A 54,936-nucleotide genomic window follows, 5' to 3' on the forward strand; every position below is an offset into this window, starting at 1 on the left:
AGGCGTTCGGGTTCCGGCACTCCCTGATCTGCGACGCGGTCTACTCGGCGATCGAACCCCGGGAGCGACTCCGCCTGCACGCGGCGGTGGCCCGCGCGGCGGATGTCGGCGACGCGTTCGCCTCGGAGCACTTCGAGCGGGCCGGCGCGGCCGAGGAGGCCCACCGCCACGCCGTCGCCGCGGCGGCCGATGCCGTGCGCGTCTCCTCGCACCGGGCGGCCGCCGGACTCTACGAGCGGGCGCTGCGCACCGCCCCGCCCGACCTTCCCGCCGCGTCGAGGGCGCGGCTGCACGGGCTGCTCGGCGTGCAGCTCGGCGCCATCGACGAGGTGGAGCGCGCCGCCGCACAGCTGTCGATCGCGATCCGTCTGCATCGCGACCTCGGCGACGAGATCGCCGCCGCGGCGCTCGTGCCGAAGCTCATGACCATGCGGCACCTGCTCGGCGACGATCTGGACACGCGGTGCTCGCTCGCCTTCGAGGCGCTCACCCGCCTCGGCGACGACGCCCCCGACGGGGTGCGCGCGGAGGTCGTCGCCGCCCTCTCGGCCGCGACGATGCTCGCGCGGAGGCTGGGCGAATCCGAGGCCTACGGCCGCGAGGCGCAACGCCTCGCCGCATCCGCCGGCGCGACCGATCTGGCGATCGACCTCGATCTCACGCTGGGTGCCGTGCTCGTCTTCGCCGGAGGCGACGACGAGGGTTGGGCGCTGCTCGAACGCGGCATCACGGCGGCCGAGGCGACGGGGCTCGACGCGGTCGCCGCCCGCGGATACCGCATGCTGGCCACCTCCGCTTCGGTGCTCGTCGAGTACGACCGCGCCGAACTGTGGCTCGAGCGCGGGGCGCGGCAGACCGCGGCGACCGAAAACTGGAACGACCACCACTACCTCGTCGCGCACCAGGCGCACGTCGCCTGGGCGGTGGGAGAACCGGCGCGCGCGGAGGCCCTCGCGCGGCACGCGCTCGCCGACGGGCACGGCATCACGACGCGGATCACGGCGCTCACCGCCCTCGGCTACGCCTTCCTGTCGCAGGGCGACACGGCGACCGCCGCGGCGCACCTCGGCCAGGCGCTCGCCGCGGCCGAGCCGATGGACGAGCTCCAGCGCATCTCCCCGGCCGTGTGGGGACTCGCCGAAGCGGCGCTCGCCGACGGCGACCCGGCGTCGGCGACGCAGCTCTCCGAGCGCGGCTTCGACCTGTCGGCGGCGGTGCAAGATGCGGCCTACCTCTTTCCCTTCGTCGTGACCGGCATGCGGGCGCGGCTCGCGCTCGGCGACCGCGGCGCGGCCCGCGGCTGGCTCGCCCGCTGCACGTCCGCACTGCGATCGCGCGGCATCCCGGGCACCCTCCCGGCGATCGACCACGCCGCGGGGCTGCTCGAGTCGGCGGAAGGGCGACGCGTGCGGGCCGCGGAACTGCTCACCGCGGCGCACGCCGCGTGGACCGCTCGTCGACGCACGTGGGAGGCACGACTGGCCGAGAGCGCGCTCGCGTCGCTCGACCCTGCGCCCACGGGGCCACTGACGGCCCGTGAGGCCGAGGTCGCCCGGCTGATGGCGTCCGGGGCGACGAACCGCGAGATCGCGCAGACCCTGGTGATCGCGCCGAAGACGGTGTCCACCCACGTCGAGCACATCCTGGCGAAGCTCGGGATGAGCCGGCGGTCCGAGGTCGCCGCCTGGGTCGCCACGACGCTCCGCTGAGTTCCCGCTCGCCGTCGTCAGACGGCGACGGCCTCCCGCACGGCCGAGTCCGCCGCATCCGTCGCCGCGACGTCCGCGTCGTACGGAGCCCAGCCGGGCTCGCGCAGCGCGGGGCAGTGCTCGGCGGTGGGATGGTGCGCGATGTCGATGATGCGATCGAGCGCGTCGCGGGCGGCGGCGAGGTCGGCCATGGCCGTGGTGATGCGGTTCCGCTCGGACTCGAGCAGTTCGAACGCCTCGGGGGAGCCGTGTCCGGCGTCGACGCAGGGCAGGATCCGCAGGATGGTGCGGCTGGGGAGGCCCGCGGTGAAGAACTGCTGGATGAGCCGCACGCGTTCGACGGCCGAATCCGGGTAGAAGCGCTGTCCGCTCGGCGCGCGCTCCGAGGTCAGCAGACCCTGCTCCTCGTAGTACCGGAGGGCCCTCGCGCTCACTCCGGCCCGACGTGCGAGCTCACCGATGCGCATCCGTTGCCCCTCTCATTCCCACCCGACTTGACCTTGACGTCGACGTGAGGTTTTAGCGTAGCGGAGGCGCGTCGGATTCGGCTCGCCGACCGAGACGAAAGAAGCAGCAACCTATGAACGTCACCGGACAGATCGCCCTCGTCACCGGAGCCAACCGCGGCATCGGCCGCCAGTTCGTGCTCGAACTGCTCGAGCGCGGCGCGGCCAAGGTGTACGCGGCCGCGCGCCGCCCCGAGGTCGTCGACATCGACGACGCGCGAGTGGTGCCGCTGCGACTCGACCTGTTCGACCGCGAGTCGATCGCCGCGGCTGCCGAGGCGGCATCCGACGTGACCCTGCTCATCAACAACGCCGGCACCTCGGCGTACGGGTCGCTCGTCACCGGCGACCTCGACGACGCGCGCCGCCAGATGGACACGCACCTGTGGGGTCCGCTCGACGTCATCCGCGCGGTCAACCCCGCCCTCGGGCGGAACGGCGGCGGCGCGATCGTCAACGTGCTGTCGGCGCTGTCGTGGTTCGCCTCGCCGGGCGCCGGTGCCTACGCCGCCGCGAAAGCGGCCGAGTGGAACATGACCAACGCCGTGCGACTCGAGCTCGCGGGGCAGGGCACGCTCGTGCAGGGCGTGCTGCTCGGCGCGGCCGACACCGACATGATGGCCGGCTACGACGGCCCCAAGGTCGACCCGCGAGAGGTGGCCCGCCGTTCGCTCGACGGTGTGGAGGCCGGCTCGACCGAGGTGATCGTCGACGAGTGGACGGCGATGGTGAAGGCCTCGCTCGCCGGTGACCCCGCGCCGTTCTACGAGCGGATCACCGCGCTGCTCGGCTGAGGGCACCACGTGCCAAGGTGGACGGCGTGACCTCCGCGCCCCCGATCCACATCCGTCCCCGTCGAGATGGCGACGCTCAGGCACTCCTGCAAGCCCTCGCCGACTCGCACGCCCGGGACCGCTACCCGTTGCGTCCGGGCAGCGTGCGCTGGTCGTGGATCACGGAACCTGCCGGCGGCCCGAACTGGGTCGCGGAGGCGCACGGTCGGGCCGTCGGCCACCTCGCCCTGACCGCCGATGGCCCCGCCGTGTCGGGAGACGCGCTCTCGGTCACGCGGTTCTTCGTCGCGTCGTCCGCGCGCGGCACCGGGTCCGGGAGTGCGCTGCTCGCGACGGCCGAGACCTACGCCCGCGAGACGGGCGTGCCGCTCGTGCTCGACGTGCTCGACGGCAGCGACGCCGCGATCCGCCTCTACGAGAAGCGTGGCTGGACCCGTGTCGACACGATCCGCGCCGACTGGACCGGGCCGGACGGCACCCATCCGCTCCTGCACTTGTACCGCGCGCCCTGATCCGGCTGCCGCGGCCGGCCGGCCGGCCGGCGCCCCGCGCCCCGGTTGTGGAGAACGCGCGCCGCGGCGCGGGCGCGGTGCGCATCATGGCGGGGTGAACCCGGCGATCGCGACCATCACCGATCGGGTGCGGCAGCGCGTGCAGCGGGAGGGCGTCGACCTCGCGCGTGACGGGTCGATCGCCGAGCGGTACGTGCGCGACGAGGTGCAGCGCTACAGCGAGCGCGCGCTCGGCGGGTCGGCGCCGCTGCTGGCGGATGAGGGCGCGGCGACCCGGCAGGTCGTCGCGGCGCTCACCGGGTACGGGCCGTTGCAGCCGTTCTTCGACGACGACTCCGTCGAGGAGATCTGGATCAACAGCCCGCGCGACGTGTACATCGCCCGCGCCGGCGTCTCCGAGCGCGCGGGGCTCGAGCTCACCGACGGCCAGGTGCGCGACCTGGTCGAGCGGATGCTGCAGTCCACCGGACGCCGCGTCGATCTGTCGTCACCGTTCGTCGACGCGTCGCTCCCGGACGGGTCGCGGCTGCACGTCGTCATCCCCGACATCACCCAGCGGCACTGGGCGGTCAACGTCCGCAAGTTCACCCAGCGCATCCGGGACCTGCAGGGCCTCGTCGCTCTCGGGTCGCTCACGAACCAGGCGGCGGAGTTCCTGCGGATGAGCGTGCTCGCCGGGCTCAACATCCTCGTTTCCGGAGCCACCCAGAGCGGCAAGACGACGCTGCTCGGGGCGATGCTCTCGGCGTCGCGTCCCTCGGAACGCATCGTCACGGTCGAGGAGACGTTCGAACTCGACGTCTCCGCCCCTGACACGGTCGCGATGCAGTGCCGGCAGTCGAGCCTCGAGGGCACCGGCGAGGTGACGTTGCGCCGCCTCATCAAGGAGGCGCTCCGGATGCGTCCGGACCGCTTGGTCGTGGGGGAGGTGCGCGAGGCGGAGGCGCTCGATCTGCTCATCGCGCTCAACAGCGGCCTGCCCGGCATGTGCAGCATCCACGCGAACAGCGCGGGCGACGCCCTCGCGAAGCTCACGACGCTGCCGCTGCTCGCCGGACGCAACATCGACTCCGGGTTCGTGCTGCCGACGGTCGCCGGATGCATCGACCTCGTCGTGCACTGCGAACTCGAGCGGCGCGGACACCGGCGCATCCGCGAGATCATCGCGCCGACCGGGTCGGTGGACGAGGGCTCGCTCGCCGCCGACACGATCTTCACAATGCGCGATGGAGTGCTCGCCGCCACCGGCACTCATCCGGCCCGCGCCGGCAAGTTCGCGGCCGCGGGACTCGACCCCGCCGTCGTTCTCGGAGCGCCCGCGTGACCTTCGTGCTCGCCGGGCTCACCGGACTCGGCGTGCTGCTCACCGCGTCGCCGTGGTTGTGGCCGCGGCGGGAGCGTCGCGAACCGAGCCGGTTGCTGCGACCGGTGCGCGACCGGCTCGTGCAGGCGGGACTCGAGCGCGTGGGCGTCGGCATGTTCGTCGCCGTGAGTGGGCTGCTCGGACTCGTCGGGGGAGTGACCGCATGGGCGACGCTCCCGGTGCTCGCGCTCGCCGTGGCGATCGGGGCGGCGTGTGCCGCGCTGCCCGCCGTCGTCGTCGCGGTGCGGGCGCGGGCCCGCCGCCGCGCGCACCGGGTGGTCTGGCCGGATGTGGTGGACCATCTCGTGTCGGCGGTGCGCTCGGGCCTCTCGCTGCCCGACAGTGTCATCGCGCTCGCGCACACCGGTCCCGAGGAGACGCGGGCGGCGTTCCGTTCCTTCGCCGACGACTACGCCGCATCCTCGAACTTCTCGCTCGCCCTCGACGACCTCAAGAGCCGGCTCGCGGATCCGGTCGCCGATCGCATCGTCGAGACCCTGCGGATGGCCCGCGACGTAGGCGGAAGCGAACTGCCGACGGTGCTGCGCAGCCTCTCCGGGTACCTGCGCCAGCAGGAGGCGCTGCGCAGCGAGGTCGAGGCGCGGCAGTCGTGGGTGGTCAACGCCGCGCGGCTCGGCGTCGCGGCACCGTGGATCGTGCTCGTGCTCCTGTCCACGCGCCCGGAGGCGGCGATGGCGTACAACGCCCCCGCCGGCGTCGCGCTGATCGTCGTGGGGGTGGGCGTCACCGTCGTGGCGTACCGGATCATGATCGGCATCGGACGGCTGCCCGAGGAGCGGCGGTGGTTCGGATGACCGCGACGATGTCGTGGGGCCTCGTCTGCGGCGTCGTACTCGGCTTCGGGCTGTGGTCGCTGCTCTCGCTCGTCCCGCGCCTCAGCCGCCCGCGACTCGTCGACCGCGTCGCGCCGTACGTCGTCGACATCTCGGTCGACGCCCGGGAACTCGTGCGACGCCGCCCGACCGACCCGCTCCCCGTGGTCGGCGTCGTGCTCGTCCCGGCGGTCGACGCGATGCGGCGGCTGCTCGCTCCAGTGCTCGGCGGGTCCGCCGTCGTGCAGAGCCGCCTGCGTCAGGCCGGTTCCACCCTCTCCGTCGACGGCTACCGCTCCCGGCAACTCGGCTGGGGCGCTGCCGGAGCGGTCGTCGGGGTCGCCGCCTCCGTCGTCATCGCCCGAGCGCAGGGCCTCGCGCTGCCGGCGGCGGTCGCGATCGTCGCCGTGTTCGCGGCGTGCGGGGTGCTGCTGCGCGATCGGATGCTCGTGGCGCGGGCCCGTCGCAGGCGCGAGCGGATGGCGGAGGAGCTGCCCACCATCCTCGAGTTCCTCACCCTGAGCCTGTCGGCGGGGGAGGGCATCCACGACGCGTTGGCTCGCGTCGCGACAGTGGGCCGCGGGGAGCTCGCGGTCGAATTGCGCCGCACGATGGCGCGCGTGCACTCCGGGGTGCCGCTCGTGGAGGCGCTGCAGGCGCTCGCGGCGGACCTCGGGCTGGCCGGCTTCAGCCGCTTCGTCGACCACCTCGTCGGCGCACTCGAACGCGGCACGCCGCTCGCGGAAGTGCTGCGGGCACAGGCGCAGGATGCCCGGGATGAGGGCAAGCGCGAACTGCTGGAGCTCGCCGGCCGTAAGGAGGTCGCGATGCTCGTGCCGCTCGTGTTCCTCATCCTGCCGGTGACGGTGCTCTTCGCGATCTACCCCGGCCTCGTGGTCGTGCAGCTCGGATTCTGAGCGGGCGGCGCGCAGAGAACGGGCAGGATGCGGCGTCATGCTGGGCCGCATGTCTGACGAGCGGTACGAGCAACGCATCCTCGAGCTGCTGGGCCAGCGCAGCGCCGACGCCAGCATCTGCCCGTCGGAGGTCGCCCGCGCCGAATCTGCGGAGGAGTGGCGCGAGCTCATGGAGCCGGTGCGGCAGGCGGCCCGGCGCCTCGTCGCGCAAGGCGAGCTCGAAGTCACCCAGCGCGGTGCCGTCGTCGACCCCTCGACGGCGAAGGGGCCCATCCGCATCCGCCGCCCACGTGGCTGAGCGTCGCGCCGCTACAGTCGACCGCATGAGCGAACAGTCCGCGCCGGCCGCCTACCCGGCGCCCGCGCCGCACGTTCCCGGCGCCCGGCGGAATCCCGTCGATGTGACGGTCGCGGTCATCCTCATGGTGCTCGGCGTGATCGGGTTCGGGATGCTCGCGATCCTCTCGACGCTGCTGATCATGATGTCCGACGGCTGCGGCTCGGGCACGTGCGACTACACCCTCATGACGATCGCCTGGTTCGTCGCGCTGCTCGCGCCGCCGATCGTCTTCCTCGCGTCTGTGGTCGTCACGATCGTGCGCATCGCGCGGAGGCGGCTCGCGTGGTGGGTTCCGCTGGCCGGCGCCGGCGTGGCCGCCGTGGTGTGGTTCATCGCCGTGGGACTCATGTCGCTCAGCACCGGCCGGTAGGGGCCGCCCGGGTCACTCCGTGCGCGCCGGCGGCGTGGTGCGTTCGATGAACTGCTGGATGAGCGCGGCAGCCTCGGCAGCGTGGGTCTCCAGCAGAAAGTGCCCGCCGTCGAAGACGTGCGCCTCCATCCGCGGCAACGACCGCATCCACGAGAGCGTCTCGTCGAGGTCGAAGAAGGCGTCGTGTCGGCCCCAGAGCATCAACGCGTGCGGTGCTCGAGCCGCCAGGTAGTCGGCGATCTCGCCGAACCGGGCGACGTACCGGCCGTAGTCCGCGATGAGGGCGCGCTGCGTGTCCATGCGCCCGGGGAGGTTCATCACGCGCCAGTCCTCGGTCCAGGTCGACGAGGGGATGCGCGCCGCGACCTCGGGCGGGAGCCCGGCGACATACTGGGCTCGCGTCCCGTCGAGCGTCAGGTGCGCCGTCGCGGCCGCCTCGTGCTCGGCATCCGGATGCTCCCAGTACGCCCGGGTGTCGGCCCACTGCGGTCCCAACCCGGACGGATGCGCGTTGGCGTTCTGCACGACGAGGCCGAGCACCTGCTCCGGGGCCTCCATGGCGACGTGCAATCCCACCGGAGCTCCGAAGTCGTGCAGGTACACATAGCGCGGTCCGACCTCGAGCCGGTCGAGGAGTTCGGCGATCGCGCGCCCGAAGGCGGGGAACGACGGCGACGGCAGGGGCTCCGACCGCCCGAACCCGGGCAGGTCGGGGGCGATGACGTGCGCGACCCGAGCGAGCCGCGGGATGACGGCGTCGAAGGTGCGTGCCGAGCTGGGGAACCCGTGCAGCAGGAGCAGGGCGGGGCTGCGCTTCTCCCCGGCGACCAGGTAGGACAGCTCCGTGCCGCGCTCGAGGCGTAGGGTCCGTCGCTCGGGCGCCACGGTGCCCGGATCGCCCGCCGTCCGTGTCGAGTCGGAGTCCGCCCGGTGCATGCATTCCTCCCTCGGTTGACTCCCCACCACGCTAATTCGGTGACGACGGCGACGGAACACGTCGCGCTCCTCGCACCGCCGGCGATCTTCCTCACCTCGATCGTCATCGCGATCGTGCGGCTCACGCGCCGGCGACTCGCCTGGTGGATTCCGCTCGTCGGGGCGGTGGCGGGCCTCGGTGTGTGGTTCGCCGCGGCCGCCCTCATGTCGCTCAGCGCCGGGCAGTAGTCCGACACGCCGCGAGCCCTTGTGCCCGCCAGCGGGCGGGAACACACTAGGCGGCAGCGCGCGGACGTGCGTCCGCGGCGGATGGGCCCCCATGTCGCACCGCACCCGAATCGACCTCCGTCCCGGCCGGATGCTCGCCGCACTCGTCGCCGGCGCGGCGCTTGTTCTCGGCGCCGGAATTGCACCCGCCGCCGCAGTGCCGACCACCGTCCCGTCCCTCGACATCCAAGTCGCGAGCGTAGACAAGGCCGAGTTGCGCGAATACGGGTCATGGACTCAGGCGGCGCGCAAGATCGCCATCGGGCCGAGCACCGGCTCCGTGCGGGTGGACGCCACGGTGTTCGGCGACCTCGCCGTCACCACAGGCGAGGTCTGGTGTCAGCTCAAACTGCAGCAGGAGCCGTGGCCCGTCGTCGCCTCACGCCGGTGGTCCGCCGCGGAGTGGGCCGTCGTCGCCGACCGCACGCTTCCCCTACCGCCCGGTGTCGTGAATGCCGGCACGGGTGCCCGATGGGTGGGGTCGTGCGGCGCGTTCGAGGGCACCGCCACCTCCAATATCCGGTGGCTGTTGATCGAGGATGCGGCCGCGCCGGCGAACGTCGAGTTCGGCGCAGACCCGCGGCTGCTCGTCTCCCAGAACACGCTCACCGCGCCTCAGGCTGAGGAGACCGTGATCGTCGCCGTCCCGGGGGACCGGATCCGTCTCTACGCCGAGCCCGGCACCTGGGATCTCGACGGAGTCACGCCGCTCGCCGTCTCACTGACCGAGGGCTCGACGGGCATTCGGGTGCCCGCGGTCGAGGTCGGCGTCACGGCCGACCGCTCAGTGCTCGGGTTCACTGTGCCGGAGGTGTCGACGCCGGAGTTCGGTCGTGCGGCATACCGCATGGAAGTCACGGCCTACACCGTCACGCCCGGAACCAGCACGACGCCGGCGAGGGAGGCGCAGTTCCAGTTCGTTCACGACTTCTCCGTCACCCGCACGAAGCCGCCGACGGTCACGACGCTCACGCTCAGCAGGCACGTCACAGCGTCCCTGGGAACCGTGACGGCCACCGCGAAGGTCACCACACCCGGCAACCCCTATCCGGTCGGCACCGTCGCCTTCCACGTCGACGGCAAGCGGGTCGCCTCGGTGTCGTTGGTGCACACCGACAAAGGCGTCGCCGCCATCCCAATGCCGCGGCTGTCACGCGGCGTCCACGACGTGCTCGTGACCTTCTCGGGCACGGCCGACTCGGGTGAATTCCTCGCGAATTCGGTGAGCTCGACGCAACGACTGCTCGTCGTCCGCTGACCGGAAGCAGGCGGCTCGGGCCTCAGTTGCCGGTCACCCCGTTGATGATCTCGCCCCAGAACGGCGCCGTGCAGATGACGAGCACTCCGACGACGGCGGCAATCGAGACGCCCGCGCGCAGGCGACGACCGGGCAGGGCGACGGCGGGAGCATCCCCACCCGCGCGCTCGTCGCGGTAACGGTCCGTGCGGCTGAGCGCCTTCGCGCCCACGATGTCGATGATGCGGAAGATGCGGCGCTGCACGGCCGGGTCGACGAGGTTCGGAGGCAGGAGCGAGTAGACGAACATCCACTGATCGAGGATCTCGACGTCGAACGCGTTCGCCTCGTCGATGCACGCGGCCATGAGGTCGGGCGTGAAGATGTACAGCGCGTCGCGCTCGTAGCCCTTCGGGCAGTAGAGGGTGAAGTGCTTGTCGAAGTCGCCCTCCAGACTCAGCACCTGATCGCGCTGCAGGGTCGGCATGTTGCTGCCGAACACGCGCGAGTTGTTCGCCTTCGCGTCGAGCACGATGTGCGGCAGCGGGCGGTCGAGCTTGATCGCGATGAACCACCGCGAATACGACGCGTCGCTGCGACCCTGCGACGGTCTGAACGCGAGCCCGTAGTCGAAGGCGTCGCCCTCGAGCGGCCGGAACCGGTCGCGCACGACGGCCTTCGGATGCGCGAACGGCTCGATGGGGTAGGCGGGCGCCGGATCCTGTGGGGAGAACCGCAGCCCGTTGCGCTCCGCGAACCGGTGGAGCCGGTAGAGCTCCTCGCTCTGCACCGGGTTCGCGACGAGGCTGACGAAGCCGATGGCGCATCCGACGTAGATGGCGGCCATCACGAGCATGGCGACGGCGAACGTCACCCAGTCGCCGGGGCTGTCGATCTGCGACTCGCCCTCGATGAATACCGCGGCCATCAGGGCGAAGAACCCCGACAGCACGAGGAGTGCTCCGCCGAGCAGCACGAGCGAGCAGCCCGGGTAGCTCAGTCGCCAGTACACGTACCGCGGATCGCGCCGCACGCTCGCGACGAACTCCGCCAGCCGCCGTCGGTCGATCGGCTCCGTCAGCGGGGTCGTGTCGAGAACGCGGGCCACCCTTCCACGTTAGGGCGTCGCGGAGTCATCCGCCGGGAGTCATCCCCCGGGCCGACGCGCACCGACATGCGCCTGCTTTAGCGTGTCGACGGTCCGCCCGATCGATACACCGGAGCATCCGCATGCCGTCCCGCCTCACTGCCGCCGCCCTTCTCGCCCTCCTCCTGGCGACGACCGGGTGCGCGACCGCCGCCGACCCGGAGCCGGAACCCTCCGCCTCCACCGAGGCGCCGACACCCGTCGCCGCACCCCCGGTCGACATCGCGTCCGCGATGGCGGCCCTCGAGCAGCAGTACGGCGCGCGGCTCGGCGTGTACGCGATCGACACCGGCAGCGGCGCCGAGGCCGCCCACCGCGCGGACGAACGCTTCGCGTTCGCCTCCACCATCAAGGTGCTCGCCGCCGGGGCTCTGCTCGCCACGCGATCGGACGAGGAACTCGACCAGCCCGTGCCGGTGCCGAGCCGGCTCGAGTACTGGTCGCCGATCACCGAGCAGCACGCCGGCGGCACCATGACGGCGCGCGAGGTCGCGGCAGCGGCGGCGAGCTACAGCGACAACACCGCGGCGAACCTCCTGTTCGACCTGCTCGGCGGGCCCGCCGGATTGGAGGCCGAACTACGCGAGGTCGGCGACACCACCATCGAGGTCGAGCGCACCGAGCCGGGTCTCAACGAGGCGACCCCCGGCGACCCGCGCGACACGACCACTCCGCGCGCCTTCGCCGCCACGCTGCGCGCCTACGTGCTCGGCGACGCGCTCGACGACACCGACCGCGCCCAGCTGGTCGAGTGGATGCGCGGCAACACCACCGGAGACGCGCTCATCCGGGCCGGCGTGCCGGCCGGCTGGACGGTCGGCGACCGCACCGGCAACGCCGCCTACGGCACCCGCAACGACGTGGCCGTGCTCTGGCCGGACGACGGGTCGGAGCCGATCGTGCTCGTCATCATGTCGTCGAAGAACGCGCAGGATGCCGAACACGACGACGCACTCATCGCGGACGCGACCCGGGCGGTCGTCGACGCGCTGCGCTGACGCGGCTGCGCATCGATCGCGTCAGTCGTCGTGCCCGAGCACGGGCCGGGCGATGTCGCGTAGCGCCTCGAGGTGCCGCAGGTACACGGCGCGCCCGTCCGGGCTGAGCCGCAGCCAGGTGCGCGGGCGTTTGCCCACGTAGCCCTTCTTCACCTGCACGTACCCGGCGCCCTCGAGCAGGGCGACCTGCTTGCTCAACAGCGAGTCGCTCACCTGCACCGTGTCGCGCACGAACCCGAACTCGGCCTCCTCGGCGGCCGCGAGGGTGGCGACGACCGAGAGGCGCACCGGATGCGTGAGCAGGTCGTCGAGGCGGTGCCGCGGATGCGCGTGCTCGGCGTCGGACGTCACGCGCGCGCCTCGGCGGCGGCGCCGACGACGAGCGGCACGGCGGTGACCAGGCCCGCGAGCATCCACAGCCACACCGATGCGCCGGGCACGAAGGTGAGACCGAGGCCGAGAGCAAGCCCGAAGAGCGCACCCCAGACGCCGACGGCGAGACCGAACCGGGTGGAGAACCCGCGAGTGGCGACCGTCCGACCCGGGAGGAGTGCGAAGGTCAGGCCGAGCACGACGATCACGAAGGCGATCGCCGAGGCGACGATCCCCTCGTCGTCGGAGGCGGCGCCGACCGCGGTGAAGAACACGGGAGTCGACGCGGCGAGGCCGACGAGCCACACCAGGTAACGCACGGAGCCGAGACGCACGCGCGCGGCGGCGAACTCGGCGTCGGCGAGCGAACGGGCGGCGCTGGCGGCGGTGGGCTCGGACATCGGATTCCCTTTCCTCGGATGGTGATGCCAGTGTCACTTCTAGTTTCCATTCCGTCAAGTACTTTCCGCTGATGGAGGACGGCCATTCCTCGACGGGCGGGTCTAGGGTGCGCTCGTGGAACGAGACGAGGCGGCGCGCCTGCTCGGGGTGCGCCCGGACGCGAGCCGACCGGAGGTCGAGAAGGCGTTCCAGCACATGGCCCGACTCACCCATCCGGATCTCGTGCCGGCGGAGCGCGCCGAGGCGGCGCGGGTGCAGTTCCAGCGCATCGAAGCGGCGCGCCGCACGCTGCTCGCCACCGTGCCGGGGCCGGCTCCCTCCGGTCGCGCCGCCCCCGACGATGTCGACCCCTACGGCCGTCGCCGGTTCGACGTTCCTCCGGCCGTGCTTCCGCCCATGAGTACCCGGCTCGTGGCGCTGTGGTCGGTGCTGCTGCTCGCGGCGTTCGTGCTCGCGCACCTGCGCTCGGACGCGCCCCTCACGCTGCTCGATCCGGTGCTCCGCGGACTCGCGCTCGAGGCGGGGCTCACCGGATGGGCGCTCACCGGCAACCGTCGGCTGCTCGTGCTGGGCATCGTCGCGCTCATCGCGACGGTGATCACGGTGACGCTCTTCGCCACGATCGTCGGCCTCATGGGCACCCTGCTGATGGCGCCCTCGGTGATCGGGCTGCTCGGCGCCGGGCAGCGCCGGTACGTGCTCGTCCGCATGTCCCGGTGACGAGGCTCGGCTCTGCAACGAGGCTCAGTCCTGCAGTGCTTCCAGGAACGCCCCTTCGGCGCGCACGGCGACGCCGCCGTCGACGGTGCCCTCGGTGATCCGCTGCACCTCGCCGGCGCGGGCGAAGTAGACCTCGCGGGAGAGCAGGCCGCCGGGCCGTTCCTCAGCGGGCAGCTGCCGCATGAGCTCGACGAGCGAGTTGACCGCCGTCACCGACTCGGGCCCGGTGACGACGTGCCAGAACACGAGATGCCGGTCGGGCACGCCGAAGACGTAGCCGCGCTCGGCGGGTCGGATGTGTCGTGCGACGAACGCGTGGTCGAGCACCCGGCTCGCGATGAACAGCGACGATCCGCCGGCGAATCGCAGGTCGGTGCCGGCCATCCCGACGTCTTCCGGTTCCTCCTGCGCGAGGTTCCGGCGTCCGAGGTCGAACGCCGCGTCAAGGTCGACTCCGGCGAGCTGCTCCCGCTTCAACGTCTGCACGGTGCTCGGAAGGTCGAGGCACAGCGCTTCGACGAGTCCCGGCGCGAAGGGGCGCACGTACTCCATCCCGTCCACCTCGACGAGCTGCTCCGGGAACAGCCGGGCGCGCAACGCGGCTCGCGCGTGCTCATCGTCGAGGTCGACGGTGGGTGCGTCGTCGGCGGAGGTGAGCGCGGTGATGTGCTCCCGGATCATGCGCCGCCACTGCTTCTCGGGCGCCTTGAGGCACCACAGCACGATGTTCCGCAGTCCGAACCAGCCCTGCGATCCGGTGACGTAGTGGCTGTTGGTGGGATCGTCCGGGTCGCGCACGATCTCGCCCGGGATCCCTTGCGCCTCGAACTCCCGTGCGACGAGTCTCTCGAGCTCGTCGAGCTGTTGCCGGTGGTCGCGGGTCCGGCGGAAGAGGGCCATGCGCCGAGTCTCGCGGGTCGGCGAGGCCCGCGCCACCGCGGGACCGGTCAGTCCTCGGAGGAGTGCAGCCCCCGTCGGGTGGAGAGCAGCTCGAACTCGGGTCGCGCCGCCACGAACCGCTCGACCTCGTCGAGTACCTCTCGAACCCGGCCGGGCTCCGACGCGACCGTCGTCACCCCGACGCCGGTGCGGCGGTGCAGGTCGTGATGGTCCACCTCGGCGGCGGTCGCCGGAAAGCGCCGGTCGAGCTCGGCGAGCAGCGGTCGCACGAGCGAGCGTTTGCCCTTGAGCGAATGAACGTCGCCGAGCAGGAGGTCGAACTCGATCCAGCCGATCCACATGGGTCCAGCATCCGCCACGAACCGACCGGTCGTGCGACGAGTTGACTTGCCGTGACGGAAAGAGTTACGTAGGCTTTCCATCATGGAAAGTCACTTCCCGAGCCCGTCACCCGACGAAGCGTCGGACGCGTTGCGCACACTCCAAGACGATCGACGACGGCTCGCGGAGAGCGTACGCGTGCCTTGGGCGTTGTTGTCCGCGTTCGGAGGGGTGGCTGCGTGGTGGGTGTCCGCCGCGGCCACCGCCGATCCGGGAGAGGACTATCAGCCGCCGACGAGCGGGTGGCTGGCGCTCGTGGCCCTGCTCGTGGTCGCGTACCTCGTCCGGCGCGAGTCGGGCGTGCGATTCCGCAGGATGGGTGCGCGGGCGGCATGGGCGACGGCTGCCATCCTCGTGACCTGCCTGGCTTTGTTCAGCGTCTCGCTCGGCTTCGTGTCGTTCGGCCTGCGCTGGCCGGTCGTGCTGACGAGCGTCGCGGCCTTCGGGGTGACGACCTGGCTCGCCGGCGTGGCGTATCGGTCGGCGCTCGAACAGTTGCGTCGTGCGTGAGTCGCGATTCGACGAGCTCATCCACGCTCCCGTGCGGCTGCGGATCTGCGGACTCCTGCGCCCGGTCGACCGCCTCGATTTCGCGGTGCTGCGGGACACCCTCGGTGTCTCGGATGCGACGCTCTCCAAGCACGTGAAGACGCTGAATTCGGTGGGATACGTGGCCTCGAGCAAGGCGGCATCCCTCGAGCGTCTCGACGCGCGACGGGTGACCTGGCTCTCGCTGACTCCCGAGGGACGGTCCGCGTTCGACGCGCACGTGCGCGCGCTGCAGGAGATCGCCGGGCCGACCGAGTGACGCGGTCGCGGTGGATGCGCAGCGCGCTGGGGCGGCGCGGGTGCCTCGCGAGTAACGTTGAGTCGTGAACGACAGCGCGCAGACCGAGACCGAGCAGTCCGGTCCTTCCTCCTCCTTCTCGGATCTCGGCCTTGCCGAGCCGGTGCTCAAAGCGCTGAAGGACGTCGGGTACGAGACGCCCTCCGCCATTCAGGCCGCCACCATCCCCGCCTTGCTCGAGGGCCGCGACGTCGTCGGGCTCGCGCAGACCGGCACCGGCAAGACGGCCGCGTTCGCGCTGCCGATCCTCTCCCGACTCGACCGCGCCCAGACGACGCCCCAGGCGCTCGTGCTCGCCCCCACCCGCGAACTCGCCCTCCAGGTGTGCGAGGCGTTCGAGAGCTACGCCGCGCACCTGCGCGGTGTGCACGTGCTGCCCATCTACGGCGGCCAGGCCTACGGCGTGCAGCTCTCGGCCCTCCGCCGAGGAGTGCACATCGTCGTCGGCACGCCCGGCCGCATCATGGACCACCTCGAGAAGGGCACCCTCGACCTCACCGAGCTCAAGTACCTCGTGCTCGACGAGGCCGACGAGATGCTCAAGATGGGTTTCGCCGAAGACGTCGAGACGATCCTCGCCGACACCCCCGACAGCAAGCAGGTCGCCCTGTTCTCGGCGACCATGCCCGCGCAGATCCGACGGATCTCGCAGAAGTACCTGCACGATCCGCAGGAGATCACGGTCAAGACGACGACCACCACGTCGGCGAACACCACACAGCGCTACCTGATGGTGTCGTACCCGCAGAAGGTCGATGCGCTCACCCGCATCCTCGAGGTCGAGAACTTCGAGGCGATGATCGTGTTCGTGCGCACCAAGAACGAGACGGAGACGCTCGCCGAGAAGCTCCGCGCCCGCGGCTACTCCGCCGCGGCGATCAGCGGCGACGTCGCCCAGGCGCAGCGCGAACGCACCGTCGGCCAGCTCAAGTCGGGCAAGCTCGACATCCTCGTCGCGACGGATGTGGCCGCCCGCGGTCTCGACGTCGACCGCATCACGCACGTGGTCAACTACGACCTGCCCATCGACACCGAGTCGTACGTGCACCGCATCGGGCGTACGGGTCGCGCGGGCCGCTCCGGCGACGCGATCAGCTTCGTCACGCCGCGAGAGCGTCGCATGCTGACCTCGATCGAGAAGGCGACGCGGCAGCCGCTGACGCAGATGCAGCTGCCGACCGCGGAGGACGTCAACGCCACTCGGTTGACGCGCTTCGACGACCAGATCACCGCCGCGCTCGAGCAGAGCGACCGGATCGCGCGCTTCCGCGACATCATCGGCCATTACGTCTCGCACCACGACGTGCCCGAGGCCGATGTCGCGGCCGCTCTCGCCGTGGTCGCCCAGGGGGAGACCCCGCTGCTGCTCGACCCGAACGACGAGCGTCCCGTGCGCCTCGAGCGCGACCGGCCCGCGCGGGACCGTGACGACAGCGGGCGTCCCGAGCGTCGCCCACGTCCCGGCGGATCCCGGGCCACCTACCGCATCGAGGTCGGCCGGCGACAGAAGGTCGAGCCGCGGCAGATCGTCGGCGCCCTCGCCAACGAGGGCGGACTGAGCCGTGAGGATTTCGGTGCGATCGACATCCGCCCGGACTTCTCGCTCGTCGAGCTGCCCGCGGACATGCCGGGTGACGTGCTCGACCGGCTCAAGGGCACCCGCATCGGCGGCAAGCTCATCGAGATCGCCCCGGATCGCGGTCCGCGACGCCGGACCGAGGGCGCCCGCAAGCCGCGCCACTGACCCGCGGGCGGCCGGCTCACCGGTCGAACCCGCGTGCCGCGGCTCCTGCGGTCGGCTGCGCCCGCGCGCACTTGTGGATAGTTCCCCGCATCCGCCCAGGGGCTCTGCGAGCATGCGCGAATGGCGTGGCAGACGGGCAGACGGATGGCGACGAGGCTTGCGGATGAGCGGGGTGACGTTCCGGGCTGGGTGCTCATCACCCTGATGACCGCGGGCCTCGTGATCGTGATCTGGGCGATCGCCGGTCCCGCCCTCACCTCCGTGTTCGAGCAGGCGATCGACCGCGTCACCGGATTCTGATGCACCGGATGCTCGCGGACGACCGCGGGTCGGCGCCGGCCGAGTTCGTGCTCGTCGGCGCGCTGCTGACGGTGCTCACGCTGTCGGTCATCCAGCTCGCGCTCGCGCTGCACGTGCGCAACACCGTGATCGACGCGGCGGCCGAGGGGGCACGGTTCGCGGCGCTCGCCGACAACCGGCTCGACGACGGGGTGGAGCGCACGCGTGAGCTCATCACGACCGCGCTCGGCGAGTCGTACGCCCGCGACATCCGGGCCGCCGAGGGGGAGGCGCTCGGCGCGCCCGCGACCGTCGTGACGGTGCGCACGCCGCTGCCGCTGCTCGGACTGCTCGGTCCCGACCGGGCGCTGGAGGTGAGCGGCCATGCCGCTCGCGAGGCTCTGGACTGACGAACGCGGCTCCGCGTCGCTCGAGTTCGTCTCGGCGGCGATGATCCTGCTCGTGCCGCTCGTCTACCTCGTGCTCACCATGTCCGCACTGCAGGGCGGCTCGCTCGCGGTGGAAGGAGCGGCCCGGCACGCGGCACGGGTGTTCGTCGAGGCGGACACCCCCGGCGAGGCGGAGGACGCCGCGACCGCGGCGGTCGCCGTCGCCCTCGCCGATCACGGCATCGACGCGGATCGCGCCGAGGTGAGCATCCGCTGTTCGCCCGACCCGGCGCGCTGCCTCGACCGGCGCGCGACCGTGACCGTCGAGGTCGTCGTGCACGTGCCGCTGCCACTCGTGCCGCCGGCGCTCGGGGTGGAGGCTCCGTTCGATGTGCCCGTCGCGTCGAGCGCGACGCAGCGCGTCTCCCGTTTCCAGGACGTGCCGTGATCGCGTCCGTGCGCCGCCTGCGCGACGACGAGTCGGGCAGCATCCTGCCGCTCACGATCTTCTTCGGGGCGCTGTCGCTCGCGCTCATCGTCGTCGTCGTCGCCGCCACCTCGCTCTACCTCGAGCGCAAACGGCTGTACACCGTCGCCGATGGCGCCGCCCTCGCCGGGGCGGAGGCGTTCGACCTCGACGCCGTGACCGTCACGCCGGAGGGTCCGCGAGCCGAACTGCGGCCGCGGGACGTCGCGGCGGCCGTCGACGACTACCTCGCGGACGCGGGCACGGGGCGTCTCGACGAGGTCGTCGTCGAGCGTGCCACGACGACCGACGGACGCAGCGCGACGGTCGAGCTCTCCGCCTCGTGGCGCCCGCCCGTGCTCACCCTCGTGCTGCCGGAGGGTATCCGCCTCGAGGTGACCGCCGTCGCCCGCTCGGTGCTGCGCTGACGCTCCCCGGTCGGATTCCTGAGGAACTGTTGTGGGCGCACAGCGCGGGCGCGAGGTCGGCGCGGCAGGATGGGCACATGGACGACATCAAGAAGGGGCTCGCGGGTGTCGTGGTCGACACGACCGCGGTCTCGAAGGTCAACCCCGAGACGAACTCGTTGCTCTACCGCGGCTACCCCGTGCAGCAGCTCGCCGAGCGGGCCTCGTTCGAGGAGGTCGCCTACCTGCTCTGGCACGGCGAGCTTCCGGATGCGGGTCAGCTGGCGGAGTTCGAGCAGTACGAGCGGGCGCACCGCCACCTCGACCCCGTCGTCAAGGACGTCGTCGACCTGCTGCCGCTCACCGCGCATCCGATGGACGTCGTGCGCACCGCCGTGAGCGTCATCGGCGCCCGCGACGCGAACCTCGCCCCGCTGGAAGGGCACGCGGGGAGCGTCGACCGCGACGTGAACCTCGGCAAGTCAATCCGGCTCTGGGCGCAGCTGCCCGCCGTGATCGCGTACGACCAGCGCCGCCGCCGCGGCGAGGAGCTCGTCGAACCGCGCGACGACCTCGGCTTCTCGGCGAACCTGCTGCACATGACCTTCGGCGAGGTGCCCGAACTCGTCGTCGTCGACGCGTTCGACGTGTCGATGGTGCTGTACGCCGAGCACTCCTTCAACGCCTCCACCTTCACCGCCCGCGTCGTCACGAGCACCCTGAGCGACCTGTACTCCGCCGTCACCGCCGCGATCGGCGCGCTCAAGGGTCCGCTGCACGGCGGGGCGAACGAGGCCGTCATGAACGTCTTCGACGAGGTCGGGTCGGCGGATGCGGCGGTGCAGTGGCTCGAGGACGCCCTCGCCGCCAAGCGCAAGATCATGGGCTTCGGACACCGCGTGTACAAGAACGGCGACTCGCGGGTGCCGACGATGAAGGCGGCGCTCGACCGGCTCGTCGAGCACTACGACCGTCCCGACCTGCTCGCTCTCTACGACGCGCTCGAGACCGCGATGGTCGAGCGCAAGAACATCCGCCCGAACCTCGACTATCCGAGCGGCCCCGCCTACCACCTGATGGGATTCGACACGGCGACCTTCACTCCGCTGTTCGTGGCGAGCCGGGTCACCGGGTGGACGGCGCACGTAATGGAGCAGCTCGAGGCCAACGCGCTCATCCGCCCACTGAGCCTCTACGTCGGTCCCGACGAGCGCGAGGTGCCGCGCAGCGCCGAATGACCTGAACGCGGAGTGAGAGCCACCTCGATCCGCGCTGGCGACGCGCTGCACGGTGACAGCATGGAAGCATGACTGTTCCCACGATCACCCTGAACTCCGGTCACGACATCCCTCAGCTCGGATTCGGCGTCTTCCTCGTCGACCCGGACGAGACCGAACGCATCGTCAGCGACGCGCTCGAGGTCGGGTACCGGCACATCGACACCGCCGCGATCTACAAGAACGAGGAGGGCGTCGGACGCGCGATCGCCAAGTCGGGCATCCCGCGCGAGGAGCTCTTCATCACGACGAAGCTCTGGAACGCCGACCAGGGCACCGAGTCGGCGCACGCCGCGATCGACCGCAGCCTCGAGAAGCTCGGCCTCGACTACGTCGACCTGTACCTCATCCACTGGCCCGTGCCGAGCAAGGACCGCTACGTGGAGAGCTGGCAGGCCCTGCAGCAGATCCAGGCCGACGGCAAGACCCGCTCGACCGGCGTCTCGAACTTCACGGTCGCGCACCTGCAGCGCCTGCTCGCCGAGACGGACGCGGTGCCCGCGGTCAACCAGATCGAGCTGCACCCGGCGTTCCAGCAGCGCGAGCTCGTGCAGTTCGGCCGCGATCACGGCATCCACCCCGAGGCGTGGGGCCCGCTCGGTCAGGGCAAGTACCCGCTCTTCGAGGCGCAGGCCGTCGCGAACGCGGCGTCCGCCCACGGTGTCTCGCCTGCGCAGGTCGTCATCCGCTGGCACCTCGACCGCGGGCACATCGTGTTCCCGAAGTCGAACAGCCGCGAGCGCATGCAGCAGAACTTCGAGGTGTTCGACATCGAGCTCACGCAGGACGAGCTCGAGGCGCTCGACGCCCTCGAGGCGGACAAGCGCGTCGGCGGTCACCCCGACGAGGTCGAGTGACCCCGTGACCCCGCCGAGTTGCGGACATCTGCGGGAACGCGACGCGCGATTCCCGCAGTTGTCCGCAACTCACGGGGGGTCACCAACCAGGAACGAGCGGATGCGCAACGCACGGAGGTCGTCATGAACCGGCTCGCGGATGCGGTCAGCCCCTATCTGCGGGCCCACGCCGGCAACCCCGTGGACTGGTGGCCGTGGGGCGAAGAGGCGTTCGCGGAGGCGCGGCGCCGCGACGTGCCCGTACTCATCTCCATCGGGTACGCCACCTGCCACTGGTGCCACGTCATGGCCCGGGAGAGCTTCAGCGATCCGCAGGTCGCCGCGCAGCTCAACGAGCGCTTCGTCAGCATCAAGGTCGACCGCGAGGAGCATCCCGAGGTCGACGCGAGCTACATCACCGCGGCGGGCGCGTTCACGCGTGAGCTCGGCTGGCCGCTCACCGTCTTCGCGACCCCGGAGGGTCGCACCTTCTACGCCGGCACCTACTTCCCGCCGCAGCCGATGGTCGGGCGCCCGTCGTTCCCGCAACTGCTCGACGCGGTCACCGAGGCGTGGACCCAGCGCCGCGAGCAGGCCGAGGGCACCGCCGCCGCGATCGCCGAGGCGCTCGCGGCGCGACCCGCTGCCGCGGGCACGAACCTGCCCGACGAGGCGGCGCTCGCCGCCGCCGTCGCCGGGCTCGCGAGCCACGAAGACCCGCAGTTCGGCGGATTCGGCGGCGCCCCGAAATTCCCCGTCGCGACGGTGCTCGGCTTCCTCGCCGCGCGCGGCGCCCACGGCGACGCGAACGCTGACGGCCTCGTGCGCCGCACGCTCGACGCCATGGCGGCGTCGCCGCTGCGCGACCCCGTCGAGGGCGGCTTCTTCCGCTACGCCACCCAGCGGGACTGGTCCGACCCGCACTACGAGCGGATGCTCTACGACAACGCGCTGCTGCTGCGCGTCGCCGCGCGGCTCGGCTCGCGCGAGGTCGCCGAGGGCGTGGCGCGCTTCCTGCTCGAGGTGCTGCGCGTGCCGGGCGGCTTCGCGTCGGCGCAAGACAGCGAGAGCGAGATCGACGGCCGCCGCGTCGAGGGCGGGTACTACAAGCTCGACGCCGACGAGCGGACGCGGCAGAAGCCGCCCGCGCTCGACGAGAAGGTGCTCACCGGCTGGAACGGACTCGCCATCGAGGCGCTCGTCGAGGCGGGGGAGCGGCTCGACCGACCCGACCTCATCGACGCGGCGCGTGGGGCGCTCGACGAACTGCTCGAACGACACCTGCGCGACGGTCGGCTCGCCCGCGCCTCATCCGCGGGCCGGCTCTCGGATGCGGTCCCCACCCTCGAGGACTTCGGGATGCTCGCCGGGGCGCTGCTGCGCGTCGCCACCGCGACGGGCGAGGTGCGCTACGCCGAACTCGCCCGACAGTTCGCGGATGCGGCGATCGCGGCCGGGGCCGAGTCGGGGCTGCCGTTCGCGGCGGCCGGCGGCGCCGATCCGGTGCTCGCAGCCCGCGGGCTCGCCCTGCCGCTCGACCCGAGCGAAGGGGCCTACCCGAGCGGCGTCAGTGCCATGGGGGCGGCGTGCGCGACCCTATTCGCGCTCACCGCCGATCCCCGGTACTCCGACGCCGCTCGGGCGGCCGTGGGCGCCGTCGCGACGCAGGCCCTGCAGAGCCCGATCGCGTTCGGCGCGACGCTCGAGCTCGCGACGCGTCTGGCGGCGCCGCTCGAGCAGCTGGTGGTCGTGGCGCCCGAGGGGCGCGCCGACGATCCGGTCGTGACGACCGCGCGGCGCATGGCACGCGGGGTCGTCGCCGTGGTCACCCCCCAGCAGGCCGCCGCCTGGAGCAGTGCGGGATTCGAACTGCTCGAGGGGCGCACCGCCCGCGACGGGCGGGCGACGGCATACCTGTGCCGGGACTTCGTCTGCCGGCTGCCGGAGGTGGAAGCCGAGCGGCTCGCGAGTCAGGTCAGCGAACCGCTCGGCGGCTGAGCGAAGTCAGGGGGTCGGAGCCCCCGCCTCGGCGATCTCCGCGATCTCGTCCGCCGTGAGCGGCACCCACGGGGAGCTGTCCGGATCCGACGAGTACGCCTCGGGGCTCTCGCCGGTGTTCCACCACTTGGCCTCGTACGGGATGCCCTCGAAGAGCACGCGGGTGCCCTTCTCGTAGGCGGACATGCCCTCCCACTCGGGGTAGGTGCCGAGCGCCAGGGTCGGCATCTCGATCGGCTTCTCGCCGGCGAGCACCGGCCCGATGAGGGTCCACGGCGTCTCCCACTCGTTGAGCACCGGGTCGTCGGGCAGCTCGCCCTTCGTCCACCACTTCGCCTCGTAGACGTTGCGGTGCCAGACCACCTTGGTGCCCTTGAGGTAGGAGCTCTCCTCGTCCCAGATCGTGTAGGGGCTCGTCGCGGGGTCGTCGACGTAGTCCGAGGGGTCGGTCGGCTCGGAGGTCGTGACACGGCCGGCGGAGAGCATCGCGCGGCCGTCGAAGCCGTCGCCGAGCAGCTTCGCGAAGCGCTCCTCACCCTGCTCGATGCCGCTGCACGCATCCGAGACCCGGGTGAGGTCGACGTAGTTCGGGCCGCAGCTCACGTCGCGGTTGAGCGACCAGACCGACATGCGGCCGAGTCCCTTCTTCACCGCCCAGGTGTTGAGCTCCCGCGCGTCGTCGAGGCCGAAGACCTCGGTCTTCACGTCGTTCTGCCCGAGCATCGGGGTCGCGCCGATCTTGCGCCACAGCGTCGCGTCGCTGAGCTCGGTGCCGCTGAGTTCGTAGAGCACGCCGAGCTGGCGGTGCGTCTGCGTCAGGGAGCGGATCGAGGCCTCCGCCATCGTCTCGCCCTTCTCGCGGCTCTCGCCGAAGTTCATCGTCATGGCGTTGACGCCCGCGATATCGACCCCCGCATCCAGCATCTGTTGCACGGCGGTGGTGCCCTCCTCGGTGAGTCCGAAGGTCGCGGCGGGGAGCGTCAGCCACACCGCGAGGTGCTCGTCGGCGTCGCGGCGCTCCTTCTGCAGCGCGGCGATCGCCTCGGCGCGGCGCTCGCCGCCCCGCTCGTCGGCGAGGTCGTCGCCCTCGATGTCGAGGTCGATCGTCGTGACGTCGTACCGCTCGATCACCGAGCGGTACGCCTTCAGCAGCGCGTCGTCGTCGGTGCAGACCGTCGACAGCTCGTCGTTCGTGAGTCCGCCGAACGACACGGCGATCCCGCCGCCACGCTGCTCGAGGCGAGCGATGCGCCGGTCGAGGTCGAGGGACTCCGCCGCCTCGTCGAGCCCGTAGGCGTTGCCCCAGGTCGGCTCGCATCCGTCGTCGCTCGAGGCGACGATGAACGACAGCACGACATCCTGCGACTCCTCGGTCGCGGGGTTCTCGAACGCGAACGCGGGGGTCGCGGTGGCGTCGACGTAGCCCGCGAACCAGGGGTCCTCCGACGTGGTCACCTGGGCGCTCGCCCAGGCCTGCACGCTCACCACGCCGGCGGCGACGAGACCGCCGAGCAGGAGGGTCGCGAGGGTGACGCGCAGCGGCGACAGGCGCCGCCCTTCGTGGGCCGTGGTCATCGGGAAGCCTCCGCGGGGATGGCGGCCGCGGGAACGGCCGACTCGAGATCGAACTGCACGGGTCCGTCGGCCGTGCCGTGGTACAGCACCGCGCGCCAGTCGAGCGCGGCGGGAGCGGCCGGCGCCGCCTCCTTCGGGGCGCGGCTCTGCCGCGGCTTCGGCTCGACGTACAGCCACTTGGTGAGGCCGAGCCAGATGTCGACGAGCGAGGCGCCGATGCCGATGTAGGCGAGGATGGCGCCGAGCGCGAGCAGGGCGTTGAACGCGGCGAACGCCGCGTTGCCCCAGTTCTGCGCCTGGACGTCGCGCCAGAAGGTGAACGCCGAGAAGGCGACGATCGCGTAGGGCGCCACGACGTAGAGCAGCGGGGCGGCCGTGCGGTTGCGCACCTTCGGGGTGCGGGCGAACGGGATCTTCTTGCCCGTGATCGCCTGCTGCACCGACTTGATCACGCCGGCCAGGTTCACCGGCAGCAGGATGAGGTTGAAGCCGTAGATGCGGAACACATCCGTCGCCTTGTACCCGGCGTACCTGAGGTCGCTCGCCATCGCGAGGAAGTACGGCAGTGCGGCCAGCAGCACCATCGGGCTCAGCAGGCGGCTGTCGTATGGGTAGGCGAGGAGGAACACGAGGCCGAAGCTCGCCCACGCGATCGAGGACATGTAGTTCACGCGCAGGAAGAGCTCGGTCCAGCCCACCCGCTCACCGCGCGCCTTACGCTCGCGGATCTGGCGCCACAGCTTCGGCATGATGAGCAGACCGCCGTTCGCCCAGCGGCGACGCTGCACGACGAGCGAGCCGAAGTCCGGCGGAGTCGCGCTGTAGCTGAGGCGCTCCGGGTAGTTCACGAGCGACCAGCCGTGGGTGCCGAGGTCGACGCTCGACTCGGTGTCTTCGATGACCGTGCGGTCCTGCACGTACCGGTGCACGGGGAACCCGCCGACCGTCTCGGTCTCGACGATGTCGTCGAGCGCGCGCTTGCGGATGACCGCGTTGGCGCCCACCCAGAAGGTCGCGTTGAAGTACGACTTGCCCTGGTGGAGGATGTGCTGCAGATCCGTGGTCGCGCCGGCGAGACGCTCGATGCGCGTGCTCGCGCCGCGGAACGACGAGTACGGGGTCTGGGTGACCGCGACCCGCGCGTTGTCGGGCTGCTCGAGGAAGTACACGAGTCGCAGGCAGTAGTCGCGCAGCAGCAGCGAGTCGGCGTCGAGCGTGAGCAGGTAGTCGGTGTCGGGGATGACCAGGTCCGCCGGCTCGCCGGCCGGCACGGTGCGCAGGATGTCGCCGGCGGGGGTCGGCTCGAGGCGGTACGAGCCGCCCATGAGGCCGATGTAGGCGTTGAGGTTCATCGCCTTGTTCGCCTCGTGCGACACGGAGGCGTAGCGCTTGCGCTCGAAGTTCAGCACCTCGGCGGAGAAGGTCCAGACGAGGCGGCGGTACAGCTCGATCATGCGGTCGGGCGCGAGCGCGGTGCCCTCCGCGTAGGCCGCACGCAGCGCATCCGCCGTGACCCGGAGTTCCGCGGAGAGACCGCGGAGCACCTCGTTCACGAAGAAGTGGTCGACGTGGTCGTCGAGCTTCTCGGCGTCGGCCTTCGCGTCGAGCCAGTCGGCCGCCCACACGTAGTTCTCGGCGAGGTCGGCGACGTGGCGCAGGTTCACCCCCTCACCGCTGTCGAGCTCGAAGTGCAGCATGGCGTCGGCGAAGCGCGTCGACGGGACGGCGAGCTCCGACTGGATCTGCTGCGCGAGCGCCCGCGACTCCTCGAGACGCGCGGCGACCGCCGGGTCGCTCGGGAAGGGCGGGTCGTCGAGCAGCAGCACGACGCGCAGGCTCGGGTACTCCTGCAGCGCCGCGGACCACAGGGTCGCACGGATGACATCCGGCTCCTCGGCGTAGCTCGGCACGAGCACCGTCATGCTGCGCTGATTCACCGCGAAGTGACGGTCGAGCTCGGCGCGCGGCACCCGCTTGTGGTCACGGAAGCGCTGGAGCGCACCCTGCCGCGCGATGAGGTACATGAGCGCCGAGAACGTGAGGAACGTCACGACGACGAGGTAGGAGATCGCCTCGGTCGTGAACCGGAAGCTCTCGGTGCCGTTGTTGAGGAACTGGCGCACGATCGTGTAGATCACGTACGCGAGCCAGAACAGCACGGTCGCGATGATGGCGAGGCGGCCGAGGGTGATCTTGCGGTCGCTGGGGACGGGGTGGACGGAGGGGAGCGGACGCAGGCGCGTCTCAGCTCCCCACTGCCGACGTCGGGTACGCGCGGCAGAAGGGCTTTCGGGCATATTGGGGGGTGTCCTTCGGGGAGCGGAACCCGGCGTCTTTCGGGTCGACACCGTTCGGGTAGTTCCGCCGCAGAGAAGACTCGCATGCGCGCCCCGCATCGCGCGGCCCCCGTCATGGGGTGATTGTGGGCATCTTGGGGGACAATCTTGTACCCCGAACCGTACCCCTGCTCTTGTGCTGCGCCGCGTTCGGCCCGTGGGAGGGTGGACGGGTGCTGAAGTTCTTGGCGCGCGTGTTCCTCGCCCCCCTCGCCCGACTCCTGTTCCGCCCGCGCATCGTGGGGCGACGGAACGTGCCGAAGGAGGGCGGCGTGCTGCTGGCGAGCAACCACCTGTCGTTCATCGACAGTGTCGTGATCACGCTCGTGGCGCCCCGCTCGGTGTCGTTCCTCGCGAAGTCGTCGTACTTCGACGGTCCCGGGCTCAAGGGCGCGATCTCACGCGCGTTCTTCACCGGAATCGGCGCCGTTCCGGTCGTGCGCGGCGCCGGTCAGGCGGCTCAGGATGCGCTCGACAAGGGCCTCGAGATCCTGCAGGCGGGCGACGCGTTCGCCATCTACCCCGAGGGCACCCGGTCCCTCGACGGACGGCTCTACAAGGGCCGCACCGGTGTCGCGTGGCTCGCGCTCACGGCCGGCGTACCCGTCGTGCCGGTCGCGCTGAGCGGCACGCAGGACATCCAGCCCGTCGGATCGAAGCGCATCCGCTTCGCCCGGGTGACCGTCGAGTTCGGCGTGCCGCTCGACCTGTCGAAGCACGGGGAGGCCTCGTCGGGCCGCGCCCGCCGCCAGGCGACGGACGAGGTCATGCAGGCCATCCAGCGCCTGTCGGGGCAGGAGCTCGCGAACGCCTACAACGAGCCGCCCCCGGCGAACGTGGCGGAGCGCATCCGCCGCGCCGTGCGCCGCGAGCGCCGCTGAGCGGTCGCTGAGCTCGTCGAAGCTCGTCGAAGCGCGGGCGCCGTCCCCGTCGCCGGCGGATGCGGCCCGAGGATCGGACCCGGGGACGTCCGCTAGCGGAGCGTGCGGCGCGAGCTGATGACGCCCGTGTCGAAGCCGAGCAGGTGCAGGCCGCCGTGGAAGCGGGCGTGCTCCACCTTGATGCAGCGGTCCATGACGACGGTGAGGCCGTTCTCCTCGCCGTAGCGCGCGGCCTCCTCGTTCCAGATGCCGAGCTGCACCCACACCGTCTTCGCGCCGATCTCGAGCACGTCGTCGATGACCGACGGGATGTCGCTCGCCTTGCGGAACACGTCGACGATGTCGGGCACTTCGGGGAGCGACTTGAGGTCGGGGTAGGCCTTCTCGCCGAGGATCGTGTCGGCGTTCGGATTCACGAAGTACACGCGGTAGGGGCTGGACTGCTGCAGGTACGTGCCGACGAAATAGCTCGAGCGAGCCGGGTTCGGCGACGCGCCCACGATCGCGATCGACTTCGCCTTACGCAGGATCGACAGGCGCTCCTTCGCATCCGGACCGAACCAGGTGCGCTGTGAGCGCAGCAGCTTCGCGAGCGGAGAGCTCGCGGGGATGGAACAGGTCAGCCCGTTCGCGAGCTGCCCGGTGATGGATTCGGTCTCCGTCGGTGCGATCGCCGTGTCGGTCATACCCGTCCTCCCGTCGCCAGGTTCAACGCCTGGTCGAGGTCGTCAACGATGTCCTCGACGTCCTCTATTCCCACACTGATGCGCACGAGGCCCGGTTCGACGCCCGCATCGACGAGCTGCTGCTCGCTCAGCTGCGCGTGCGTCGTCGAGGCGGGGTGGATGACGAGGGTCTTCGCGTCGCCGATGTTCGCCAAGTGGCTGGCGAGGTTGACGCTCTCGATGAACTTCTGCCCGGCCTCGCGGCCGCCCTTCACGCCGAAGCTGAACACGGCGCCCGGCCCCTTCGGCAGGTACTTCTGCGCGCGCTCGTGGTGCGGATGCGACGGCAGGCCGGCCCAGTTCACGTAGTCGATGCGCGGGTCGGCTTCCAGCCACTCCGCGACCGCACGCGCGTTGTCGACGTGAGCCTGGATGCGGTACGGCAGCGTCTCGACGCCCTGCGCCAGCAGGAACGCCGAGTGCGGCGCGAGCACCGGGCCGATGTCGCGCAACTGCTCGGCCCGCAGCCGGGTGAGGAACGCGTACTCGCCGAAGTTGCCGTGCCAGTTGAGTCCGCCGTAGGAGGGCACGGGGGAGTCGAACAGCGGGAACCGGTCGTTCGCCCAGTGGAAGCGCCCCGATTCGACGACGACGCCGCCGAGGGTCGTGCCGTGACCGCCGAGGAACTTCGTCGCCGAGTGGGTGACGATGTCGGCGCCCCACTCGATCGGGCGGTTCAGGTAGGGGGTCGAGATGGTGGAGTCGATGATGAGCGGCACGTCGGCGGCGTGCGCCACGGCGGCGAGGCCCTCGAGGTCGGCGATCTCGCCGGAGGGGTTCGAGATCGTCTCCGCGAACACGGCCTTCGTGCGGTCGGTGATCGCGGCGGCGTAATCGGCCGGGTCGGTGCCGTGCACGAACGTCGTCTCCACGCCGAAGCGGCGCAGGGTGATGTCGAGCTGGGTGAGCGAGCCGCCGTAGAGGCTCGCCGCGGCGACGATGTGGTCGCCCGCCCCGGCGAGGGAGGCGAAGGTGATGAACTGCGCCGAGAGGCCGCTGCCGGTCGCGACGGCGCCGAGGCCGCCCTCGAGGCTCGCGATGCGCTCCTCGAAGCTCGCGACGGTGGGGTTCGCGAGCCGGCTGTAGATGTTGCCGTACTTCTGCAGCGCGAACCGTGCCGCCGCATCCGTCGTGTCGTCGAAGACGAACGCGGTCGTCTGGTAGATCGGCAGCGCGCGCGAGCCGGTCACCGCGTCGGGGATGTTGCCCGCGTGGATCGCCCGCGTGCGGAAGCCGTATTCGCGATCAGCCATGCGCCCAGGCTAATCGCGCGCCGGAGGGCGTTCCGACGGGCGGCGTAACACTGTGACGCGGGGCTTGCGCGTCAGGAGAGTCGCACGGCGGCGAGCGCGAGCAGCGCGACGACGATCCACGACCCGAGTCCGACGACGAGCGCCCGCCACCCGGTCGTGACGAGCTCGCGCACCCGCACGGCGGTACCGAGCGCGAACAACGCCATCGCGAGCAACGCCGTCTGCAGCAGGTCGGCCCCGTGCAGCACCTCATCCGGCACGGGTAGGAACGAGCGGATGAGGACCGCCGCGACGAAGCCGACGACGAAGAGGGGCACGATCGGCGGACGCGGGCCGTCGCCCTCGCCGCGGCGTCGCTCCACGGCGGCGGCGACCGCGACCATGGGGGCGAGCATGATCACGCGGGTGAGCTTGATGACGAGAGCGATCGCGAGGGCGGCGGGGCCCGCGATCTGGGCGGTCGCCACGACCTGTCCGACGTCGTGCACGCCGGCGCCCACCCAGTGCCCGAACTGCTCGGCGTCGAGACCGAGCGGATGCTGCAGGGGCGGCAGCACGGCGATCGCCAGGGTGCCGCAGAGGGTCACGAGGGCCACCGGCGTCGCCGCATCCCGATCGTTCGCGCGCAGCGCGCCGCTCATCGCGCCGATCGCGGACGCCCCGCAGATCGAGAAGCCGGCAGCGATGAGCAACGGCTGGTCGCCGGGAAGGCGCAGCAGCCGTCCGAGCGCCCAGGTGATGACGAACGTGAGCACGACGACCGCGACGGCGCCGAGGATCGCCGCCCAGCCGAGCTCGGCGATGTCGCCGAGGCTGAGCTTCAGTCCGAGCAGCACCACCCCGATGCGCATGAGCCGCCGCGACGAGAACCCGAGACCCGGGCGCAGCGCCGCGGGCAGCGGCAGCTGGCCGACGAGGATCCCGAGCGCGACGGCCGCGGTGAGCAGCGGCACGGCCGGCACCGCCGTCGCGAGCGCCCAGGCGGCGAGCGCGGCGGCCGCGCACACCACGATCCCGGGCAGCACGCGCGTTGCGGTCATCGCCATCCGGGCAGCCAGTAGTGCAGCTGGATGAACCACCACGGCACCTGCGCGCCGGTCCACAACGGCAGGAAGAACGCGCTCACGAGCACGCAGAAGCCGAGGTAGATCGCCACGAGGCGGATGCCGCTGAGGCGCCTCCAGGTCGGGTCGTGCCGGGAGCCGAGGATGATGCCGATCACCGCCACGAGCCCGAGCACGAGGTAGGGCTCGAAGGCGATCGTGTAGAACTGGAACACCGTGCGCCCCAGGTACAGCAACCACGGCAGGTAGCCCGCCGCGAGCGCGATCAGAATGAAGCCGACGCGCCACTCCCGGTACCGCGCGAGCCGGTACACGAGGTACAGGCATGCGGCCGTGGCAGCCCACCAGATGAGCGGGTTCGCGATCCCCGTGATGCTCTGACCGCACAGGTCGGCGGTGCATCCGTCGTCGCCGGTCTCGACGCTGCGCCAGTACATGCTCGTCGGGCGGATCATGAGCAGCCAGGTGAGCGGATTCGCCTGATACCCGTGGGGGCGGTTCTCGCCGACGTGGTAGTTGTACATCGTCGCCTGGTAGTGCCACCAGTTCTGCAGGTCGACGGGAACCCAGGCGAGCAGCCCGCCCCAGGCGGTGTTGCCCTCCTCGACCCAGTGGCGGAAGTACCCGCCGTCGGTCGCGAACCAGCCCGTCCACGTCGCGAGGTAGGCGACCGCGGCGATCGGAACCGTGAGGAGGAAACTCACCGGACCCTGCTTGAGCACCGTGCCGGTGGCCCAGAACGGCACTCCCGCCCGGCGGCGCGCGACGGCGTCGACGACAAGGGTGTACACGGCGAGTGCCGCGAGGAAGTACAGCCCGCTCCACTTCACGCCGATCGCGAGCCCGAACGCGAGCCCAGCGACCATCAGCCACGGCCGCCACCACAGCGCCGGCCCCCAGTCGAGCCCCTTGCCCGCATCCGTGCGGCTGAGCACCCACAGGTCGAGTCGGCGTCGCGTCCACCGGCGGTCGAGCAGCACCGCGGCGACGCCGAGCAGTGCGAGCAACGTGAGGGAGCCGTCGAGCAGGGCGACCCGGCTCATCACGATCGCGTTGCCGTCGATCGCGAGCAGCCCGCCCGCGATCACGGTGAGAAGCGTGGAGCGGAACAGCGCCCACGCGACCGCCATGGTGACCGCGATGACGAGCAACCCGACGACGGCGGTGCTGAGGCGCCAGCCGACGGGGTTCTCCGCCCCGAACGCCGCGAGGCCCGCGGCGATGATCCACTTGCCGAGCGGCGGATGCGCGACGAAGCTCGGGTCGGTCGAGTACACGTCGGGGTTGCCGCCCGCGAACTGCTCGTTCGCGTCCTCACCCCACGACCCCTCGTACCCGAGGCGCATGAGCGTGTACGCGTCTTTCACGTAGTAGGTCTCGTCGAACACGAGGGCCTGCGGATGCGCGAGGTTCCACAGGCGCAGCACGGCGGCCACGAGCAGCACGAACGCCGGTCCGCCCCACCGCCAGAGCCGCGCGCGAGCGGGAGTCGCGAGCATCCGACCCCACCAGTCGTCGAGCCGCGTGCCGCGCGGCTCGTCGACGGCGGCGTGCGGCGTGCCGGAGGTGCCACCGGCGATGAGACGGTCGACCTCGCTGGGCGCGGGGGAGGGGTCGCTCGCGCTCACCCGGCCATCGTAGTTCGCCGCGTGGGCCGGGCCCGGGCGGGGGACGACGGCGTTCGCGGCTCCTCCGCGAACGCGCACGACGTCGAGAAACCGGTCGCTCTCGCCCTCTCCGGGGTCGCGCCCTCGTGCATCGGGGATGATGGCGAGGTGATCATCCTCGCCGCGACCCCGATCGGAAACCTCGGCGACGCCTCCCGCCGTCTCGTGGAGGCGCTCGAGAACGCCGAGACGATCGCGGCCGAGGACACCCGCACGGCGATCCACCTCATGCGCGCGCTCGGTGTCGAGAACCGGCCCCGGCTCATCCCCCTGCACGAGCACAACGAGACCGCCCGCGCGGCGGAGCTCGTCGAGGCGGCGCGCGACAGCGACCTGCTGGTGCTCACGGATGCGGGAATGCCGACCGTGAGCGATCCGGGCTTCCCCCTCGTCGCCGCCGCGGCCGAGGCGGGTGTGACGGTGACGGCGCTGCCCGGGCCGAGCGCCGTGCTCACCGCCCTCGCCGTGAGCGGGCTGCCGACCGACCGGTTCGCCTTCGAGGGATTCGTGCCCCGCAAGGGACGGGCGTCGTACTTCGATGCGCTCGCCACCGAGCGGCGCACCCTGGTGTTCTTCGAGTCCCCGAACCGCATCGGCGACACCCTCGCCGAACTCGCCGCATCCTTCGGACCGGATCGTCGTGTCGCCGTGTGCCGGGAGCTGACGAAGCTGCACGAGGAGGTCGTGCGCGGCACCGCCGCGGAGGTCGCCGAGCGCTTCGCGGACGGCGCGCGCGGCGAGATCGTGCTCGTGGTCGAGGGGGCCGGGGCGGTCACGACCGACCCGGCGGACGCGGTCGAGCGGGTGCTCGGACTCGTCGCCGGAGGCGCGCGCCTCAAGGAGGCGGCGGCCGACGTCGCCGCCGAGACGGGCCTCGGTCGTCGCGACCTCTACGAGGCGGCGCTCGCCGCTCGCCGCTCGCGCTGAACCGCGCCGGCGCTCAGCGCGCCGGCACGCTCGCGCTGAGCGCCTCGAGCTGCTGCTCGGTGAGCTCGAGCTCCGCCGCGGCGGCCGAGTCCCGGATCGACTCGGGCCGCGACGCCCCCGGGATGGGGATGACCACCGGGCTGAGCGAGAGCTCCCAGGCGAGCACGACCTGCTGCGGGCTGACGCCGAGCTCCTCGGCGAGCGCACCGAACGCGGTGTGTTCGCCGCCGACCTCGCCCGCCTTGCTGATTCCGCCGAGCGGGCTCCAGGGCAGGAACGCGATGCCGTGCTGCCCGCAGTAGTCGAGTTCGCCGAGCGAGTCGCGGTAGGCCGGGGAGAACTGGTTCTGCACCGACACGAGACGATCGCCGAGCACCTCGCGGGCGATCTGGATCTCGGCGATGGAGGCGTTCGAGATGCCCGCCATGCGGATGACGCCCTCATCGAGCAGGTCGACGAACGCGCCGAGTGATTCGGCGTAGTCGATCTGCCGGTCGGGTCGGTGGAACTGGTAGAGGCCGATCGCCTCGACCCCGAGACGGCGGGCGGACTCCTTCGCCGCCTTCTTCAAGTAGGCCGGATGCCCGTTGTTCTCCCACGGGGGGCTCGAACGGAAGATGAGTCCACCCTTCGTCGCGACGAGCACGTCCGACGTGTCGCCCGACCAGGTGCGCAGCGCCTCGGCGATGAGTTCCTCGTTGTGTCCCTGCCCGTCGGCCTCGGTCGTGTAGGCGTCGGCCGTGTCGATGAGGGTGATGCCCGAGTCCAGCGCCGCGTGGACGGTCGCGATGGACCGGTCGCGGTCGGGCCGGCCGGGGATCGACATGGGCATGCCGCCGAGGCCGATCGCGCTGACGGAGAGGGGACCGATTCGTCGCTGCTTCATGCGCGGCACTCTATGCGGGCGCGGGCCGCGTCCCCTTCAGCCTGGAGGAGCGCTGGACGAGCGCTGGTCGTCGGCCGCGAAGGGTCGTGCGCGGGCCACCGCCGTCACGGGCATCCGCGCCCCCGTAGACTCGACGCCATGCCCGGCGAGTCCTTCTACATCGCGACGCCCATCTTCTACGTCAACGATGTTCCGCACATCGGGCACGCCTACACCGAGGTGGCCGCCGACGTGTTCGCCCGCTGGCACCGTCAGCGCGGCGAGGACTCCTGGCTGCTCACCGGTACCGACGAGCACGGACAGAAGATCCTGCGCACCGCCGTCGCGAACAACACCACGCCGCAGCAGTGGGCCGACGAGCTCGTCGAGTCCGCGTGGAAGCCGCTGCTGAAGACGATCGACATCGCCAACGACGACTTCATCCGCACCACCGACGCCCGCCACGAGGAGGGTGTCACCAAGTTCCTGCAGAAGCTCTACGACGACGGGTACATCTACGCCGGCGAGTACGAGGGCTTCTACTGCGTCGGGTGCGAGGAGTACAAGCAGCCGAGCGACCTCGTCGACGGCACCGGGGAGTACGAGGGCCAGCAGGTCTGCGCCATCCACGGTCGTCCCATCGAGGTGCTCAAGGAGCGCAACTACTTCTTCCGCATGAGCCAGTTCGAGCAGCAGCTGCTCGACCTCTACGAGAACGAGCCCGACTTCGTGCGCCCCGAGAGCGTGCGCAACGAGATCGTGCAGTTCGTGAAGCAGGGTCTCGCCGACCTCTCGATCTCGCGGTCGAGCTTCGACTGGGGCATCAAGATCCCGTGGGACGACAGCCACGTCGTCTACGTCTGGTTCGAGGCGCTGCTGAACTACATCACCGCGATCGGCTACGGCGTCGACGACGAGCAGTTCGAGCGCCGCTGGCCCGCGATCCAGCTCGTCGGCAAGGACATCGCGCGCTTCCACGCGGTCATCTGGCCGGCGATGCTCATGGCGGCCGGCCTCCCGGTTCCGCGCGGTGTCTTCGGCCACGGCTGGCTGCTCGTCGGCGGCGAGAAGATGTCGAAGTCGAAGCTCACCGGCATCGCGCCGAACCAGATCACCGACACGTTCGGGTCGGATGCGTTCCGCTACTACTTCCTGCGCGCGATCACCTTCGGGCAGGACGGCTCGTTCAGCTGGGAGGACCTCAGCGCCCGCTACCAGGCCGAACTGGCGAACGGGTTCGGCAACCTCGCCTCGCGCGTCGTCGCCATGGTGCGGCGGTACCGCGACGGCGTCGTCACCGAGGGCGGCGCGCGCACCGAGGCGGACGAGCGCGTGCGTGCCGCGGAGCGCGCCGCGACGGAGCAGGCCGACGCGGCCATCGATCGGATGGCCATCCACGACGCGATCGCCGCGATCTGGCAGCTCGTCGACGAGCTCAACGGGTACATCACCGAGCAGGAGCCGTGGGCTCTCGCGAAGGACGAGGCGAACGCCGAGCGGCTCGACACCGTGCTGCACACCGCCGTCCGTGGGCTCGGCACCCTCGCCGTGCTGCTGTCGCCTGTGATGCCGAAGGCGACCGCCAAGCTGTGGCAGGCGATCGGCGGCACCGGCACGGTGCAGGAGCAGCCCATCGCCCGCGCGTACGAGTGGACCGCCGATCGGGCCGTCGAGGCGCTCGAGTCGGCGCTGTTCCCCCGCATCGAGAGCGAGCCCACGAGCGCGTGACGCGCCGGACGGAAGGACGAGCGTGACCGACCAGAACGACCTGTCGGCCTTCGTGCGAGCCCGCGCGACCTCCACCGAGCAGGGGCAGACCCGCGACCTGGAGTACCCGCCGCTTCCGGAGGCGCTCGTCGTGCCGGTGTACGACAACCACGCCCACCTCGAGATCGCCGACGGCGACCCGAGCGGCGAGAACGGTCCGTTCGACTACCGCGAGCACCTCGACCGGGCGTCGAGCGTCGGCGTGCGCGGCGCCGTGCAGGTCGGCACCGACCTGCCCACCTCCCGCTGGACCGCGGAGGTCGTGCACCGCGAACCGCGCCTGCTCGGAGCGGTCGCCCTGCATCCGAACGAAGCGCCGGCGCTCGACGCCGCGGGGGAGCTCGACGACGCGCTCGCCGAGATCTCCGAACTCGCCGCGCGGCCGCGCATCCGGGCGATCGGTGAGACGGGCCTGGACTACTACCGCACCGGGGAGGACGGCCGTGCCGCGCAGCTGCGGTCGTTCGAGGCCCACATCGCGATCGCCAAGGAGCACGGCATCGCGATGCAGATCCACGACCGCGAGGCCCACCGCGACGTCATCGAGACGCTCCTGCGGGTCGGCGCCCCCGAGCGGACGGTGTTCCACTGCTTCTCGGGCGACGCGGAGCTCGGGCAGATCTGCACCGACAACGGCTGGTACATGTCGTTCGCCGGCACCGTGACGTTCAAGAACGCGCACGACCTTCGTGAGGCGCTCGAGGTGGCGCCCCGCAACCTGCTGCTCGTCGAGACGGACTCGCCGTACCTGACGCCCACGCCGTTCCGCGGGCGTCCGAACTCGCCGTACCTCATCCCGCACACGCTGCGGGCGATGGCGGATCACCTCGGCACCGATGTGTCGATGCTCGCCGCGCAGATCTCCTCCAACACCGAACTCGTCTACGGCACGTGGGAGTCGGACCCCGTCGTGCTCCCGGAGTGAGGGTGGGCGCGCTGCTCGGGCCCGCCGAGATCCGGGATCTCGCCGACCTTCTCGGCATCCAGCCGACGAAGAAGCTCGGCCAGAACTTCGTCATCGACGGCAACACGGTGCGCAAGATCGTGCAGACCGCCGGCGTCACCGCCGACGACCGGGTGCTCGAGGTCGGTCCGGGCCTCGGTTCCCTCACGCTCGGCCTCACCGAGCTCGGCGCGCCGGTCACGGCGATCGAGATCGACAAGCGCCTCGCCGAGCAGCTGCCGCTCACGGTGCGCGAACTGCAACCGGATGCGCGGCTCGAGGTCGTGACGGCCGACGCGCTGCGCGTCACCGAGCTGCCGACCGAGCCGACCGCGCTCGTGGCGAACCTGCCGTACAACGTCTCCGTGCCGGTGCTGCTGCACCTGCTCGAGCACTTCCCGTCGTTGCGCTCCGGGCTCGTGATGGTGCAGGCGGAGGTCGGTCACCGCCTCGCCGCGGCCCCGGGCTCGAAGGTGTACGGCGCGCCGAGCGTGAAGGCCGCCTGGTACGGCAGCTGGCGCACCGCGGGCAACGTGAGCCGGCAGGTCTTCTGGCCGGTGCCGAACGTCGACTCGGTGCTCGTCGGATTCCGTCGCGAGGAGCAGCCGGGCACCGAAGCGGAACGGGTCGCGACCTTCGAGCTCGTCGACGCCGCCTTCCAGCAGCGGCGCAAGATGCTGCGTCAGGCCCTGTCGACCGTGCTCGGGGACTCGGCCACCGCATCCGCTCGCATCGCGGCGGCCGGCCTCGACCCGACCTCGCGCGGCGAGCAGCTCACGGTCGCGGACTTCCTCGCCATCGCGGGCACCGCCTGACCGCTCCGGCCGGCGGGGCGTCAGCGCAGGGAGACCGCGTCGATGACGCTCGGGTCCGGCGCCGGAGCCCCGGGCAGGCGGCCCGAACTGCGCAGCTGGTAGGTGATGAGCGGCAGTGCGCGGGAGACGGAGAGCTGGATGCGCTCGTCGAGCTCGCTGGAGGTGACGCGGTAGTCGGTGAAGTCGTTCTCGTTGCCGAAGATGCCCAACGGCAGGGTGAGCGCCTGGAAGAACCCGAACAGCGGACGCATCTGGTGCTCCACGAGCAGCGCGTGACGGTCGCTGCCGCCGGTCGCGGTCAGCACGACGGGCTTGTCGACGAGCGAGTACTGCCCCACGTAGTCGAAGAAGTGCTTGAAGATGCCGGTGTAGGCGGCGCGGTAGGCGGGCGACCCGGCGACCACCACATCCGCCCGCTCCACCGCGTCGAGGGCGCGGCGGGCCGGCTCGCCGAGTTCGGAGCGTGAGGTGCCCGTGGCGAGGTCGGGCACGATGCCCGCGAGCTCGATGACCTCGGTGTCGGCGCCGAGGTCCTTCGCGAGCGCGTCGGCGACGGCGACGACCAGGGCGGTCGTGCGCGACGGGCGGGTGAGGCTGCCGCTCACCCCCACGATGCGGATGCGATCGGTCACGGGGATCCCCTTCCTCGGTGGGCGTTTCCATGCTCGCCGTGCCCGCCCCGGCGTGCCAGTCGCGTGACCTCGCGTTACGCGGTTCGGACCCTCCGGCATTCCCGGCTAGGTTGGAAACATGACCGTGCCGGCCGCCTCCGCCGTCGTGCACGCGAGGGCGCCGGGCAAGATCAACGTCTTCCTCAAGGTCGGCGCCCTGCTCGACGACGGCTACCACGACGTGGCGATCGCGTACCAGGCGGTGTCGCTGTTCGAAGAGGTGCGCGTGCGCCACGCGGACGACTTCTCGGTGAGCCTCACCGGCAGCGTCGAACTCGGCCGTGTGCCGACCGACCCGTCGAACATCGCCATCCGCGCGGCACGGCTGCTCGCCCGCACGACGCGGTACCTCGGCGGCGTGCACATCGACATCGAGAAGAACGTGCCCGTCGCGGGCGGCATGGGCGGCGGCTCCGCGGATGCCGCGGCGACGCTCATCGCGTGTGACGCGCTGTGGCGCACCGACCTGCCGCGTGAACAGCTGCTCGCGCTTGCGCGCCAGCTCGGAGCCGACGTGCCGTTCGCGATCACGGGCGGCACCGCGATCGGCACCGGCCGCGGCGACGAGCTCTCTCCCGCGCTCGCGAAGGGCCAGTTCCACTGGGTGCTGGCCGTTGCGGACTTCGGGCTCTCGACCCCGACGGTGTACACCGAGCTCGACCGGCACCGGGAGCGTCACGCGCGCGACATCTACCCGGCCGACCCCACGCCGACGGTCGACGCGCACGTGCTGCAGGCGCTGCGCGCCGGCGACCCGCACATGCTCGCCGAGTGCCTGCACAACGACCTGCAGGCACCGGCCCTGCACCTCGAGCCGTCCCTCGCGGAGACGCTCGAGCTCGGCGAGGCGAACGGCGCGCTCGTCGGCATCGTCTCGGGTTCCGGTCCGACCGTCGCCTTCCTCGCCGCCGACCTCGACAGCGCCCTCGACCTGCAGGTCGCGCTCTCCGCAGCCCGCCTCAAGGCCGTGCGGGCGACCGGCCCGGTGCACGGCGCCCGCCTCGTCACCGACTGACGGGACACCGCCGGTCGCTGAGCCCGCCGGTCGCTGAGCTCATCGAAGCGACCGCAACGTGGTGCTCCCTTCGACAGGCTCAGGGAGCGACGACTCCGCAAGCACGCACCGGTTGCTGAGCCTGTCGAAGCGATGACCCCGGGTGCTCCTTCGACGGGCGCAGGGAGCGGCCGGTCAGCGGCGCAGCGCCGCCCGCGAGAGCCGGTTGCCCACGAGCTGCACGAGCTGCACCAGCACGATGATCACGCCGACCGCGGCCCACGTGACGACCGGGTTCCAGCGGTGGTGTCCGTAGGTGAGCGCGAAGTCGCCGAGCCCGCCGCCGCCGACGGTGCCCGCGACCGCGGACATGTCGATCACCGCGACGAACACGAACGTGACGCCGAGGATGAGCGGTCCGAGCGCCTCGGGAACGAGGAGCGTCGCGATGATGCGCCACGGTCCGGCGCCGGTTGCGCGCGCCGCCTCGATGACCCCGGGCTCGATCGTCACGAGGTTCTGCTCCACGATGCGCGAGAAGCCGAACGCCGTCGCGATCGCGAGCGGGGGGACGACGGCGGCGGTGCCGAGGAAGGTGCCCGTGAGCAGCGAGGTGAGCGGGATGATCGCCACGAGCAGGATCACGAACGGGATCGGGCGCACGAAGTTGACCACGACGTTGAGCACCGCGAACACGACGCGGTTGGGCAGGATCGACCCCGCGCGCGTGACGTAGAGGGCCGTGCCGACGATGAGTCCCGCCGCGCCGCCGATCAGCATCGTGAGCGCCGCCATGTACAGCGTCTCGCCGAGCGCTTCGAGGGCGAGGGGTCCGTGCAGGTCCCAGTCCCAGCCGACGTTCATCGTGCCGCCTCCAGTTCGAGCTCTTCGTGCCGGCCGTCGTCGGCGCCCGGTTCCTCCACCTCGGTGACCTCGCGCAGGGCGGCGATGACCGCATCCACGCCGTCGTCCGGTCCGGTCAGTTCGAGCGTGAGCGATCCGAACGAGCGCGCCTGCAGCGAGCCGATGCCGCCGAAGACGATCTCGAACCGCACGCCGTGCGCGCCCGCATCCGAGAGCACCGCACCGACCCGGCTGCCGTCGACGACGCGTGCGGTGACGATGCGACCCGGATGGGCGCTGCGCAGCCGCTCGAGCGATTCCGCGTCGGGGCGGTCGTGCAGCACGCTGCCGACGAACCGCTGTGCGGTGTCGCTGCGCGGGTTCGAGAACACGTCGAACACGGTGCCCTGCTCGACCACCCGGCCGGCGTCGAGCACGGCCACCCGGTCGGCGATGGCCCGCACGACCTCCATCTCGTGCGTGATGACGACGATGGTGACGCCGAGCTCGCGGTTGACGCGGCGCAGCAGGTCGAGCACGTCGCGGGTCGTCTCGGGGTCGAGCGCGCTCGTGGACTCGTCGGCGAGCAGGATGCGCGGGGAGGTCGCGAGGGCGCGGGCGATCCCTACACGCTGCTTCTGTCCGCCGGAGAGCTGGTCGGGGTAGGCGTGAGCCCGATCGAGCAGGCCCACGAAGTGCAGCAGCTCGGCGACGCGGGCATCGCGTCGTGCCTTCGGCCAACCGGCGACCTTGAGTGGATACGCGACGTTGCCGGCGACGGTGCGCGAGCGGAAGAGGTTGAACTGCTGGAAGATCATGCCGGTGCGGGCGCGCACCGGGCGCAGCTCCCGTTCCCGGATGGTGCTGATGTCGACCCCGTCGACCACGAGCCGGCCGCTCGACACGCGTTCGAGCCCGTTGACGAGCCGCACGAGGGTGCTCTTGCCGGCGCCGGAGTACCCGATGATGCCGAAGACCTCGCCCGGTCGGATGCCGAGGGTCACGTCATCGACGGCGGTGACCTCGCCGCTGGGGGTGCGGAAGGTCTTGGTCACATTCTCGAACTCGATGATGTGGGTCATCGGCTGCTCCTTTTTCACGACAGCGGAGCGGGGCCGTCTCGCGACGACCCCGCTCCGACCGGTCACTTCGCGGCGTCGCGCTTCTGCTTCTCGATCGAGGCGAGTCGCTCGCGCAGCTCCTCGCCGTCGAGCTCGATGACGACGGCGGTGCCGCCGGACTGCTCGACGACCGCATCCGTGACCGCCTTCGAGTGGTACAGCTCGGCGATCTTCAGGTACGTCTCGTTGTCGACGTCGTCGGCGCGCGCGGCGATGACGTTGAGGTACGGCCAGCTCTTCGGGTCCTCGGGGTCGACCGAGAACAGCGCGCTGTCGGGGTCGATGCCGGCGTCGCTCGAGAAGTTGTTGTTGATGATCGCGCCGTCGGCGGACTGCAGCGCGGCGGGGGTCTGCGACGCCTCGACCGGGATGACCGTCACGCGGGAGTTCGCGGCGTCGATGTCGGCCGGCGTGGGCACGAGCGGCTCGCCGGTCAGTTCGACGAGGCCGGCGGCCTCGAGCACGCCGAGCGCGCGGCCCTGGTTGCTCGGGTCGTTCGGGATCGCGATCTGAGCGCCGTCGGGGATCTCCTCGACCGAGTCCCACTTCTCGCTGTACAGGGGCAGCGGCACGATGATCGTCGATCCGATCGGCTGCAGGTCGTCGCCGGTAGCGATGTTGTGGTTCGAGAGGTAGTCGAGGTGCTGGAACGCGTTGAGGTCGGTCTCGCCGGCGGCGAGGGCCGGGTTCGGCAGCGGGTACTCGGTGAAGTTCACGAGCTCGAGCTCGATGCCCTCCTCCCCCAGCAGATCGTTCAGGATCTGCCAGTGCGGCTGGGCGGCATCGGTCACGCCGATCTTCACCGTGGTGACCTCCCCGCCCTCCTCCGTCGCGTTCGCGGGTCCGCTCAGAAGCGGCGGCACGAGCAGGAATGCGGCGATGACGACCGCGACGATCGCGGCGGCGATGCCCACGATGAGGCCGGTGCGGCGACGCGGCTTCTCGGGAAGGACGGGGGCGGACTGGGACATGGGGGATCTCCTCGGTGCTGTGTGCCGGTGCTCGTGCGACGCGGTCGTCGTGGCCCGGTCGGCGGGGTGTGCCGCCGGTGCGAACCCACGATGACGAGTGCGTGGACGGGTCGCAAAGAATGTTCAGAAGTGTGACGGTGCGTGACGTAACACTTGCGCGGCGGCGATTCTGCGGCCGCATCCGAAGGTTCTTCATACTTCGCAACATCCGTCGACGTGACGGCCGGCGCCCGTCAGGATCGCCGTCATGAGCACGCCCCTGAGCGCCCCGCCCACCGATCCCGCCGGGCCGACCACCGCATCCGCGTCGGCCGCCGAGTACGACCGGATCGCCGACGTCTTCCGGCCGATCATCGACCGCATCGCCGCCGATGCGGTGGAGCGCGAGGAGCTGCGGCTGCTGCCCTTCGAAGAGGTCGGCTGGCTCAAGGAGGCCGGATTCGGCGCGTTGCGCGTGCCGGTCGAATACGGCGGATGGGGTGTCAGCCTCGCCGACCTGGTGCGGCTGCTCATCGAGATCGCGGCCGCCGACTCGAACGTGCCGCAGCTGCTGCGCGGGCATATCGCGTTCGTGGAGACGCAGCGGGCGCTGCCCGACACTCCGCAGCGTCGGGAGTGGTTCGAGACGATCGCCGACCGGCGCATCCTGTTCGGCAACGCGCAAGCGGAACGCAGCGGCACGTCGGCCACCTCTACGACCCTCGAGCAGCGCGACGGTCGGCTCGTGCTCAACGGCCGCAAGTACTACAGCACCGGCACGCTCTTCGCGGACTGGATCTGGTCCGCGGCGCGGTGGGACGACGCCCCCGTCGCGCTCGCCGTGCCCGCGCGGGCCGACGGGGTCGCCCGCATCGACGACTGGGACGGGTTCGGGCAGCGGCTCACCGGCAGCGGCACGACCGTCTTCGACGACGTCGAGGTCGACCCGCGCCACGTGCTGCCGTTCGATGAGAGCGCGGAGCATCGTCCGCTCGCCTACACGTCGGGTCTGTACCAGCTCGTGCTGCTCGCCTCCCTCGCCGGGATCGCGCGGGCGGCCGAGCGGGAGGCGGTCGCGTTCGTGCGGCCCCGCACACGGACGTTCGGGGTGGCGGGGGAGTCCGTGCCACGCGCCGACCCGCTCGTGCAGTCCGTCGTCGGCCGCGTCGCATCCGCCCGGTTCGCCGCGGAGTCGATCGTGCTCGAGGCCGCGCGGCGACTCGAGGAGGCGGACCTGGCGCGCCGCTTCGACGACTCGGATGCGGGCCGCTACGAGGCGGCGTTGATCGCGGTCTTCGAGGCGCAGCAGACGGTGATCGATCTCGTGCTGCGCGCGACGACGGACCTCTTCGAGGTCGGCGGCGCATCCGCCACCTCCACCTCCCTGCGCCTCGACCGGCTCTGGCGCAACGCCCGCACGATCGCGTCGCACAACCCCGCGATCCAACGGGCGGCGCAGATCGGCGCGTACCACCTCGACGGCACGCCCCCGCAGGCGGGCCCGCCGCGCGCGCCGCGCGCCTGACGCTGGCGCGGCCGCGCGCCGTCCTGCTGCCGAAGTCGCAGCTCCGCACAGTGCGTGACCGCCGCACTGTGCACGACTGCGACTTCGATGCCGCGTTCCTCGTCCTCCCCAGCCGCGAGGATGAGGTCCGGTTGCAGGGAGGCGGATGCACCGGCTCGCGGCCGGCAGACAGCCGTCACGCTGGAGCCGTGACAGCGAGACGGCCGCTTCCCCCGGCGTTGCCGGCCGACGGCTTCGCGTCCGCCGAGGCGCGTCGACTCGGCGTCGCGAGGTCGCGCCTGCGGGCGAGCGACGTCAGCGCGCCCTTTCGCGGCGTGCGTATCATCGCCGAACCATCCGGCCTCCGAGCTCGCTGCCGCGCCTACCTCGCTACCGCGGTCGACGGCGCCGTGTTCACTCACGTCACCGCGGCCGTGTTGCTGGGGATCCCTCTTCCCCGTCGCCTCGAGTCGCAGTGGGCGATCGACGTATCGGCTCCCGTCGCGGTGCCCCGGATGCGCGGGGTGCGCGGTCATCGCATCGGATCCGTTGCATGGTGGGCCTGCCGCGACGTCGGTGGGCTACCCGTCGTCACACCGGAAGCCGTCTGGGTACAGCTCGCCTCGTACCTCGAACTCGAGGACTTGGTGGTGGCGACCGACCACCTGCTTCGCCGCAAGCGACCACAGTCCACGTCGGAACGTCTCATCGACACTCTGGCGCGGGCAGGCGGGGCCCGCGGCGTTCGACGGCTCCGTGAGGCCATGGACCTTGCACGCCCGCTCACGGATTCCCCGATGGAGACGCGCCTGCGCCTCCTGCTCGTGCGGAACGAATTTCCGGAGCCGGTCATCCGGCACCCGATCCACGACGACACCGGCGCCTTCATCGGGCACCCGGATCTCGCCTACGTCGCCGAGCGGATCGCGTTCGAGTACGAAGGCGAGGGGCATCGCCTCCATCGCACGACATTCGTCGACGACATCGACCGTCGGGAGCGGATGGAGGACGCGGGGTGGCGTTGCGTCCGTGTGGTCTCCGACGACATCGCGCGGCCGCACGCACTCCTCGAGCGCACGCGCCGGCTGCTCCATCAACGCCGAAGTCGCAGTTGAGCACAGTGCGCGCGCATCGCACTATGCGCAACTGCGACTTCGGAGGGAGCGGGCGTGCAGGGCTTCCGGCACGGACCCGCGGTCGGAGCGACGCCGCCCGCGCCGTTAGGCTCGACGGATGGCGCATCTGCTCGGGGCCGAGGGTATCCGGCTCGAGTACCCGACTCGCGTCGTGTTCGAGAACGTGACGGTCGGGCTCAGCGAGGGCGACCGCATCGGCGTGGTCGGACGCAACGGCGACGGCAAGTCGACGCTGCTGCGCATCCTCGCCGGTCGTCAGGAGCCGGATGCGGGTCGCGTCACCCGGCGTCGTGGTGTCACGCTCGGCATGCTCGATCAGGCGGACGAGCTGCCCGACGACCAGACGGTGCTGGATGCGGTGGTCGGCGGCCGTGCGGAGCACGAGTGGGCCGGGGACGCGCGCATCCGTGACGTGATCGCCGGGCTCGTGCAGGAGATCCCGTGGGACGCGCAGCTGCGCGACCTCAGCGGCGGTCAGCGGCGCCGCATCGCGCTCGCCGCGCTGCTCACCCGCGACTGGGACCTCGTGTTCCTCGACGAGCCGACCAACCACCTCGACGTCGAGGGGGTCGCGTGGCTCGCCGAACACCTCAAACGACGGTGGCCCGCGGGCTCGGGCGGACTCGTGGTGGTGACCCACGACCGGTGGTTCCTCGACGAGGTCTCCACCGACACGTGGGAGGTGCACGACCGCATCATCGAGCCGTTCGAGGGCGGTTACGCCGCCTACGTTCTGCAACGCGTCGAGCGGGACCGGATGGCCGCCGCATCCGAGGCGAAGCGCCAGAACCTCATGCGCAAGGAACTCGCCTGGCTGCGCCGCGGCCCGCCCGCGCGAACGAGTAAGCCGAAGTTCCGCATCGACGCGGCGAACCAGCTGATCGAAGACGAGCCGCCCGTGCGCGACAGCGTCGGCCTCAGCCGCCTCGCCGTGTCGCGACTCGGTCGCGACGTCGTCGATGTGCTCGGCGCAGGCGTCGAGTTCGACGGGCGCACCGTGCTGCGCGACATCGAGTGGCGCATCGCGCCGGGGGAGCGCACCGGCATCCTCGGGGTGAACGGCGCGGGCAAGTCGACCCTGCTCGGTCTCATCGCCGGCACCGTGCAGCCCACCTCCGGGCGGGTGAAGCGCGGCAAGACGGTGAAGATCGCGATCCTCGACCAGCGCTTGACCGAGCTCGATCCGATCCTCGACGACCGGGTGCGCGAAGTGCTCGCGCGCCAGCGCAGCTCGTACGTCGCGGGCGGCAAGGAGCTCACGCCGAGCCAGCTGCTCGAGCGGCTCGGGTTCTCGTCCGCGCAGTTGAGCACGCCGATCAAAGACCTGAGCGGCGGGCAGAAGCGGCGGCTGCAGCTGCTGCTCATCCTGCTCACCGAGCCGAACGTGCTCATCCTCGACGAGCCGACCAACGACCTCGACACCGACATGCTCGCCGCGATCGAGGACCTGCTCGACTCCTGGCCGGGCACCCTCATCGTCGTGAGCCACGACCGCTACCTCATGGAGCGCGTGACCGATCAGCAGTACGCGATCCTCGACGGCACGCTGCGGCACCTGCCCGGCGGGGTCGAGGAGTACCTGCGGCTGCGGCGCGAACGGGATGCGGCGAACGCCGTCTCGGCGAAGGTGACGGATGCGCCGGCGGCCGGGCTGTCGGGTTCCGAGCGGCGCGCCGCCGAGAAGGAGCTCGCGTCGATCGACCGCCGCATGCAGCGGGTGTCCGGAGAGCTCGCGGCGTTCGGCGACCGGTTCGCCGCCCACGACCAGTCCGACTACGAAGGACTCGCCCGCCTGCAGGAGGAGCAGCGCCGACTGCAGGCCGAACTCGACGAACTCGAGGGCCGCTGGCTCGAGGTCGGGGAGGCGCTCGAGTGAGTTCGAACGCCGCTGCCGCCCGCCCTATGCTCGGTCGGGTGGATCTGTCGACGGGGCGTGCAGCACGCCGATGAGGATCGCGGTCACCGGGGCGAGCGGGTTCGTCGGAGGCGCTGTCGCGACAGCGCTCGCCGATCGCGACCACGAGGTGGTCGGCTTCGGGCGTGACCCGAACGGCTGGTCCCATCCGCGGGCCCGCTATCGCAGCTGGGACTTCGTGGGCGGCCCGTTGCTCGGTGATCGGGACTTCGACGCCGTCGTGCACTGCGCGGCTCTCGTGGACGAGACGGCGCCCCGCGCCGAGGCGATGCGCATCAACCGCGACGGCACGCGCACGGTGATCCGCAGCTTCCGCACCACGCGCTTCGTGCACCTCTCCTCCGCGGCGGTGTACGACAACCTCGGCGCCAACGTCGAAGTGACCGAGTCCCAGGCGGGCGGCACGGCGCTGTGCGGGTACTCGGAGTCGAAGGCGGCGGCGGAACTCGAGTTCGCCGGCACCGACTTCGTCATCCTGCGTCCGCGTGCCGTCTACGGGCCCGGCGATGCCCTGCTCATCCCGCGCATCCTCGGACAGGTCCGCCGGGGGCGGCTCGCATTGCCGGAGGGATCCGAGGTGCGTCAGACGCTCACCTCGCTGCCGAACCTCGTGCGGGCGGTCGAATGCGCGCTGCGACCGGGGGCGCCGACCGGTGTGTACAACGTCGGCGACGACACTCCCGTCCTGCTCTCCGCCGTGCTCCGCGAACTGCTCGCCCGCAAGGGGATGGGGCATGTGCGGATCACGCCGGTGCCGTTCCGGGCGGCCTTCGCTGCGGCGACGGCGCTCGAACGCACGGCGGCACTCGCGCGCCGCCGGCCCGGCACGACGCGTTTCGCGGTCGCCCAATTCGGTCGCGAGCGCACCCTCGACCTCACCGCCGCCCGCGAACGGCTGGGGTTCCGGCCGCGTCCCACGTCGCTCGACGGCGCCGAGCGTTGGTGAGGCGGATGAGCGCCGCCTCTAACATGAGAGCGTGACCGACCCGATCGCCGTGCTGTCGACGCTCGCGGAGCTGCTCAGCTGGGTCGGCCTCGTACTCGGCGCGCTCTTCCTCATCGCCGGTTACACGCAACGCGCGCTCGCCCGCTCCTGGCGGCCGCACGATGGAGCCGTCGTGTCGGTGACGGATGACGTGGTCTCCTTCCGCTGGTTCGGGACGGATGGCGAGCTGCACGAGGGCAGCGACGACCGGGAACCCGGGCACGTCTACGAGGTCGGCGACGCGGTGACCGTCTTCGCCACGGAGCGGCATCCCGCATCCGGCCGCATCGACTCCCCGGAGCACGGCGGCAAGGCGTTGCGCACCGTGGGCTGGGTGCTGTTCGGCCTCGGGCTCGTGAGCGTCGTCTCCGGCGTGCTGCTGCTGTTCCTCGAGTAGCCCGGAGGCGTCGGGCTCAGGCCTCGTCGAAGTCCAGGCTGAGCTTGCGCAGCAGTCCGGCGAGCCGTTCCTGATCCGACTTCGACAGCGCATCCAGCAGCTCGGCCTCCGAGCCGAGCAGCTGCACGATCGCGGAGTCCACGCGCTCGCGACCCATCGGGGTCATGACGACGAGGATGCCGCGCCCGTCGTGCGGGTCGGTGCGGCGTTCGACGAGGCGGCGTTCGACGAGCCGGTCGATGCGGTTGGTCATCGTTCCGCTCGAGACGAGGGTCTGCTGCAGCAGCGCCTTCGGGCTCAACTGGTACGGGGATCCCGCGCGGCGCAGCGCGGAGAGCACGTCGAACTCCCACGATTCGAGGCCGGACGCTCCGAACGCCGCCCGCCGTGCACGCTCGAGATGGCGCGCCAGCCGCGCGACGCGGGAGAGCACCTGCAGCGGGGCGAAGTCGAGGTCGGGTCGCTCCCGCGTCCACGCGTCGACGATGCGGTCGACCTCGTCGGATTCGGGCATGCCCTCATTATCCCGATCCCGGCCCGCCCGCCGGTCGAGTAGGCGCGCGAAGCCGCCGTATCGAGACCCCCACGGCGCAACGCCGGTCGAGTAGGCGCGCGAAGCCGCCGTATCGAGACCCCTACGGCGAACCGTTTCCGCCTTGCGGGTCTCGATACGGGCGCCAGCGCGCCCTGCTCGACCAGCGGGTTCCCCATGCGGGTCTCGATACGGGCGCCAGCGCGCCCTGCTCGACCAGCGGACGCCGAGGGTCTGGCAGACTGGGTGGCCGCGCGGATGGCGCGATCCGCCTTGGTGTAATGGCAGCACGACGGCCTTTGGAGCCGTTAGGTCCAGGTTCGAGTCCTGGAGGCGGAGCCCGATCGATTCGAGGGGTTGCGCATCGTCATGTGACGGCGCTTCCCGTCGGATCGGGGGATGCTTGATGCATGTCCGTCATCCCAGCTCCCGCCGCATCGCTCTCCCTCTCGGAGGTGACGGCGCTCCGCGCGGACTTCCCGCTGCTCTCCTCCGCCGTGAACGGGCACCCGCTGGTGTACCTCGATTCGGGTGCGACGTCGCAGAAGCCGGTGGCCGTGCTGGATGCGGAACGGGACTACTACGAACGGCGCAACGCCGCAGTGCATCGCGGTGCGCACACCCTCGCGGCCGAGGCGACCGAGTTGTTCGAAGAGGCGCGGGCCACGGTCGCCGACTTCGTCGGCGCATCCGACGACGAGATCGTGTGGACGTCGAACGCGACCGAAGCGGTGAACCTCATCGCCTACGCGTTCTCGAACGCCACCGTCGGACGCGGGGGAGCGGAGGCCGACCGGTTCCGGTTGCGCCCCGGCGACGAGATCGTCGTCACCGAGCTGGAGCACCACGCGAACCTGCTGCCCTGGCAGGAGCTCGCCGCGCGCACCGGTGCCACCCTTCGGTTCATCCCGGTCGACGACGACGGTGCGCTCCGCCTCGAGGAGGCGGAGCGGATCATCACGCCCCGCACGCAGATCCTCGCCTTCGCCCACGTGTCGAACGTGCTCGGCGTCATCAATCCGGTCGCGCAGCTCGTCGCACGCGCCCGGGAGGTCGGCGCGGTCGTCGTGCTCGACGCGTGTCAATCCGTGCCGCATCTCGCGGTGGACGTCACCGCGCTCGACGTGGACTTCGCCGTCTTCTCGGGCCACAAGATGCTCGGCCCGACCGGGATCGGCGTGCTGTACGGCCGACGCGAGCTGCTCGAGGCGATGCCGCCGTTCCTCACCGGCGGGTCGATGATCACCACCGTCACCATGGAGGGCGCCGAATACCTCCCGCCCCCGCAGCGGTTCGAGGCCGGCACGCAGCGCATCTCGCAGGCGATCGCGCTCGCCGCCGCGGTCGACTACCTCCGTGGGGTGGGGATGGCCCGGGTCACCGGGCACGGGGTCGCGCTCGGCGCGCGCCTGCTCGAGGGTCTGCGCACCATCGACGGGGTGCGGGTGCTCGGCGCCGGCGGCGCCGCCGACCGGATCGGGCTCGCGAGCTTCGTCGTGGACGGCATCCACTCCCACGACGTCGGCCAGTTCCTCGACGACCGCGGCATCGCGGTGCGCGTCGGGCACCACTGCGCCCAGCCGCTGCACCGCCGTCTCGGCGTCACCTCGTCGACCCGCGCGAGCACCTACCTGTACACGACCGACGACGAGGTCGACCAGCTCGTCGCGGGCGTCGCGGACGCCACGCGCTTCTTCCGGAGGAACTCATGACCTCGAGCGGGATGGAGAGCCTCTACCAGCAGGTCATCCTCGACCACGCGGGCGCCCCGAACGGTGTGGGGTTGCGCGGCGGCGCCGCGGGGACCTCCCGCCAGGTCAATCCGACGTGCGGCGACGAGGTGACGGTCGAGCTGCACCTCGACGGCGACCGCATCACGGAGATGCGCTGGGAGGGTCACGGGTGCGCCATCTCTCAGGCCTCCGCCTCGCTGCTCTCCGAACTCACGACCGGGCTCACCGCCGACGAACTCGACGTGCGTATCGACTCGTTCCGCACGGCGATGCGCTCACGGGGCGCGATCGCTCCCGATGAGGCGCTCCTCGGCGACGCCGTCGTGCTCGGCGGGGTGTCGCGGTACATCGCCCGCGTCAAGTGCGCCATGCTGCCGTGGGTCGCCGTCGAGAAGGCGCTGGCGCAGGCCCGCACCCGGTGACACCGGCGGGTGACGTGCCCGCCGGTGCTGCCAGAATGGCGGCATGCCCGACTCCCGTCTCGCCGTCCTCGTCCTCGCCGCCGGCCAGGGCACCCGCATGAAGTCGAGCACCCCGAAGGTGCTGCACCCGATCGCCGGGGTGCCGCTCATCGGGCACGTGCTCGCGACCGCGCGCGAGCTCGGCCCCGCGCACATCGTCGCCGTCGTGCGCCACGAACGCGAACGCGTCGCCGCCACGATCGGCGAGCTGCTGCCGGAGGCGGTCATCGTCGACCAGGACGACGTGCCCGGCACCGGGCGTGCCGTCGAACTGGCCGTCGCCGCGCTGCCCGACGACTTCGACGGCGAGGTCGTCGTGGTCTACGGCGACGTGCCGCTGCTCGACGCCGCGACCCTGAGCGGACTGATCGAGGCCCACCGGGATGCCGGTGCCGCGGCCACGCTCCTGTCGGCGGTACTCGAGAACCCGACCGGATACGGCCGCGTCGTGCGCGACGCCGACGGCGCGCTCGACCGCATCGTCGAGCAGAAGGACGCGAGCGACGACGAGCTCGCCGTGACCGAGGTCAACTCGGGCACCTACGTGTTCGGCGCGCACGCGCTGCGCGACCACCTCGCGAGCCTCACGACCGACAACGCGCAGGGCGAGAAATACCTCACCGACATGATCGCCGTGCTGCGGAAGGCGGGATCGCCCGTCGCCGCCGTCCCCGTGCGCGACAGCTGGGTCGTGGAGGGCGTGAACGACCGCGCGCAGCTCACCGAAGCGGCGCTGCGCCTCAACGCGATGATCGTGCGCGGCTGGCAGCTCGCCGGCGTGACCGTGCAGGATCCGGCGAGCACCTGGATCGACCTCTCCGTGCAGCTCGCCCCCGACGTCACCGTGCTGCCCAACACGCAACTCCACGGCGCGACCGTCATCGAATCGGGTGCCGTCGTCGGACCGGACACGACCCTCACCGACTGCGAGATCGGCGCCGGAGCGACGGTGCGGCGCACCGACGGCACCCTCGCCGTCATCGGCGCCGGCGCCACCGTGGGTCCGTGGGCCTTCCTGCGCCCCGGCACGCACCTCGGCGCCGACGGCAAGATCGGCACGTTCGTCGAGACGAAGAACGCCCGGATCGGCACCGGCAGCAAGGTGCCCCACCTCAGCTATGTCGGCGACACGACGGTCGGGGAGGGCTCGAACGTCGGTGCCGGAACGATCACCGCGAACTACGACGGGGTGAACAAGCACCGCACCGAGGTGGGCTCCCACGTGCGCACCGGATCGCACAACGTGTTCGTCGCCCCCGTTAGGATTGGGGACGGAGCCTATACGGGCGCCGGAACGGTCGTCCGTAAGGACGTCCCGGCCGGTTCGCTCGCGATCAATGTGGCTCCGCAACGCAACATCGAGGGCTGGGTCGAGAAGAACCGTCTCGGTACCGCAGCGGCGCACGCCGCGGCGGACGCCGGCACCGACGACTGATCCAGCGGGAGAGCGGGGACCCGTGGCGGCAATCAAGATCACCGGCGAGAAGAAGCTGGTGCTCGTCTCCGGCAGGGCGCATCCGCAGCTCGCCGCCGACATCGCCGCCGAACTCGGTTCGGAACTCGTTCCGACCGACGCGCGCACCTTCGCCAACGGCGAGATCTACGCCCGCTACGACGAGAGCGTGCGCGGCTGCGACGCGTTCGTCATCCAGTCGCACACCTCGCCGATCAACGAGTGGCTCATGGAGCAGCTCATCATGGTGGATGCGCTCAAGCGCGCGTCGGCGAAGCGCATCACCGTCGTCTCGCCCTTCTACCCGTACGCGCGGCAGGACAAGAAGGGCCGCGGGCGCGAGCCCATCTCGGCCCGTCTGGTCGCGGACCTGTACAAGGCCGCCGGCGCCGACCGCATCATGAGCGTCGACCTGCATGCCGCCCAGATCCAGGGATTCTTCGACGGCCCCGTCGACCACCTCTTCGCCATGCCGGTGCTGCTCAAGCACTTCAAGGCACGCCTCGACCCCTCGACCCTCACCGTCGTCAGCCCCGACATGGGGCGCGTGCGCGTGGCCGACATCTGGAGCGACAAGCTCGGCGCCCCGCTCGCGATCATCCACAAGCGACGCGACCCGCTCGTGCCGAACCAGGTGAGTGTGCACGAGATCGTCGGCGACGTGAGTGGGCGCGTCTGCCTGCTCGTCGACGACCTGATCGACACCGGCCGCACGATCGCGAAGGCGGCCCAGGCACTCAAGGAGAACGGCGCGACGAGCGTCGTCGTCGCGGCGACCCACGCGGTGTTCTCGGACCCGGCCGTCGAGCTGCTGCAGAGCGAGCACATCGACTCGGTCGTCGTCACCGACACGCTGCCGCTCGCTCCGGAGAAGCGCTGGGACCGCCTCGAGATCCTCCCCATCGCCCCGCTCATCGCACAGGCCATCCACGCCGTCTTCGACGACGGGTCGGTCACCTCGATGTTCGACGGCGCCGCCTGATCGGACCGGTCAGCTCCGTTCGGCGGGCACCGGCACCGCTCCGCGCGGAGGCGCGGCGGGGATGAGTCCCATGCCGATCACGTACATCACACGGTCGCCGTACCGTTCGGCGTAGCAGCTCCACCCCATGCCCTCGGGGCCGAACACCTCGAACCGGGCCTCCGAGCTCAGCGCGCCGGGGACATCCCTCGCCGTGTACATCGCGCACGCACGTGTCGCCGAGTCCGCGGCGGTCGAGAGGGTGATCAGGATGCCCGGCAGAACGAGTCCGAGCAGCCCGAGCACGACGACGACGCGCATCGCGAGCAGCATGCGGCGCGACCGCAGCGGACGGGAGTCGTCGCCCGGTTCGTAGCCCGCGAGCTCGGGTTCGTCATCGTGCACCCCGCCAGTCTCGCACCCGCGGCGACACGTCCGCCCGGTAGGGTGCCCGCGTGCAGCAGCTCGTCCGTCGCCTGGGTGTCGTCCGCGCGACGACCGTCGGCCTCGCCGCCATGGTCGGGGCGGGGGTCTTCGTCGTCTGGGGGCCGGCAGCGGATGCCGCAGGGTCGCTGTTGCTCGTCTCGCTCGGCATCGCCGCGCTCGTCGCCGCGCTGAACGCGCTGAGCACGACGCAACTCGCGGTCGCGCATCCGGTCGCCGGCGGCGCCTACGCCTACGGCCGCGCCGTCGTCGGGCCGCGCACGGGCTTCACGGCGGGGTGGCTGTTTCTGTGGGGCAAGACCGCCTCGGCGGCGGCGATCGCCCTCACCGCGGGGCAGTACCTGTGGCCGGAGGCGGCCCGCATCGTGGCGGTGGCGGTCGTCGTCGTGCTCGCGATCGTGAACGCGTCGGGCATCCGGTCGACCGCGACGGTCGGGGCCGTGGTCGTGTCGATCGTGCTCGTCGGGATCGCCGCTGCGGTGCTCGCTGCCGTGCCGCGCATCGGTGATGCGCCCCCCGCGGAGCCCGGGAACGCGCTCGGAGTGCTGCAGGGCGCCGCGCTCGTGTTCTTCGCGTTCGCCGGGTACGCGCGCATGGCGACCCTCAGCGAGGAGGTGCGCGAGCCGCGGCGCACGCTGCCGCGCGCGATCCTCACCGCGTTCGTGGTCGCGGTCACGGTGTACGCAGTCGTGGCCGCCGTGTGCCTCGCGGTGCTCGGGGTCGACCGACTCGCCGCGAGCACGTCGCCGCTGGCGGACGCCGCGGGGGAGGGCTGGCGGCCCGTGATCGCGATCGTCGCGGGGATCGCGTGCCTCGGGTCGCTCGCCGGTGTGCTCGCGGGACTCAGCCGCACGGGCCTCGCGATGGCGCGCGACCGCGAGCTGCCCGGGCCGCTCGCGACGATCTGGGCGCGCACGGGCGCACCCGCCGTGGCGGAGGTCACGTTCGCGGTGCTCGCGATCGCGGGGGTGCTGCTCCTGCCGAGCGGGATGCTCGTGGCGCTGTCGAGCTGCGCCGTGCTCGGCTACTACGCGATCGCGCACGTCGCGGCGCTGCGGCAGCCGCGGCCGG

General features: G+C 71.4%; 58 protein-coding genes and 1 tRNA gene (2 of these 59 running past the window's edge). 39 read left to right on the forward strand and 20 right to left on the reverse strand.

Features of this window, described 5'->3' with window-relative positions:
- On the forward strand, positions 1-1,709 hold the 3' portion of the coding sequence (locus CLV46_RS04600) for an ATP-binding protein (RefSeq protein ID WP_100363686.1). It extends 946 nt beyond the left edge of the window; only the last 1,709 of its 2,655 coding nucleotides appear in the window; the start codon falls outside the window, past its left edge; the stop codon is at positions 1,707-1,709.
- 17 nt (positions 1,710-1,726) lie between these two features.
- Here the strand turns inward: CLV46_RS04600 and CLV46_RS04605 are convergent, their stop codons facing one another.
- Positions 1,727-2,176 carry a MerR family transcriptional regulator gene (locus CLV46_RS04605; protein ID WP_100363687.1) on the reverse strand — a complete coding sequence of 150 codons (450 nt, stop codon included), beginning with the start codon at positions 2,174-2,176 and terminating at the stop codon, positions 1,727-1,729.
- A 113-nt stretch (positions 2,177-2,289) separates the two neighbouring features.
- Between CLV46_RS04605 and CLV46_RS04610 the strand changes: the two genes are divergently transcribed.
- The 7 genes from CLV46_RS04610 to CLV46_RS04640 all read left to right on the forward strand — a co-directional run bounded on the left by CLV46_RS04610 (position 2,290) and on the right by CLV46_RS04640 (position 7,344).
- Complete coding sequence (locus CLV46_RS04610) at positions 2,290-3,009, forward strand: SDR family oxidoreductase (RefSeq protein ID WP_100363688.1); 720 nt, start codon at positions 2,290-2,292, stop codon at positions 3,007-3,009.
- Between the two features lie 26 nt (positions 3,010-3,035).
- Positions 3,036-3,521 (forward strand): GNAT family N-acetyltransferase, encoded by a 486-nt coding sequence (locus CLV46_RS04615; protein WP_157802228.1) that lies wholly within the window; start codon positions 3,036-3,038, stop codon positions 3,519-3,521.
- 94 nt (positions 3,522-3,615) lie between these two features.
- On the forward strand, positions 3,616-4,845 hold the full coding sequence (locus tag CLV46_RS04620) for a TadA family conjugal transfer-associated ATPase (RefSeq protein ID WP_245866512.1): 1,230 nt from the start codon (positions 3,616-3,618) through the stop codon (positions 4,843-4,845).
- Complete coding sequence (locus CLV46_RS04625; protein ID WP_100363690.1) at positions 4,842-5,699, forward strand: type II secretion system F family protein; 858 nt, start codon at positions 4,842-4,844, stop codon at positions 5,697-5,699. The genes CLV46_RS04620 and CLV46_RS04625 overlap by 4 nt, the downstream gene beginning before the upstream one ends.
- Positions 5,696-6,634 carry a type II secretion system F family protein gene (locus CLV46_RS04630; RefSeq protein ID WP_100363691.1) on the forward strand — a complete coding sequence of 313 codons (939 nt, stop codon included), beginning with the start codon at positions 5,696-5,698 and terminating at the stop codon, positions 6,632-6,634. The genes CLV46_RS04625 and CLV46_RS04630 overlap by 4 nt, the downstream gene beginning before the upstream one ends.
- Positions 6,635-6,683: 49 nt before the next feature.
- Positions 6,684-6,932, forward strand: a complete 249-nt coding sequence (locus tag CLV46_RS04635) for a DUF3253 domain-containing protein (protein ID WP_245866514.1) — start codon at positions 6,684-6,686, stop codon at positions 6,930-6,932.
- Positions 6,871-7,344 (forward strand): DUF6264 family protein, encoded by a 474-nt coding sequence (locus CLV46_RS04640; protein WP_342746099.1) that lies wholly within the window; start codon positions 6,871-6,873, stop codon positions 7,342-7,344. Before CLV46_RS04635 ends, CLV46_RS04640 begins: the two co-directional genes overlap by 62 nt.
- Before the next feature lie 12 nt (positions 7,345-7,356).
- Here CLV46_RS04640 and CLV46_RS04645 read toward each other — a convergent pair whose 3' ends face one another.
- Positions 7,357-8,280 carry an alpha/beta fold hydrolase gene (locus CLV46_RS04645; protein ID WP_100363694.1) on the reverse strand — a complete coding sequence of 308 codons (924 nt, stop codon included), beginning with the start codon at positions 8,278-8,280 and terminating at the stop codon, positions 7,357-7,359.
- 39 nt (positions 8,281-8,319) lie between these two features.
- On the opposite strand from CLV46_RS04645, the gene CLV46_RS04650 reads away from it, so the two are divergent.
- Both CLV46_RS04650 and CLV46_RS04655 read left to right on the forward strand, forming a co-directional pair.
- Positions 8,320-8,508, forward strand: coding sequence for a DUF6264 family protein (locus CLV46_RS04650; protein WP_100363695.1), 189 nt, complete (start codon positions 8,320-8,322; stop codon positions 8,506-8,508).
- A gap of 91 nt (positions 8,509-8,599) precedes the next feature.
- Positions 8,600-9,805 (forward strand): Ig-like domain repeat protein, encoded by a 1,206-nt coding sequence (locus CLV46_RS04655; RefSeq protein WP_100363696.1) that lies wholly within the window; start codon positions 8,600-8,602, stop codon positions 9,803-9,805.
- Positions 9,806-9,827: 22 nt separating this feature from the next.
- On the opposite strand, the gene CLV46_RS04660 is transcribed toward CLV46_RS04655, so the two are convergent.
- The gene (locus CLV46_RS04660) at positions 9,828-10,892 is read right to left on the reverse strand and encodes a hypothetical protein (RefSeq protein ID WP_100363697.1); all 1,065 of its coding nucleotides are present in this window, start codon (positions 10,890-10,892) and stop codon (positions 9,828-9,830) included.
- Positions 10,893-11,014: 122 nt separating this feature from the next.
- Between CLV46_RS04660 and bla the strand changes: the two genes are divergently transcribed.
- The gene (bla, locus tag CLV46_RS04665; protein ID WP_100363698.1) at positions 11,015-11,929 is read left to right on the forward strand and encodes a class A beta-lactamase; all 915 of its coding nucleotides are present in this window, start codon (positions 11,015-11,017) and stop codon (positions 11,927-11,929) included.
- Positions 11,930-11,950: 21 nt separating this feature from the next.
- Here the strand turns inward: bla and CLV46_RS16930 are convergent, their stop codons facing one another.
- On the reverse strand, positions 11,951-12,280 hold the full coding sequence (locus tag CLV46_RS16930; RefSeq protein WP_100363699.1) for a winged helix-turn-helix domain-containing protein: 330 nt from the start codon (positions 12,278-12,280) through the stop codon (positions 11,951-11,953).
- A complete protein-coding gene (locus CLV46_RS16935; RefSeq protein WP_100363700.1) occupies positions 12,277-12,702 on the reverse strand; it encodes a hypothetical protein in 426 nt (141 codons plus the stop codon). The genes CLV46_RS16930 and CLV46_RS16935 overlap by 4 nt, the downstream gene beginning before the upstream one ends.
- A gap of 115 nt (positions 12,703-12,817) precedes the next feature.
- On the opposite strand from CLV46_RS16935, the gene CLV46_RS04680 reads away from it, so the two are divergent.
- Positions 12,818-13,423 carry a J domain-containing protein gene (locus CLV46_RS04680; protein WP_100363701.1) on the forward strand — a complete coding sequence of 202 codons (606 nt, stop codon included), beginning with the start codon at positions 12,818-12,820 and terminating at the stop codon, positions 13,421-13,423.
- Between the two features lie 24 nt (positions 13,424-13,447).
- On the opposite strand, the gene CLV46_RS04685 is transcribed toward CLV46_RS04680, so the two are convergent.
- On the reverse strand, positions 13,448-14,323 hold the full coding sequence (locus tag CLV46_RS04685) for a DUF1444 domain-containing protein (protein ID WP_100363702.1): 876 nt from the start codon (positions 14,321-14,323) through the stop codon (positions 13,448-13,450).
- Positions 14,324-14,370: 47 nt separating this feature from the next.
- On the reverse strand, positions 14,371-14,664 hold the full coding sequence (locus tag CLV46_RS04690) for a DUF503 domain-containing protein (RefSeq protein ID WP_100363703.1): 294 nt from the start codon (positions 14,662-14,664) through the stop codon (positions 14,371-14,373).
- 211 nt (positions 14,665-14,875) lie between these two features.
- On the opposite strand from CLV46_RS04690, the gene CLV46_RS04695 reads away from it, so the two are divergent.
- The 10 genes from CLV46_RS04695 to CLV46_RS04740 all read left to right on the forward strand — a co-directional run bounded on the left by CLV46_RS04695 (position 14,876) and on the right by CLV46_RS04740 (position 22,947).
- A complete protein-coding gene (locus CLV46_RS04695; protein ID WP_245866516.1) occupies positions 14,876-15,214 on the forward strand; it encodes a hypothetical protein in 339 nt (112 codons plus the stop codon).
- Positions 15,207-15,512: a transcriptional regulator gene (locus CLV46_RS04700; RefSeq protein ID WP_100363705.1), complete on the forward strand. Its 306-nt coding sequence runs from the start codon at positions 15,207-15,209 to the stop codon at positions 15,510-15,512. Before CLV46_RS04695 ends, CLV46_RS04700 begins: the two co-directional genes overlap by 8 nt.
- A 64-nt stretch (positions 15,513-15,576) precedes the next feature.
- On the forward strand, positions 15,577-17,295 hold the full coding sequence (locus CLV46_RS04705) for a DEAD/DEAH box helicase (RefSeq protein WP_100363706.1): 1,719 nt from the start codon (positions 15,577-15,579) through the stop codon (positions 17,293-17,295).
- A 120-nt stretch (positions 17,296-17,415) separates the two neighbouring features.
- Positions 17,416-17,595, forward strand: coding sequence for a hypothetical protein (locus CLV46_RS04710; RefSeq protein ID WP_100363707.1), 180 nt, complete (start codon positions 17,416-17,418; stop codon positions 17,593-17,595).
- Complete coding sequence (locus CLV46_RS04715; RefSeq protein WP_245866518.1) at positions 17,595-17,984, forward strand: TadE/TadG family type IV pilus assembly protein; 390 nt, start codon at positions 17,595-17,597, stop codon at positions 17,982-17,984. Before CLV46_RS04710 ends, CLV46_RS04715 begins: the two co-directional genes overlap by 1 nt.
- Entirely contained in the window at positions 17,959-18,411 is a 453-nt protein-coding gene (locus CLV46_RS04720) for a hypothetical protein (protein WP_100363708.1), read from the forward strand. Before CLV46_RS04715 ends, CLV46_RS04720 begins: the two co-directional genes overlap by 26 nt.
- Positions 18,408-18,857: a pilus assembly protein TadG-related protein gene (locus CLV46_RS04725; protein ID WP_100363709.1), complete on the forward strand. Its 450-nt coding sequence runs from the start codon at positions 18,408-18,410 to the stop codon at positions 18,855-18,857. Before CLV46_RS04720 ends, CLV46_RS04725 begins: the two co-directional genes overlap by 4 nt.
- A 77-nt stretch (positions 18,858-18,934) precedes the next feature.
- Entirely contained in the window at positions 18,935-20,074 is a 1,140-nt protein-coding gene (locus CLV46_RS04730; RefSeq protein ID WP_100363710.1) for a bifunctional 2-methylcitrate synthase/citrate synthase, read from the forward strand.
- A 68-nt stretch (positions 20,075-20,142) separates the two neighbouring features.
- Complete coding sequence (locus CLV46_RS04735) at positions 20,143-20,970, forward strand: aldo/keto reductase (protein WP_100363711.1); 828 nt, start codon at positions 20,143-20,145, stop codon at positions 20,968-20,970.
- Between the two features lie 123 nt (positions 20,971-21,093).
- Positions 21,094-22,947 (forward strand): thioredoxin domain-containing protein, encoded by a 1,854-nt coding sequence (locus tag CLV46_RS04740; protein WP_100363712.1) that lies wholly within the window; start codon positions 21,094-21,096, stop codon positions 22,945-22,947.
- 6 nt (positions 22,948-22,953) lie between these two features.
- Here the strand turns inward: CLV46_RS04740 and CLV46_RS04745 are convergent, their stop codons facing one another.
- Together CLV46_RS04745 and CLV46_RS04750 are read right to left on the reverse strand one after the other, a co-directional pair.
- The gene (locus tag CLV46_RS04745; RefSeq protein ID WP_100363713.1) at positions 22,954-24,522 is read right to left on the reverse strand and encodes a chitinase; all 1,569 of its coding nucleotides are present in this window, start codon (positions 24,520-24,522) and stop codon (positions 22,954-22,956) included.
- Positions 24,519-26,819, reverse strand: coding sequence for a glycosyltransferase family 2 protein (locus CLV46_RS04750; RefSeq protein ID WP_100363714.1), 2,301 nt, complete (start codon positions 26,817-26,819; stop codon positions 24,519-24,521). The genes CLV46_RS04745 and CLV46_RS04750 overlap by 4 nt, the downstream gene beginning before the upstream one ends.
- A 212-nt stretch (positions 26,820-27,031) precedes the next feature.
- Here CLV46_RS04750 and CLV46_RS04755 point away from each other — a divergent pair, with 212 nt between their 5' ends.
- The gene (locus CLV46_RS04755; protein ID WP_100363715.1) at positions 27,032-27,739 is read left to right on the forward strand and encodes a lysophospholipid acyltransferase family protein; all 708 of its coding nucleotides are present in this window, start codon (positions 27,032-27,034) and stop codon (positions 27,737-27,739) included.
- A 92-nt stretch (positions 27,740-27,831) separates the two neighbouring features.
- Here the strand turns inward: CLV46_RS04755 and CLV46_RS04760 are convergent, their stop codons facing one another.
- The 4 genes from CLV46_RS04760 to CLV46_RS04775 all read right to left on the reverse strand — a co-directional run bounded on the left by CLV46_RS04760 (position 27,832) and on the right by CLV46_RS04775 (position 32,409).
- Positions 27,832-28,425 (reverse strand): CoA-binding protein, encoded by a 594-nt coding sequence (locus CLV46_RS04760; RefSeq protein ID WP_100363716.1) that lies wholly within the window; start codon positions 28,423-28,425, stop codon positions 27,832-27,834.
- Positions 28,422-29,717 carry an O-acetylhomoserine aminocarboxypropyltransferase/cysteine synthase family protein gene (locus tag CLV46_RS04765; RefSeq protein ID WP_100363717.1) on the reverse strand — a complete coding sequence of 432 codons (1,296 nt, stop codon included), beginning with the start codon at positions 29,715-29,717 and terminating at the stop codon, positions 28,422-28,424. Before CLV46_RS04765 ends, CLV46_RS04760 begins: the two co-directional genes overlap by 4 nt.
- Positions 29,718-29,788: 71 nt before the next feature.
- Positions 29,789-30,763, reverse strand: a complete 975-nt coding sequence (locus tag CLV46_RS04770; RefSeq protein WP_100363718.1) for a YeiH family protein — start codon at positions 30,761-30,763, stop codon at positions 29,789-29,791.
- Positions 30,754-32,409 (reverse strand): dolichyl-phosphate-mannose--protein mannosyltransferase, encoded by a 1,656-nt coding sequence (locus CLV46_RS04775; RefSeq protein ID WP_245866520.1) that lies wholly within the window; start codon positions 32,407-32,409, stop codon positions 30,754-30,756. The genes CLV46_RS04770 and CLV46_RS04775 overlap by 10 nt, the downstream gene beginning before the upstream one ends.
- A 147-nt stretch (positions 32,410-32,556) precedes the next feature.
- Between CLV46_RS04775 and rsmI the strand changes: the two genes are divergently transcribed.
- Positions 32,557-33,375 carry a 16S rRNA (cytidine(1402)-2'-O)-methyltransferase gene (rsmI, locus tag CLV46_RS04780; protein WP_100365898.1) on the forward strand — a complete coding sequence of 273 codons (819 nt, stop codon included), beginning with the start codon at positions 32,557-32,559 and terminating at the stop codon, positions 33,373-33,375.
- Positions 33,376-33,388: 13 nt separating this feature from the next.
- Here rsmI and CLV46_RS04785 read toward each other — a convergent pair whose 3' ends face one another.
- A complete protein-coding gene (locus tag CLV46_RS04785; RefSeq protein ID WP_100363719.1) occupies positions 33,389-34,261 on the reverse strand; it encodes an aldo/keto reductase in 873 nt (290 codons plus the stop codon).
- A gap of 138 nt (positions 34,262-34,399) precedes the next feature.
- On the opposite strand from CLV46_RS04785, the gene metG reads away from it, so the two are divergent.
- Genes metG through rsmA form a run of 3 tightly spaced genes read left to right on the forward strand, consistent with a single transcriptional unit; the run spans position 34,400 to position 37,765 of the window.
- Positions 34,400-35,968 carry a methionine--tRNA ligase gene (gene metG / locus CLV46_RS04790; protein ID WP_100363720.1) on the forward strand — a complete coding sequence of 523 codons (1,569 nt, stop codon included), beginning with the start codon at positions 34,400-34,402 and terminating at the stop codon, positions 35,966-35,968.
- Between the two features lie 22 nt (positions 35,969-35,990).
- A complete protein-coding gene (locus CLV46_RS04795) occupies positions 35,991-36,932 on the forward strand; it encodes a TatD family hydrolase (RefSeq protein ID WP_100363721.1) in 942 nt (313 codons plus the stop codon).
- A gap of 2 nt (positions 36,933-36,934) precedes the next feature.
- Positions 36,935-37,765, forward strand: a complete 831-nt coding sequence (gene rsmA, locus CLV46_RS04800) for a 16S rRNA (adenine(1518)-N(6)/adenine(1519)-N(6))-dimethyltransferase RsmA (protein ID WP_100363722.1) — start codon at positions 36,935-36,937, stop codon at positions 37,763-37,765.
- A gap of 20 nt (positions 37,766-37,785) precedes the next feature.
- On the opposite strand, the gene msuE is transcribed toward rsmA, so the two are convergent.
- Positions 37,786-38,397 (reverse strand): FMN reductase, encoded by a 612-nt coding sequence (gene msuE / locus CLV46_RS04805; protein ID WP_100363723.1) that lies wholly within the window; start codon positions 38,395-38,397, stop codon positions 37,786-37,788.
- A gap of 118 nt (positions 38,398-38,515) precedes the next feature.
- Between msuE and CLV46_RS04810 the strand changes: the two genes are divergently transcribed.
- Positions 38,516-39,451: a 4-(cytidine 5'-diphospho)-2-C-methyl-D-erythritol kinase gene (locus CLV46_RS04810; protein ID WP_100363724.1), complete on the forward strand. Its 936-nt coding sequence runs from the start codon at positions 38,516-38,518 to the stop codon at positions 39,449-39,451.
- A gap of 174 nt (positions 39,452-39,625) precedes the next feature.
- Here the strand turns inward: CLV46_RS04810 and CLV46_RS04815 are convergent, their stop codons facing one another.
- From CLV46_RS04815 to CLV46_RS04825, 3 genes are all read right to left on the reverse strand, one after another.
- A complete protein-coding gene (locus tag CLV46_RS04815; protein ID WP_100363725.1) occupies positions 39,626-40,294 on the reverse strand; it encodes a methionine ABC transporter permease in 669 nt (222 codons plus the stop codon).
- On the reverse strand, positions 40,291-41,355 hold the full coding sequence (locus tag CLV46_RS04820; protein ID WP_100363726.1) for a methionine ABC transporter ATP-binding protein: 1,065 nt from the start codon (positions 41,353-41,355) through the stop codon (positions 40,291-40,293). The genes CLV46_RS04815 and CLV46_RS04820 overlap by 4 nt, the downstream gene beginning before the upstream one ends.
- A gap of 62 nt (positions 41,356-41,417) precedes the next feature.
- On the reverse strand, positions 41,418-42,365 hold the full coding sequence (locus CLV46_RS04825) for a MetQ/NlpA family ABC transporter substrate-binding protein (RefSeq protein ID WP_100363727.1): 948 nt from the start codon (positions 42,363-42,365) through the stop codon (positions 41,418-41,420).
- A 247-nt stretch (positions 42,366-42,612) separates the two neighbouring features.
- On the opposite strand from CLV46_RS04825, the gene CLV46_RS04830 reads away from it, so the two are divergent.
- From CLV46_RS04830 to CLV46_RS04850, 5 genes are all read left to right on the forward strand, one after another.
- Positions 42,613-43,869, forward strand: a complete 1,257-nt coding sequence (locus CLV46_RS04830; RefSeq protein ID WP_100363728.1) for an acyl-CoA dehydrogenase family protein — start codon at positions 42,613-42,615, stop codon at positions 43,867-43,869.
- A gap of 68 nt (positions 43,870-43,937) precedes the next feature.
- Positions 43,938-44,963: a hypothetical protein gene (locus CLV46_RS04835; protein ID WP_157802229.1), complete on the forward strand. Its 1,026-nt coding sequence runs from the start codon at positions 43,938-43,940 to the stop codon at positions 44,961-44,963.
- A gap of 118 nt (positions 44,964-45,081) precedes the next feature.
- Complete coding sequence (locus tag CLV46_RS04840) at positions 45,082-46,860, forward strand: ABC-F family ATP-binding cassette domain-containing protein (protein ID WP_100363730.1); 1,779 nt, start codon at positions 45,082-45,084, stop codon at positions 46,858-46,860.
- 70 nt (positions 46,861-46,930) lie between these two features.
- A complete protein-coding gene (locus CLV46_RS04845; protein ID WP_100363731.1) occupies positions 46,931-47,845 on the forward strand; it encodes an NAD-dependent epimerase/dehydratase family protein in 915 nt (304 codons plus the stop codon).
- Positions 47,846-47,876: 31 nt separating this feature from the next.
- A complete protein-coding gene (locus CLV46_RS04850; RefSeq protein WP_100363732.1) occupies positions 47,877-48,281 on the forward strand; it encodes a DUF3592 domain-containing protein in 405 nt (134 codons plus the stop codon).
- 16 nt (positions 48,282-48,297) lie between these two features.
- Here CLV46_RS04850 and CLV46_RS04855 read toward each other — a convergent pair whose 3' ends face one another.
- Positions 48,298-48,795, reverse strand: a complete 498-nt coding sequence (locus CLV46_RS04855) for a MarR family winged helix-turn-helix transcriptional regulator (RefSeq protein ID WP_100363733.1) — start codon at positions 48,793-48,795, stop codon at positions 48,298-48,300.
- 285 nt (positions 48,796-49,080) lie between these two features.
- Between CLV46_RS04855 and CLV46_RS04860 the strand changes: the two genes are divergently transcribed.
- The 5 genes from CLV46_RS04860 to CLV46_RS04880 all read left to right on the forward strand — a co-directional run bounded on the left by CLV46_RS04860 (position 49,081) and on the right by CLV46_RS04880 (position 53,442).
- Positions 49,081-49,152 (forward strand) — tRNA-Gln (locus CLV46_RS04860).
- A 71-nt stretch (positions 49,153-49,223) separates the two neighbouring features.
- A complete protein-coding gene (locus tag CLV46_RS04865) occupies positions 49,224-50,525 on the forward strand; it encodes a cysteine desulfurase (protein WP_100363734.1) in 1,302 nt (433 codons plus the stop codon).
- On the forward strand, positions 50,522-50,968 hold the full coding sequence (gene sufU, locus CLV46_RS04870; protein ID WP_100363735.1) for a Fe-S cluster assembly sulfur transfer protein SufU: 447 nt from the start codon (positions 50,522-50,524) through the stop codon (positions 50,966-50,968). The genes CLV46_RS04865 and sufU overlap by 4 nt, the downstream gene beginning before the upstream one ends.
- Before the next feature lie 43 nt (positions 50,969-51,011).
- Positions 51,012-52,442: a bifunctional UDP-N-acetylglucosamine diphosphorylase/glucosamine-1-phosphate N-acetyltransferase GlmU gene (gene glmU, locus CLV46_RS04875; RefSeq protein WP_100363736.1), complete on the forward strand. Its 1,431-nt coding sequence runs from the start codon at positions 51,012-51,014 to the stop codon at positions 52,440-52,442.
- A 22-nt stretch (positions 52,443-52,464) separates the two neighbouring features.
- A complete protein-coding gene (locus CLV46_RS04880) occupies positions 52,465-53,442 on the forward strand; it encodes a ribose-phosphate diphosphokinase (protein WP_100363737.1) in 978 nt (325 codons plus the stop codon).
- Between the two features lie 9 nt (positions 53,443-53,451).
- On the opposite strand, the gene CLV46_RS04885 is transcribed toward CLV46_RS04880, so the two are convergent.
- Positions 53,452-53,826 carry a hypothetical protein gene (locus tag CLV46_RS04885; RefSeq protein WP_100363738.1) on the reverse strand — a complete coding sequence of 125 codons (375 nt, stop codon included), beginning with the start codon at positions 53,824-53,826 and terminating at the stop codon, positions 53,452-53,454.
- Positions 53,827-53,876: 50 nt separating this feature from the next.
- Here CLV46_RS04885 and CLV46_RS04890 point away from each other — a divergent pair, with 50 nt between their 5' ends.
- Positions 53,877-54,936, forward strand: partial view of an APC family permease gene (locus CLV46_RS04890; protein ID WP_245866525.1) — the 5' portion only. The gene runs 152 nt beyond the window's last position; only the first 1,060 of its 1,212 coding nucleotides appear in the window; it begins with the start codon at positions 53,877-53,879; its stop codon lies beyond the right edge, outside the window.

Origin of the sequence: Diaminobutyricimonas aerilata (assembly GCF_002797715.1) — a bacterium.
GTDB classification, from domain to species: Bacteria; Actinomycetota; Actinomycetes; order Actinomycetales; family Microbacteriaceae; genus Diaminobutyricimonas; species Diaminobutyricimonas aerilata.

Excerpts from the sequence above, each read along its gene's own strand:
- CLV46_RS04605 (WP_100363687.1), bottom strand. The coding sequence starts at position 2,176 with ATGCGCATCGGTGAGCTCGCACGTCGGGCCGGAGTGAGCGCGAGGGCC.
- CLV46_RS04610 (WP_100363688.1), top strand. The coding sequence starts at position 2,290 with ATGAACGTCACCGGACAGATCGCCCTCGTCACCGGAGCCAACCGCGGC.
- CLV46_RS04630 (WP_100363691.1), top strand. The coding sequence starts at position 5,696 with ATGACCGCGACGATGTCGTGGGGCCTCGTCTGCGGCGTCGTACTCGGC.
- CLV46_RS04635 (WP_245866514.1), top strand. The coding sequence starts at position 6,684 with ATGTCTGACGAGCGGTACGAGCAACGCATCCTCGAGCTGCTGGGCCAG.
- CLV46_RS04645 (WP_100363694.1), bottom strand. The coding sequence starts at position 8,280 with ATGCACCGGGCGGACTCCGACTCGACACGGACGGCGGGCGATCCGGGC.
- CLV46_RS04655 (WP_100363696.1), top strand. The coding sequence starts at position 8,600 with ATGTCGCACCGCACCCGAATCGACCTCCGTCCCGGCCGGATGCTCGCC.
- bla (WP_100363698.1), top strand. The coding sequence starts at position 11,015 with ATGCCGTCCCGCCTCACTGCCGCCGCCCTTCTCGCCCTCCTCCTGGCG.
- CLV46_RS16935 (WP_100363700.1), bottom strand. The coding sequence starts at position 12,702 with ATGTCCGAGCCCACCGCCGCCAGCGCCGCCCGTTCGCTCGCCGACGCC.
- CLV46_RS04685 (WP_100363702.1), bottom strand. The coding sequence starts at position 14,323 with ATGGCCCTCTTCCGCCGGACCCGCGACCACCGGCAACAGCTCGACGAG.
- CLV46_RS04690 (WP_100363703.1), bottom strand. The coding sequence starts at position 14,664 with ATGTGGATCGGCTGGATCGAGTTCGACCTCCTGCTCGGCGACGTTCAT.
- CLV46_RS04710 (WP_100363707.1), top strand. The coding sequence starts at position 17,416 with ATGGCGTGGCAGACGGGCAGACGGATGGCGACGAGGCTTGCGGATGAG.
- CLV46_RS04715 (WP_245866518.1), top strand. The coding sequence starts at position 17,595 with ATGCACCGGATGCTCGCGGACGACCGCGGGTCGGCGCCGGCCGAGTTC.
- CLV46_RS04720 (WP_100363708.1), top strand. The coding sequence starts at position 17,959 with ATGCCGCTCGCGAGGCTCTGGACTGACGAACGCGGCTCCGCGTCGCTC.
- CLV46_RS04730 (WP_100363710.1), top strand. The coding sequence starts at position 18,935 with ATGGACGACATCAAGAAGGGGCTCGCGGGTGTCGTGGTCGACACGACC.
- CLV46_RS04735 (WP_100363711.1), top strand. The coding sequence starts at position 20,143 with ATGACTGTTCCCACGATCACCCTGAACTCCGGTCACGACATCCCTCAG.
- CLV46_RS04740 (WP_100363712.1), top strand. The coding sequence starts at position 21,094 with ATGAACCGGCTCGCGGATGCGGTCAGCCCCTATCTGCGGGCCCACGCC.
- CLV46_RS04745 (WP_100363713.1), bottom strand. The coding sequence starts at position 24,522 with ATGACCACGGCCCACGAAGGGCGGCGCCTGTCGCCGCTGCGCGTCACC.
- CLV46_RS04750 (WP_100363714.1), bottom strand. The coding sequence starts at position 26,819 with ATGCCCGAAAGCCCTTCTGCCGCGCGTACCCGACGTCGGCAGTGGGGA.
- CLV46_RS04760 (WP_100363716.1), bottom strand. The coding sequence starts at position 28,425 with ATGACCGACACGGCGATCGCACCGACGGAGACCGAATCCATCACCGGG.
- CLV46_RS04765 (WP_100363717.1), bottom strand. The coding sequence starts at position 29,717 with ATGGCTGATCGCGAATACGGCTTCCGCACGCGGGCGATCCACGCGGGC.
- CLV46_RS04770 (WP_100363718.1), bottom strand. The coding sequence starts at position 30,763 with ATGGCGATGACCGCAACGCGCGTGCTGCCCGGGATCGTGGTGTGCGCG.
- CLV46_RS04785 (WP_100363719.1), bottom strand. The coding sequence starts at position 34,261 with ATGAAGCAGCGACGAATCGGTCCCCTCTCCGTCAGCGCGATCGGCCTC.
- metG (WP_100363720.1), top strand. The coding sequence starts at position 34,400 with ATGCCCGGCGAGTCCTTCTACATCGCGACGCCCATCTTCTACGTCAAC.
- CLV46_RS04810 (WP_100363724.1), top strand. The coding sequence starts at position 38,516 with ATGACCGTGCCGGCCGCCTCCGCCGTCGTGCACGCGAGGGCGCCGGGC.
- CLV46_RS04815 (WP_100363725.1), bottom strand. The coding sequence starts at position 40,294 with ATGAACGTCGGCTGGGACTGGGACCTGCACGGACCCCTCGCCCTCGAA.
- CLV46_RS04820 (WP_100363726.1), bottom strand. The coding sequence starts at position 41,355 with ATGACCCACATCATCGAGTTCGAGAATGTGACCAAGACCTTCCGCACC.
- CLV46_RS04825 (WP_100363727.1), bottom strand. The coding sequence starts at position 42,365 with ATGTCCCAGTCCGCCCCCGTCCTTCCCGAGAAGCCGCGTCGCCGCACC.
- CLV46_RS04830 (WP_100363728.1), top strand. The coding sequence starts at position 42,613 with ATGAGCACGCCCCTGAGCGCCCCGCCCACCGATCCCGCCGGGCCGACC.
- CLV46_RS04840 (WP_100363730.1), top strand. The coding sequence starts at position 45,082 with ATGGCGCATCTGCTCGGGGCCGAGGGTATCCGGCTCGAGTACCCGACT.
- CLV46_RS04845 (WP_100363731.1), top strand. The coding sequence starts at position 46,931 with ATGAGGATCGCGGTCACCGGGGCGAGCGGGTTCGTCGGAGGCGCTGTC.
- CLV46_RS04855 (WP_100363733.1), bottom strand. The coding sequence starts at position 48,795 with ATGCCCGAATCCGACGAGGTCGACCGCATCGTCGACGCGTGGACGCGG.
- CLV46_RS04865 (WP_100363734.1), top strand. The coding sequence starts at position 49,224 with ATGTCCGTCATCCCAGCTCCCGCCGCATCGCTCTCCCTCTCGGAGGTG.
- sufU (WP_100363735.1), top strand. The coding sequence starts at position 50,522 with ATGACCTCGAGCGGGATGGAGAGCCTCTACCAGCAGGTCATCCTCGAC.
- glmU (WP_100363736.1), top strand. The coding sequence starts at position 51,012 with ATGCCCGACTCCCGTCTCGCCGTCCTCGTCCTCGCCGCCGGCCAGGGC.